The 56,321-nt window shown below is 63.1% G+C and carries 51 protein-coding genes and 2 pseudogenes (1 of these 53 only partly in view); 25 read left to right on the top strand and 28 right to left on the bottom strand.

What is annotated here, in order from left to right; genetic code table 11:
* Positions 1-115 precede the first annotated feature (115 nt).
* Positions 116-1,567 carry a pyruvate kinase gene (gene pyk / locus UW3_RS0103425; RefSeq protein WP_010220857.1) on the bottom strand — a complete coding sequence of 484 codons (1,452 nt, stop codon included), beginning with the start codon at positions 1,565-1,567 and terminating at the stop codon, positions 116-118.
* A gap of 225 nt (positions 1,568-1,792) precedes the next feature.
* On the opposite strand from pyk, the gene UW3_RS0103430 reads away from it, so the two are divergent.
* The 3 genes from UW3_RS0103430 (at position 1,793) to sbcB (ending at position 4,157) form a co-directional block, all read left to right on the top strand.
* Complete coding sequence (locus tag UW3_RS0103430; RefSeq protein ID WP_010220859.1) at positions 1,793-2,179, top strand: tetratricopeptide repeat protein; 387 nt, start codon at positions 1,793-1,795, stop codon at positions 2,177-2,179.
* Between the two features lie 126 nt (positions 2,180-2,305).
* The gene (locus tag UW3_RS0103440; RefSeq protein ID WP_010220860.1) at positions 2,306-2,665 is read left to right on the top strand and encodes a PilZ domain-containing protein; all 360 of its coding nucleotides are present in this window, start codon (positions 2,306-2,308) and stop codon (positions 2,663-2,665) included.
* A gap of 61 nt (positions 2,666-2,726) precedes the next feature.
* The gene (gene sbcB / locus UW3_RS0103445) at positions 2,727-4,157 is read left to right on the top strand and encodes an exodeoxyribonuclease I (RefSeq protein WP_010220861.1); all 1,431 of its coding nucleotides are present in this window, start codon (positions 2,727-2,729) and stop codon (positions 4,155-4,157) included.
* Between the two features lie 76 nt (positions 4,158-4,233).
* Here the strand turns inward: sbcB and mvaT are convergent, their stop codons facing one another.
* Positions 4,234-4,611 carry a histone-like nucleoid-structuring protein MvaT gene (gene mvaT, locus UW3_RS0103450; RefSeq protein WP_010220862.1) on the bottom strand — a complete coding sequence of 126 codons (378 nt, stop codon included), beginning with the start codon at positions 4,609-4,611 and terminating at the stop codon, positions 4,234-4,236.
* Positions 4,612-4,925: 314 nt separating this feature from the next.
* On the opposite strand from mvaT, the gene purU reads away from it, so the two are divergent.
* Both purU and UW3_RS28945 read left to right on the top strand, forming a co-directional pair.
* On the top strand, positions 4,926-5,777 hold the full coding sequence (gene purU / locus UW3_RS0103455) for a formyltetrahydrofolate deformylase (RefSeq protein WP_010220863.1): 852 nt from the start codon (positions 4,926-4,928) through the stop codon (positions 5,775-5,777).
* A gap of 23 nt (positions 5,778-5,800) precedes the next feature.
* Positions 5,801-5,974: a hypothetical protein gene (locus tag UW3_RS28945; protein WP_010220864.1), complete on the top strand. Its 174-nt coding sequence runs from the start codon at positions 5,801-5,803 to the stop codon at positions 5,972-5,974.
* On the opposite strand, the gene UW3_RS0103465 is transcribed toward UW3_RS28945, so the two are convergent.
* The 5 genes and pseudogenes from UW3_RS0103465 to UW3_RS30165 form a co-directional block, all read right to left on the bottom strand.
* The gene (locus UW3_RS0103465; RefSeq protein ID WP_010220865.1) at positions 5,949-6,953 is read right to left on the bottom strand and encodes a glucosaminyl phosphatidylglycerol flippase; all 1,005 of its coding nucleotides are present in this window, start codon (positions 6,951-6,953) and stop codon (positions 5,949-5,951) included. The two genes, UW3_RS28945 and UW3_RS0103465, sit on opposite strands and share 26 nt — an antisense overlap.
* Positions 6,950-7,711 (bottom strand): N-acetylglucosaminyl phosphatidylglycerol deacetylase, encoded by a 762-nt coding sequence (locus UW3_RS0103470; RefSeq protein ID WP_010220867.1) that lies wholly within the window; start codon positions 7,709-7,711, stop codon positions 6,950-6,952. Before UW3_RS0103470 ends, UW3_RS0103465 begins: the two co-directional genes overlap by 4 nt.
* Positions 7,704-8,825 carry an N-acetylglucosaminyl phosphatidylglycerol synthase gene (locus tag UW3_RS0103475; RefSeq protein WP_010220869.1) on the bottom strand — a complete coding sequence of 374 codons (1,122 nt, stop codon included), beginning with the start codon at positions 8,823-8,825 and terminating at the stop codon, positions 7,704-7,706. The genes UW3_RS0103470 and UW3_RS0103475 overlap by 8 nt, the downstream gene beginning before the upstream one ends.
* A gap of 195 nt (positions 8,826-9,020) precedes the next feature.
* Positions 9,021-9,785 carry a methyl-accepting chemotaxis protein gene (locus UW3_RS30160; protein ID WP_371128668.1) on the bottom strand — a complete coding sequence of 255 codons (765 nt, stop codon included), beginning with the start codon at positions 9,783-9,785 and terminating at the stop codon, positions 9,021-9,023.
* Between the two features lie 93 nt (positions 9,786-9,878).
* Positions 9,879-10,901 (bottom strand): annotated as a pseudogene (locus tag UW3_RS30165) (HAMP domain-containing protein); the annotation flags it as partial.
* A 168-nt stretch (positions 10,902-11,069) separates the two neighbouring features.
* On the opposite strand from UW3_RS30165, the gene UW3_RS0103485 reads away from it, so the two are divergent.
* Entirely contained in the window at positions 11,070-12,548 is a 1,479-nt protein-coding gene (locus UW3_RS0103485) for a helicase HerA-like domain-containing protein (protein WP_010220871.1), read from the top strand.
* A gap of 54 nt (positions 12,549-12,602) precedes the next feature.
* Here UW3_RS0103485 and UW3_RS0103490 read toward each other — a convergent pair whose 3' ends face one another.
* Both UW3_RS0103490 and UW3_RS0103495 read right to left on the bottom strand, forming a co-directional pair.
* Positions 12,603-14,075, bottom strand: coding sequence for an inorganic phosphate transporter (locus tag UW3_RS0103490; RefSeq protein ID WP_010220872.1), 1,473 nt, complete (start codon positions 14,073-14,075; stop codon positions 12,603-12,605).
* Between the two features lie 341 nt (positions 14,076-14,416).
* Positions 14,417-14,617, bottom strand: coding sequence for a hypothetical protein (locus UW3_RS0103495; protein ID WP_010220873.1), 201 nt, complete (start codon positions 14,615-14,617; stop codon positions 14,417-14,419).
* A 599-nt stretch (positions 14,618-15,216) separates the two neighbouring features.
* Between UW3_RS0103495 and pcaR the strand changes: the two genes are divergently transcribed.
* From pcaR to pcaC, 8 genes are all read left to right on the top strand, one after another.
* Entirely contained in the window at positions 15,217-16,092 is an 876-nt protein-coding gene (gene pcaR, locus UW3_RS0103500; RefSeq protein ID WP_174242307.1) for a pca regulon transcriptional regulator PcaR, read from the top strand.
* A gap of 277 nt (positions 16,093-16,369) precedes the next feature.
* Positions 16,370-17,716, top strand: a complete 1,347-nt coding sequence (pcaK, locus tag UW3_RS0103505; RefSeq protein WP_010220875.1) for a 4-hydroxybenzoate transporter PcaK — start codon at positions 16,370-16,372, stop codon at positions 17,714-17,716.
* A 170-nt stretch (positions 17,717-17,886) separates the two neighbouring features.
* Entirely contained in the window at positions 17,887-18,747 is an 861-nt protein-coding gene (locus tag UW3_RS0103510) for a CoA transferase subunit A (RefSeq protein WP_010220877.1), read from the top strand.
* Positions 18,744-19,523: a CoA-transferase subunit beta gene (locus UW3_RS0103515; protein ID WP_010220879.1), complete on the top strand. Its 780-nt coding sequence runs from the start codon at positions 18,744-18,746 to the stop codon at positions 19,521-19,523. Before UW3_RS0103510 ends, UW3_RS0103515 begins: the two co-directional genes overlap by 4 nt.
* Complete coding sequence (gene pcaF, locus UW3_RS0103520; protein ID WP_174242337.1) at positions 19,520-20,725, top strand: 3-oxoadipyl-CoA thiolase; 1,206 nt, start codon at positions 19,520-19,522, stop codon at positions 20,723-20,725. Before UW3_RS0103515 ends, pcaF begins: the two co-directional genes overlap by 4 nt.
* A 119-nt stretch (positions 20,726-20,844) precedes the next feature.
* Complete coding sequence (locus UW3_RS0103525) at positions 20,845-22,224, top strand: 3-carboxy-cis,cis-muconate cycloisomerase (protein WP_010220883.1); 1,380 nt, start codon at positions 20,845-20,847, stop codon at positions 22,222-22,224.
* A gap of 11 nt (positions 22,225-22,235) precedes the next feature.
* Positions 22,236-23,033 (top strand): 3-oxoadipate enol-lactonase, encoded by a 798-nt coding sequence (gene pcaD, locus UW3_RS0103530; RefSeq protein ID WP_010220885.1) that lies wholly within the window; start codon positions 22,236-22,238, stop codon positions 23,031-23,033.
* A 2-nt stretch (positions 23,034-23,035) separates the two neighbouring features.
* A complete protein-coding gene (gene pcaC / locus UW3_RS0103535) occupies positions 23,036-23,428 on the top strand; it encodes a 4-carboxymuconolactone decarboxylase (protein WP_010220888.1) in 393 nt (130 codons plus the stop codon).
* 80 nt (positions 23,429-23,508) lie between these two features.
* Here pcaC and UW3_RS0103540 read toward each other — a convergent pair whose 3' ends face one another.
* The gene (locus UW3_RS0103540) at positions 23,509-24,033 is read right to left on the bottom strand and encodes an Mpo1 family 2-hydroxy fatty acid dioxygenase (protein ID WP_010220890.1); all 525 of its coding nucleotides are present in this window, start codon (positions 24,031-24,033) and stop codon (positions 23,509-23,511) included.
* A gap of 88 nt (positions 24,034-24,121) precedes the next feature.
* On the opposite strand from UW3_RS0103540, the gene UW3_RS0103545 reads away from it, so the two are divergent.
* A complete protein-coding gene (locus UW3_RS0103545; RefSeq protein ID WP_010220892.1) occupies positions 24,122-24,811 on the top strand; it encodes a Crp/Fnr family transcriptional regulator in 690 nt (229 codons plus the stop codon).
* On the opposite strand, the gene UW3_RS0103550 is transcribed toward UW3_RS0103545, so the two are convergent.
* The 3 genes from UW3_RS0103550 to UW3_RS0103560 are packed head-to-tail and all read right to left on the bottom strand — an operon-like array spanning position 24,783 to position 28,810.
* Positions 24,783-26,384 (bottom strand): arylsulfatase, encoded by a 1,602-nt coding sequence (locus UW3_RS0103550; protein ID WP_010220894.1) that lies wholly within the window; start codon positions 26,382-26,384, stop codon positions 24,783-24,785. The two genes, UW3_RS0103545 and UW3_RS0103550, sit on opposite strands and share 29 nt — an antisense overlap.
* 9 nt (positions 26,385-26,393) lie before the next feature.
* The gene (locus UW3_RS0103555) at positions 26,394-27,218 is read right to left on the bottom strand and encodes an ABC transporter ATP-binding protein (protein ID WP_010220896.1); all 825 of its coding nucleotides are present in this window, start codon (positions 27,216-27,218) and stop codon (positions 26,394-26,396) included.
* Positions 27,215-28,810 (bottom strand): ABC transporter permease, encoded by a 1,596-nt coding sequence (locus tag UW3_RS0103560; RefSeq protein ID WP_010220898.1) that lies wholly within the window; start codon positions 28,808-28,810, stop codon positions 27,215-27,217. The genes UW3_RS0103555 and UW3_RS0103560 overlap by 4 nt, the downstream gene beginning before the upstream one ends.
* A gap of 278 nt (positions 28,811-29,088) precedes the next feature.
* Here UW3_RS0103560 and UW3_RS0103565 point away from each other — a divergent pair, with 278 nt between their 5' ends.
* Positions 29,089-30,132 carry an ABC transporter substrate-binding protein gene (locus UW3_RS0103565; RefSeq protein WP_010220899.1) on the top strand — a complete coding sequence of 348 codons (1,044 nt, stop codon included), beginning with the start codon at positions 29,089-29,091 and terminating at the stop codon, positions 30,130-30,132.
* Here the strand turns inward: UW3_RS0103565 and UW3_RS0103570 are convergent.
* Complete coding sequence (locus UW3_RS0103570) at positions 30,089-31,015, bottom strand: LysR family transcriptional regulator (RefSeq protein ID WP_010220900.1); 927 nt, start codon at positions 31,013-31,015, stop codon at positions 30,089-30,091. The two genes, UW3_RS0103565 and UW3_RS0103570, sit on opposite strands and share 44 nt — an antisense overlap.
* Positions 31,016-31,197: 182 nt before the next feature.
* Here UW3_RS0103570 and UW3_RS0103575 point away from each other — a divergent pair, with 182 nt between their 5' ends.
* Positions 31,198-32,103, top strand: a complete 906-nt coding sequence (locus tag UW3_RS0103575; RefSeq protein ID WP_010220902.1) for a TauD/TfdA dioxygenase family protein — start codon at positions 31,198-31,200, stop codon at positions 32,101-32,103.
* A 110-nt stretch (positions 32,104-32,213) separates the two neighbouring features.
* Here UW3_RS0103575 and UW3_RS0103580 read toward each other — a convergent pair whose 3' ends face one another.
* The 4 genes from UW3_RS0103580 to UW3_RS0103595 form a co-directional block, all read right to left on the bottom strand.
* On the bottom strand, positions 32,214-33,419 hold the full coding sequence (locus UW3_RS0103580; RefSeq protein WP_420220022.1) for an OprD family porin: 1,206 nt from the start codon (positions 33,417-33,419) through the stop codon (positions 32,214-32,216).
* Positions 33,420-33,738: 319 nt separating this feature from the next.
* Entirely contained in the window at positions 33,739-35,193 is a 1,455-nt protein-coding gene (locus UW3_RS0103585) for an AdeC/AdeK/OprM family multidrug efflux complex outer membrane factor (RefSeq protein WP_010220906.1), read from the bottom strand.
* Positions 35,190-38,342, bottom strand: coding sequence for an efflux RND transporter permease subunit (locus UW3_RS0103590; RefSeq protein ID WP_010220908.1), 3,153 nt, complete (start codon positions 38,340-38,342; stop codon positions 35,190-35,192). The genes UW3_RS0103585 and UW3_RS0103590 overlap by 4 nt, the downstream gene beginning before the upstream one ends.
* A gap of 3 nt (positions 38,343-38,345) precedes the next feature.
* Entirely contained in the window at positions 38,346-39,497 is a 1,152-nt protein-coding gene (locus UW3_RS0103595) for an efflux RND transporter periplasmic adaptor subunit (RefSeq protein ID WP_010220909.1), read from the bottom strand.
* A 259-nt stretch (positions 39,498-39,756) separates the two neighbouring features.
* On the opposite strand from UW3_RS0103595, the gene UW3_RS0103600 reads away from it, so the two are divergent.
* Positions 39,757-40,389 carry a TetR family transcriptional regulator gene (locus UW3_RS0103600; RefSeq protein WP_010220910.1) on the top strand — a complete coding sequence of 211 codons (633 nt, stop codon included), beginning with the start codon at positions 39,757-39,759 and terminating at the stop codon, positions 40,387-40,389.
* A 50-nt stretch (positions 40,390-40,439) separates the two neighbouring features.
* Here the strand turns inward: UW3_RS0103600 and UW3_RS0103605 are convergent, their stop codons facing one another.
* Together UW3_RS0103605 and pobA are read right to left on the bottom strand one after the other, a co-directional pair.
* Entirely contained in the window at positions 40,440-41,897 is a 1,458-nt protein-coding gene (locus UW3_RS0103605) for a DHA2 family efflux MFS transporter permease subunit (protein ID WP_010220911.1), read from the bottom strand.
* Positions 41,898-41,974: 77 nt separating this feature from the next.
* A complete protein-coding gene (gene pobA / locus UW3_RS0103610; RefSeq protein ID WP_010220912.1) occupies positions 41,975-43,168 on the bottom strand; it encodes a 4-hydroxybenzoate 3-monooxygenase in 1,194 nt (397 codons plus the stop codon).
* Between the two features lie 168 nt (positions 43,169-43,336).
* Here pobA and UW3_RS0103615 point away from each other — a divergent pair, with 168 nt between their 5' ends.
* A complete protein-coding gene (locus tag UW3_RS0103615; protein WP_010220913.1) occupies positions 43,337-44,215 on the top strand; it encodes a helix-turn-helix domain-containing protein in 879 nt (292 codons plus the stop codon).
* Here UW3_RS0103615 and UW3_RS28950 read toward each other — a convergent pair.
* Positions 44,208-44,381, bottom strand: coding sequence for a hypothetical protein (locus tag UW3_RS28950; RefSeq protein WP_010220914.1), 174 nt, complete (start codon positions 44,379-44,381; stop codon positions 44,208-44,210). The two genes, UW3_RS0103615 and UW3_RS28950, sit on opposite strands and share 8 nt — an antisense overlap.
* Before the next feature lie 72 nt (positions 44,382-44,453).
* Positions 44,454-45,362 carry a LysR family transcriptional regulator gene (locus UW3_RS0103625; RefSeq protein WP_010220915.1) on the bottom strand — a complete coding sequence of 303 codons (909 nt, stop codon included), beginning with the start codon at positions 45,360-45,362 and terminating at the stop codon, positions 44,454-44,456.
* A 105-nt stretch (positions 45,363-45,467) separates the two neighbouring features.
* Here UW3_RS0103625 and UW3_RS0103630 point away from each other — a divergent pair, with 105 nt between their 5' ends.
* Together UW3_RS0103630 and UW3_RS0103635 are read left to right on the top strand one after the other, a co-directional pair.
* Positions 45,468-46,349, top strand: a complete 882-nt coding sequence (locus tag UW3_RS0103630) for an MBL fold metallo-hydrolase (protein WP_010220916.1) — start codon at positions 45,468-45,470, stop codon at positions 46,347-46,349.
* 30 nt (positions 46,350-46,379) lie between these two features.
* A complete protein-coding gene (locus tag UW3_RS0103635) occupies positions 46,380-46,994 on the top strand; it encodes an NAD(P)-dependent oxidoreductase (protein ID WP_010220917.1) in 615 nt (204 codons plus the stop codon).
* Here the strand turns inward: UW3_RS0103635 and UW3_RS0103640 are convergent.
* Positions 46,988-47,869 carry a LysR substrate-binding domain-containing protein gene (locus UW3_RS0103640; RefSeq protein ID WP_010220918.1) on the bottom strand — a complete coding sequence of 294 codons (882 nt, stop codon included), beginning with the start codon at positions 47,867-47,869 and terminating at the stop codon, positions 46,988-46,990. The genes UW3_RS0103635 and UW3_RS0103640 overlap by 7 nt on opposite strands.
* A 113-nt stretch (positions 47,870-47,982) precedes the next feature.
* On the opposite strand from UW3_RS0103640, the gene UW3_RS0103645 reads away from it, so the two are divergent.
* Both UW3_RS0103645 and UW3_RS0103650 read left to right on the top strand, forming a co-directional pair.
* Complete coding sequence (locus UW3_RS0103645) at positions 47,983-49,620, top strand: 5-guanidino-2-oxopentanoate decarboxylase (RefSeq protein ID WP_010220919.1); 1,638 nt, start codon at positions 47,983-47,985, stop codon at positions 49,618-49,620.
* Complete coding sequence (locus UW3_RS0103650) at positions 49,617-51,050, top strand: aldehyde dehydrogenase family protein (RefSeq protein WP_010220920.1); 1,434 nt, start codon at positions 49,617-49,619, stop codon at positions 51,048-51,050. Before UW3_RS0103645 ends, UW3_RS0103650 begins: the two co-directional genes overlap by 4 nt.
* 78 nt (positions 51,051-51,128) lie before the next feature.
* Here the strand turns inward: UW3_RS0103650 and UW3_RS0103655 are convergent, their stop codons facing one another.
* A complete protein-coding gene (locus UW3_RS0103655; protein WP_010220921.1) occupies positions 51,129-52,058 on the bottom strand; it encodes an AraC family transcriptional regulator in 930 nt (309 codons plus the stop codon).
* 203 nt (positions 52,059-52,261) lie between these two features.
* Between UW3_RS0103655 and UW3_RS0103660 the strand changes: the two genes are divergently transcribed.
* Together UW3_RS0103660 and UW3_RS0103665 are read left to right on the top strand one after the other, a co-directional pair.
* Entirely contained in the window at positions 52,262-52,570 is a 309-nt protein-coding gene (locus tag UW3_RS0103660; RefSeq protein ID WP_010220922.1) for an antibiotic biosynthesis monooxygenase family protein, read from the top strand.
* Between the two features lie 38 nt (positions 52,571-52,608).
* A complete protein-coding gene (locus UW3_RS0103665; RefSeq protein ID WP_010220923.1) occupies positions 52,609-52,839 on the top strand; it encodes a hypothetical protein in 231 nt (76 codons plus the stop codon).
* Position 52,840: 1 nt separating this feature from the next.
* Here UW3_RS0103665 and UW3_RS0103670 read toward each other — a convergent pair whose 3' ends face one another.
* The 4 genes and pseudogenes from UW3_RS0103670 to UW3_RS0103685 form a co-directional block, all read right to left on the bottom strand.
* A complete protein-coding gene (locus tag UW3_RS0103670; RefSeq protein ID WP_010220924.1) occupies positions 52,841-53,452 on the bottom strand; it encodes a flavin reductase family protein in 612 nt (203 codons plus the stop codon).
* Positions 53,453-53,568: 116 nt separating this feature from the next.
* A pseudogene (locus UW3_RS0103675) lies at positions 53,569-53,775 on the bottom strand (heme utilization protein); the annotation flags it as partial.
* Between the two features lie 315 nt (positions 53,776-54,090).
* Positions 54,091-55,410, bottom strand: a complete 1,320-nt coding sequence (locus UW3_RS0103680; protein WP_010220926.1) for an MFS transporter — start codon at positions 55,408-55,410, stop codon at positions 54,091-54,093.
* A gap of 185 nt (positions 55,411-55,595) precedes the next feature.
* Positions 55,596-56,321 carry the 3' portion of a sigma-54-dependent transcriptional regulator gene (locus UW3_RS0103685; protein WP_010220927.1) on the bottom strand. Its footprint extends 609 nt past the window's final position, so the window shows 726 of its 1,335 coding nt (coding positions 610-1,335); its start codon lies off the right edge, out of view — the gene reads right to left on this strand; the stop codon is at positions 55,596-55,598.

A 56,321-nucleotide genomic window follows, 5' to 3' on the forward strand; every position in this document is an offset into this window, starting at 1 on the left:
TGGATAAGCTCGCAACCAACCCCACCCCAAGGCTCATAGTCCCCGAAATGTCGTGAAGAACCCAAAAAAGCCCCGCAGCACAGGCTGCGGGGCTTTGTTCAGCAGTGTCCGAGCATCAGACCAGCGAATCACCGACGTGCAGGATCTTCATGCCGTTGGTGCCACCGATGGTGTGGTAGCTGTCGCCTTTGGTCAGGATCGCCCAGTCACCTGGCTCGACCGCGCCGCGCTGCAGCAGCTCGTCGACTGCCGCCTGGCTGACTTTCTCGGCCGGCAGGGCTGCCGGGTCGAACGCTACCGGGTACACACCACGGAACATCGCGGCGCGGGCCAGGGTGGCGCGGTGCGGCGAGAAGGCGTAGATCGGCACCGAAGAACGCAGGCGCGACATGATCAGCGGGGTGTAGCCACTTTCGGTGAGGGCGATGATCGCCTTGACGCCAGGGAAGTGGTTGGCAGTGTACATGGCCGCCAGGGCGATGCTTTCGTCGCAGCGCTCGAAGCGGGTGTGCAGACGGTGGCTGGACTTCTGGCTGGTCGGGTGCTTTTCGGCGCCCAGGCAGATGCGGGCCATGGCCTGTACGGCTTCGATCGGGTAGGCGCCGGCGGCACTTTCGGCCGACAGCATCACCGCGTCGGTGTTGTCCAGCACGGCGTTGGCCACGTCGGAGACTTCGGCACGGGTTGGCATCGGGTTCTGGATCATCGACTCCATCATCTGGGTCGCAACGATCACCGCCTTGTTGTTGCGGCGGGCGTGCTGGATGATCTTCTTCTGGATCGCGATCAGCTCGGCATCGCCGATTTCCACGCCCAGGTCGCCACGGGCAACCATGACCGCGTCACTGGCGGTGATCAGGCCGTCGAGGGTCTCGTCATCGGCGACCGCTTCGGCGCGCTCGATCTTGGCCACCAGCCAGGCGCTGCCGCCGGCTTCGTCGCGCAGGCGACGGGCGTATTCCATGTCGGAGGCATCGCGCGGGAAGGAAACGGCCAGGTAGTCCAGGTCCATTTCGGCTGCCAGCTTGATGTCGGCCTTGTCTTTTTCGGTCAGGGCCGGAGCAGTCAGGCCGCCGCCGCGACGGTTGATGCCTTTGTGGTCGGACAGCGGGCCGCCGATCAGTACTTCGCAGTGCAGGGCATCGGCAGTGGCGCTGGTTACGCGCATGACCACGCGGCCGTCGTCGAGCAGCAGTTCGTCACCGACGCCGCAGTCCTTGACCAGGTCCGGATAGTCGATGCCGACGATTTCCTGGGTGCCTTCGGTCAGCGGGTGGGCGGTGGAGAAGGTGAAGCGGTCACCGACCTTGAGCTCGATACGCTTGTTGCTGAACTTGGCGATACGGATCTTCGGCCCTTGCAGGTCGCCGAGCAGCGCCACGTGGCGGCCCAGGCGGGCGGCGATTTCGCGGATCAGGCGCGCGCGAGCCTTGTGCTCGTCAGGCGTGCCGTGGGAGAAGTTCAGGCGAGCGACATCCAGGCCGGCAAGGATCAGTTGCTCGATCACTTCCGGCGAGTTGCTGGCGGGGCCAAGGGTGGCGACGATTTTGGTACGGCGGATGGTCATGCACAGACTCCTATAGTGAAGCGCAGCGAAAGGCTACTCCGGAAAATTGCTGTAGTCATTGTTCCTTTGCACTACCTGCCGGTTAGCGGGGGTGGCGTTTGAACGGGGAGTGCTAACCCCGAGAGCGGCGCCAATCCTGTGGGAGCTGGCTTGCCAGCGATCGGCCAGCACGGTCTACAGATTTTCCAGCCAAAGCCGATACACTGCTCAATACAGGAGATCCCCATGCGAGCCTTGATCGTTTTAGCCTTGGCGACCAGCGTCGTCGGCTGCACCCGCTGGTCGATGGACCATCATTTGAACAACGCCTACCGCGCCTATGACCGCGGCAACTGCGAGCAGGCGATGCTGGAGCTGTCCCAGGTCGAGCGCACCAGCCGTGCCCGACCGTTCATCCAGCCGGAAGTGTCGCTGCTGCGTGGCCAGTGCCTGGAGCGGCAGAAGCTGTTCGTCGATGCGGCGCAGACCTACCAGTTCATTCTCCAGCGCTACCCGCAGAGCGAATATGCCTTCCGTGCCCGCGCGCGGCTGCAGACCCTCGAGCAACTGGGCCACTACCGCACTGGCGAAGCCGCGATTGCCCGACCGGCAACGACCACGCCTTGGCGTTAATACTAAAGTCAGCAAGTCTGATTGTGACGTGCGGGTCAGGGTGCGCTAATCTTGTTGCTGAGATGAATGAAAAACAGCAGCTCTAGCGCGGCCCTGCTAAAAGGGTCTTCGACAGCGATCCCGACCATGTTTGACGAGCGCCGCATCGAGCGTCACCAGCTCCCTTATTTTCTCAAAGTCTTCAACCGCTTCACCGACCAGCCCATCGGCTACCTGGGCAATGTGTCGGAAGACGGCCTGATGCTGATCAGCCAGTTGCCGATGCTGGTCGGCCCGGATTTCGAGTTGCAACTCAAAGTTCCGGGCCGCGATGGCGCCGTGCACCCGATCAACCTCACCGCCAGTTGCCTGTGGAGCCATGAAGACCAGACGCCCGGGCATTACGACTCGGGCTTCATGCTGTTGCAGGCACCACGTGACTACGAGCTGTTGGTGCGCGCCCTGCGCAACTATTTCAGCTTCCATCCATTGAACGCCTCGGCCTGACACTGGCCCTGGCGGGCTGCTGGCCCTAGACTCTGGTCGATCTTCTGTTCAGGACGACCCCGTGAGCTCCAGCATTTTCTGGCACGACTACGAAACCACCGGCATCAACCCGCGCAACGACCGGCCCTTGCAGGTTGCCGGGGTGCGCACCGACCTCGAGCTCAATGAGATCGAGGCGCCGATCAACTTCTATTGCCAGCCCAGCGACGACATCCTGCCGCACCCCAAGGCTTGCCTGGTCACCGGCATCACCCCGCAGCAACTGGCCAGCCAGGGCTTGAGCGAAGCCGAGTTCATGACCCGGGTACATGCCGAACTGGCACGTCCGGGCACCTGTGGCGCCGGCTACAACAGCCTGCGCTTCGATGATGAAGTCACTCGTTACAGCCTGTATCGCAACTTCTTTGATCCTTACGCCCGCGAGGGGCGGGGCGCCACCAGCCGCTGGGACCTGATCGACATCGTCCGCGCCGCCTATGCTCTGCGCCCGGACGGGATTGAATGGCCGCAACAGGACGGGCGCACCAGTTTGCGCCTGGAGTTGCTCACCGCCGCCAACGGCATCGACCATGGTCAGGCACACGAAGCGTTGTCGGACGTGCGCGCGACAATTGCACTTGCGCGATTGATCCGACAGAAACAACCCAAGCTCTATGACTGGTTGTTTCAACTGCGCAGCAAGCAGAAAGTCCTCGACCAGATTCGATTGTTACAGCCGCTGGTGCATATTTCCGGTCGTTTTTCGGCGGCACGTAATTATCTGGGGGTGGTATTACCCCTGGCCTGGCATCCGCGTAATCGCAATGCCTTGATCGTCTGTGACCTGCATCTGGATGCGCAGCCCTTGATCGATGAGGATGCTGATTCACTGCGTCAGCGTTTATACACACGTCGCGAGGAAATGCCTGACGGACAATTGCCGGTACCGCTGAAATTAATCCACATCAATCGCTGCCCGGTAGTCGCCCCCTTAAGTGTATTGCGTGGGGAAGATCAGCAGCGGCTGGAACTGGATATGTCTGTTTATCAGGCGCGCGCTGCCAGCCTGATTGCCACGGCAGGGCAATGGCAAGACAAATTGCCAGTAATCTACAGCGCCGAGGAGTTTGCCCCCAGCGAAGATCCGGAACAGCAGTTGTATGATGGCTTTCTTGGCGACCGTGATCGTCGGTTATGCGAGCAAGTGCGCAGTGTCGATCCACAGCAGTTGGGGCAGGGCCAGTGGATGTTTGATGATGAACGTTTACCGGAACTGTTGTTTCGCTATCGTGCGCGTAATTTCAACGAAACCTTGAATGCCGAGGAGCGCCAGCGCTGGCAGACCTTTTGCCAGCAACGCCTGAGTGATCCGTTGATGGGGGCACCCAATACCCTCGGTGATTTCGAGCGGGCCTTGCAGGACTGTTGGGCAGAGGCCGATGCCCAGCAGCAGGCGCTGCTTGGTCAGTGGCGCAGCCATGTGCAGGCATTGAAGTTGCAATTGGGAATGTAAGCAATCGTTGAAAATAAAAAACGCCAGCTAAGCTGGCGTTTTTTTAGCGAGTAACACAAGGTTACCAGCGGGCCAATTAACCCAGCAGGGTTGCCCAGCCTTCAACCACATCGCCACCCCATTTGGCTTTCCATTCTTTCAGGGTTTTGTGGTTGCCGCCTTTGGTTTCGATGACTTCGCCGTTGTGCGGGTTTTTGTATTGCTTGACCTTGCGCGCACGCTTGGTGCCGGTGGTTTTTACTGCGCCGCGTGGGGCTTTGCTCAGTTTGGCTTCTGGATCCAGCAGCGCAATGATGTCACGCAGGGACTTCGAATATTCGCCCATCAGTGCGCGCAGTTTGCCTTCGAACTCAAGCTCGGTTTTCAGCTTGTCGTCTTGCGACAGGTTCTGCAAACGCGCCTGCAGTTCTTTGATGGCTTCTTCGGTGGCGCGATATTCGTTGATCAGGGACATGAGGCGTTCCTTGGAAATGAAGGTTTTCTGAGAGACAGTGCGGCAATAATAATCAGACGTCCTCGCCAAGTAAACATTAAAACAGGCAATTAGCTCAAGGAGTTGTTAATCACGGCGATAGATTAGGTTAAGAAAAATTTACAAACTAATACGCTGCTTCAAAAGTTAACTTAAATCTGTGCCCGGTGCTGCGCCGGCGCCGGCCGCCTGCAGCGACGGCGGGTCAGTCGGCGGGCCGCCAGCAATGAGTACTGCAGTTTTGCCGGGCACTCGCTAGAATGTGCGCCTTTGCGAAAGTTTCTGGAGTCCACTTCATGCGCACCTACCGGCTGGTGATTGCCTGCCCCGACCGCGTTGGCATTGTCGCCAAAGTCAGTAATTTCCTGGCGTCCAACAACGGCTGGATCAACGAAGCCAACCATCACTCCGATGAGCAGAGCGGCTGGTTCTTCATGCGTCACGAAATCCGCGCCGAGACCCTGCCGTTTGGCATCGAGGCGTTCCGCGAAGCCTTCGCACCGATCGCCGAAGAGTTCTCGATGGTCTGGCGTATCACCGATACCGACCAGAAGAAGCGTGTGGTGCTGATGGCCAGCCGTGAGTCCCATTGCCTGGCCGACCTGCTGCACCGCTGGCACGCCAAAGAGCTCGACTGCGACATTCCCTGCGTGATCTCCAACCATGACGACCTGCGCAGCATGGTCGAGTGGCACGGCATCCCGTTCTTCCATGTCCCGGTCGACCCGCAGGACAAACAACCGGCTTTTGCCGAGGTCTCGCGCCTGGTCAAGGCGCACGGTGCCGATGTCGTGGTGCTGGCGCGCTACATGCAGATCCTGCCGCCACAGCTGTGCCAGGAGTACGCTCAGCAGGTGATCAACATCCACCACAGCTTCCTGCCATCGTTTGTCGGCGCCAAGCCGTACCACCAGGCTTCGCTGCGTGGGGTCAAGCTGATCGGCGCTACCTGCCACTACGTCACCGAAGAACTCGATGCCGGCCCGATCATCGAGCAGGACGTGGTCCGTGTCAGCCATAGCGACAGCATCGAAGACATGGTCCGCTTCGGCCGTGATGTCGAGAAGATGGTCCTGGCCCGTGGCCTGCGCTACCACCTGGAAGACCGCGTGCTGGTGCACGGCAACAAGACCGTGGTGTTCAACTAAGCGTCAGTGCAGGAGGTTGCTCCATGGCCGATCCCCTCGACAAGGCAACCTCCAAGGCCCCGCCAACCCTCGGCGAGGGCTGCCTGAGCCGCTACGACCCGGATGCGCTGGACAGCGACGATGGCACCGATTTTCCGGGTGCCGCCGAGCTCTGGGAGCAGCTCAAGCCGGTTAGCGACGACCCCGCGCCTGGCTGAGCCGCAAGCGCTCCAGCAGCGGCCGGCCCAACAGGCAGAGAAACACCGGGCCACCGGCGAGCAGATAGAAGTAATAGGTCACCAACCGCCAGATCAGGATTGCCGCCGCCGCCGTGGAGGTCCCCACCAACGGTGAAAGCAACGCGGCCGAGGTCATCTCGGCGGCCCCCGCGCCCCCCGGCAGCAGGCTGAACTGCCCCGCGCTGAGCGACAGCATCTGCACCAGAAAGCTCGGTATCCACTGCAAGTCGACGCCCAGCCCGCGCAGCGCCAGGTACAGCACGCTGTAACGTAATCCCCAATGCACGCAAGTCAGGGCAAACACCAGCGCCAGGGTGCGTTTGGGCAGGCGCCAGGTGTCGCCGAAGGCACGAAAGAAGTGCAGCAGCTTGCGCGTCCAGCGCCGGCGTCTCTGGGCGGGCACCTTGAGCCTGCGCAGCAGCCGGCCATTGAGGCGCAGCAGCGTGCGGCGGTAGCACATCAGCCCGAGCAAAGCGCCGCAGGCTGTGAACATCAACAGCGCACTGGCGAGCAACATGCCTTCCAGGCTGCGGTTGAGGCTGTGGAACAGTGCGTAGCCGGCGATCCCCAGCATGGCGCAGAAAAAGAACAGCAAGTCGTTGAGCTGGTCGGCGGCGAACGCCGCGCTGCTGCGCGCAGGGCCAATGCGCTCGCGGGCCAGCAAGGCCATCAGGGCCAGCGGCCCGCCGCTGCCGCCAGGCGTGGTGCAAATGGCAAATTCAGTGGCCATGATCACCCCCAGGCTGCGCAAGCGCCCCAGCGCCGCGCCCTGGCTGCCGAGCAGCAAACGCAGGCGGATGGCATTGATGATCCAGCACAGCACGATCATCGCGAACAGGCCAAGCAGCAACGGTGGCGCGAAGCCACGCAGACGCGGCACCAGTTCGCTGCCGCCCAGCAAGGTCGGCACCAGCACTGCCATGATCAGCGCCAGGAGCAGCCAGAGCAGGCGGTTCACCGGCCGTGCCTGCTGGCCAGCCAGGCGGACTTGGTCATCGGCTCGCGGCCCTGGCGCAGCAGGCGTTTCAAGGTCTGTAGCCAGTAACGGCGGGACAAGCCATGGCGCATGTCCACCGGGTGCAGGCCCAGGCGTATGACCGGGGCATTGCCCAGGCGCGCTTCACGTACATCGCAGAGCACTTTCGACAGGCCGCGCCGCCAGCTGCTGCGGGCACTCCAGACCAGACCAGGCGCCGGGAGCGGGGTGAAGTCGGGTAGTCGGTAGAGGTGCTGTGGATCGCTGGTGTAACTCAATGGCAGGCTGCACAGTGCCTGACGGGTGCCGTCGCTCATCAGCCAGGCCGGGGCGACGAAACCTGACAGCGGCCAGGCATAACGCTGGAACAGCGCGATGCCGGCTTCCAGGCGCTCGCGGGCCTGGGCCTGGTCAAGGCAGTAGAACTCACCTTCCCGGGTGTAGATCCGGCGCATGAAGTAGTCCCGTGGCGAACGCGGCGGCGGGCTGTCATCAAGGTGAAAATAGCCATGCAGTGCCATCTCGTCGCCACGCTGCAGGCGCCGTTCGAGCATCAGGCGAAAGCCGGGCGCCTGCTCCAGGGCGTTGCGCTTGTGAAAGTCCGGCACCACCAGCCAGGTCATGGGGATATCGCCCAGGGCATCCACCGCTTCGACGAAGGGTTGGTAGTCAGGCCAGGTTTGCGGCGCAACATCATGCAGCACCAGCAGCAGGCTTGGTCGATCGGTGTACTCAGGCATGGATGCGCACCGGCATCGGGTGGCCCAGCACTGCCCGGTAATGCTCCAGCAAGCCATTGACCACAGTGTCCCAAGCGTAATATTGCTCGACATGGGCACGCGCCTGCAGGCCCATCTGCCGGGCACCGGCTTCGAACACCTCCCTGACCGTGCGGGCCATGGCCTGGCCATCGTTGGGTGTACACAGGCGGCCGCACTGGTCGTTGACGATTTCGCTGAAGGCCCCGGCGGCCACGGCTATGACCGGGATGGCGCTGGCCATGGCTTCGAGGATCACCAGGCCGAAGGTTTCCTGGTCGCCGGCGTGCAGCAAGGCATCGGCGCTGGCCAGCAGGCGGGCGACTTCGCTGGCCGGGCAGAAGTGATCGATGACACTGACATTGGCCGGCACATGGGTCGGCATATGCGAACCGACCAGCAGCAGATGATAGTGCTTGCCCAGGCGTTTCATGCAGTCGAGCAGCACCGGCAGGTTCTTCTCCCGCGAGCCGCGGCCGGCGAATACCAGCAGCCGCGTGGAATCGGCGATACCCAGTTGCTGGCGCAACGACAGGTCGCGGTTCTGCGGGTTGAAGGTCGCCAGGTCGACGCCCAGGCGCTGCACATGAACATTATCGATACCCAGGCCGCGCAGCTTGTTGGCCATCACCTGGCTCGGCGCCAGGACCCGGTCGAAGTTGCCGTAGAGCTTGCTGACATAGGCCTCGACATTTGGCGTGAACCAGTTGCCCATGCGGTTGCTGACCAGCAGCGGCAGGTCGGAGTGGTAGAAGCCGATCACCGGCACATCGAGCTGGCGGCGGGCATCCAGCGCCGCCCAGGCGGTCAGGTAAGGGTCGCCGACTTCGATCAGATTGGGCTGAAGATCCTGCAGGATATTGCGCCAGGGCGCCAGGCGCAGAGGAAAGCGGTAGCCGTTGCCAAACGGCAGGGCCGGTGCCGGCACCTTGTAGATGCCGTTTTCGTGACTGGCACTGGCGCCGGGGATCAACAGGCTGTGACGGACGCCGGGGGTAAGGCCCAGACGGCGGTGTTTGGCATCAAGATAGGTTCGTACGCCGCCGCTGGCAGGGGCGTAGAACATGGTGATGTCCGCGATGTGCACGATCAGCATCCCTCCGAGATCGTCTCCAAAGTGTGTCGCCAGGCAGCTTTTCGCCACTGGAGACGCGCCCTAAGGTTGACCTCTATGAAGGATAGTTTGTTCGACTGGGTTCAGCAGCGGTCAGCTACAAGCTGCAAGCGGCAAGAAAAAGCAGAGCGCACATGGCACCGCTTCTTCTTGCCGCTTCAAGCTTGCCGCTCAAGTTCAGATACGGAAGCTGCCCACCAGTTGTTTCAGGCGGCTGGCCTGCTGCTCCAGGTCGGCGCAGGCGCGCAGGGTCGACTGCAGGTTCTCGACCCCTTCCTGGTTGAGCATGTTGATTTCATTGATGTCCATGTTGATCGAATCGACCACGGCCGTCTGTTCCTCGGTAGCGGTGGCCACCGACTGGTTCATGCCGTCGATCTCGCCGATGCGCAGGGTCACGCTGCCCAGGCGCTCGCCGGCCTGGTTGGCGATCTCGACGCTGTCCTGGCTGTGGCGCTGGCTCTGGCCCATGGTGTCGACCGACTCGCGGGCACCGACCTGCAGCTCCTCGATCATGTTCTGCACCTGTTGCGCCGATTCCTGGGTGCGGTGCGCCAGGTTGCGTACTTCATCGGCGACCACGGCAAACCCGCGCCCGGCTTCACCGGCCCGTGCCGCCTCGATAGCCGCGTTGAGCGCCAGCAGGTTGGTCTGTTGCGAGATGCTGGTGATCACTTCGAGGATCTGACCGATGTTCACGGTCTTGCTGTTGAGCGTCTCGATGTGGGCGCTGGAGGTGCAGATCAGGTCCGACAGGCGGTTCATCGCCTGGATGCTGCGATCGACCACTTGCTGGCCTTCTTCGGCCAGGTGGCGTGCCGAGCTTGCCTGTTGCGAGGCTTGCGCGGCGTTGTGGGCGATTTCCTGGGCGGCGGCACCCAACTGGTTGATCGCCGCAGCGACGCTGTTGGTGCGGTTGGACTGCTCGTCGGAGTTGACCATCGATGAGTTGGAGGCGCTGACCACCCGCAAGGCTACTTCGTTGACCTGTTCGGTGGCCGAGGACACTTCGCGGATCGAGCCATGAATACGCTCGACGAAGCGGTTGAAGGCGGTACCGAGGATGCCGAATTCGTCGTGGTTGTGAATGGCCAGGCGTTTGGTCAGGTCGCCTTCACCTTCGGCGATGTCTTCCATGGCGCGGGTCATGGTGTGCAGCGGTTGCATCAGCACACGGATCAACAGGCCGAGCAGGGCAATGATGATGACTACCGCCACCAGGGTTGCAATCACCGCAGAGGTGCGGAACTCGCTCAGCATCGAGTAGGCCTCGTCCTTGTCTACCGACAGGCCGATGTACCAGTTGGCCGAAGGCAGGCCCTTGACCGGGGCGAAGCTGAGGATCCGGGTCTTGCCATCGAGCTGGACTTCGCTCGGTTCCTTGCTGATGCGCGGGGTGTTCTGCGGGAACAGGTCCGACAGCGACTTCATCACCAGGTTCTTGTCCGGGTGCACGAGGATCTTGCCCTGATCGTTGATCAAGAACGCATAGCCCATGCCGCCGAAGTTCAGCGAGTTGATGATTTCGGTCAGGCCGTCCAGGGCCAGGTCGCCACCGACCACGCCGACATTGCGCGCAGCGGTCGCCACCACCGAGATGACCATCTTGCCGGTGCTGACATCAATATAAGGTTCGGTCAGGATCGGCCCGTTGGCCGCCATGCCGTCCTTGTACCAGGGGCGCACGCGAGGGTCGTAGCCGTCCGGCATCTTGGTTTGCGGGCGAATGGTGAACCCGCCGTTGACGTCACCCAGGTAAATTGTCAGGAAACTTGAGACCAATGCCTGTTGGCCGAGCAGGGTGCCGATCTTGTCAGCCTCGGGAAACGCGGCGATGTTTTGTGCAACGTTTTGTACCAGCAGAATACGACCGTCAAACAGGTTCTTGATATTGGTCGAAGTGGTTTCGCCCATTTCCTCAAGATAGTTTTCCAGATCCTCGCGAATGGCATTACGCTGCAAGAAATCGTTGTACAAGGTAAACAGGGTAAAGGCGATCATGACGATCAGTGAGGCGGCCAATAGGATCTTGTGGCTGAATCGGAGGCTTTTGTTCATAACGTGTCGGTCCGCTAAGGTCTTGTTGTCCGGGTCGTTCGCACAAAGAACAGCGTGAAAGCAGTGCAGGTCCCAATTCCTTGTCGGGCTATTCCTGTCTTCTGGTGGTCTGTCGCCATTTAATATCGGCCGTTTCCAGCCAAAGCTTTAAACAGAGGGTGAAAAAACATGCCTGACTCTTCGCAATTCGTGCTCGGCGCCGACCTTGCCGGACAGCCGGTGGCCCAGGCCATGCGCCTGGCCAACCGCCACGGTCTGGTGGCCGGGGCCACCGGTACCGGCAAGACCGTGACCCTGCAACATATGGCTGAAGCCTTCAGTGACGCGGGCGTAGCGGTGTTTGCCGCCGACGTCAAAGGCGACTTGTGCGGCCTGGGCGCAGTAGGCAACCCGCAAGGCAAGGTGGCCGAGCGCATTGCCGGCATGCCCTGGCTGGGGCACCGGCCTCAGGCGTATCCGGTCAGCTTGTGGGACATTCACGGTCAGTCCGGTCATCCATTGCGTACCACCCTCAGTGAAATGGGCCCGTTGCTCCTGGGCAACCTGCTGGAACTGACCGACAGTCAGCAGGCGGCACTGTATGCCGCGTTCAAGGTTGCCGACCGCGACGGCCTGTTGCTGCTGGACATCAAGGACCTCAAGGCGCTGCTGGCACATTTGAAGGACAACCCGCAGCTACTCGGTGAAGACATTGCGCTGATGACCACAGGTTCCAGCCAGGCCCTGTTGCGGCGCCTGGCAACCCTGGAGCAGCAGGGCGCCGAGGCGTTGTTCGGCGAGCCCGCCTTGCAGCTGGAAGACATCCTGCAACCGGATGCCGATGGCCGCGGGCGTATTCACCTGCTCGATGCCAGCCGCCTGGTGCATGAGGCGCCCAAGGTCTATGCGACCTTCCTGCTCTGGCTGCTGGCCGAGCTGTTCGAGCAATTGCCCGAGCGCGGCGATGCCGACAAACCGTTGCTGGCGTTGTTTTTCGATGAAGCGCACCTGCTGTTCAATGGTACGCCCAAGGCCCTGCAGGACCGACTGGAACAGGTGGTGCGGCTGATTCGTTCCAAGGGCGTAGGGGTGTACTTCGTCACCCAGTCGCCGAGCGATCTGCCCGATGATGTCCTGGCGCAGTTGGGCCTGCGGGTCCAGCATGGCCTGCGAGCGTTCACTGCCAAGGAGCAAAAGTCCCTCAAGGCCGTGGCCGATGGCTTCCGTCCTAACCCGCAGTTCGACACCCTGAGTGTGCTGACCGAACTGGGCATCGGTGAGGCGTTGGTCGGAACCCTGCAGGAAAAGGGCACGCCGGGCATGGTCCAGCGCGTGCTGATCGCGCCGCCGCAGTCGCGTATCGGGCCGCTGAGCGCTGCTGAGCGGGCGGCGCTGATTGCCGCGTCGCCACTGGCCGGGCGCTATGACAAACCGGTGGACCGTGAGTCGGCCTATGAAATGCTCAACGCCCGTAAAGGCGGCGCGGCCGGGCCTGAACAAGCGCCGGCAGCGGCTGAGGAGAGCTTTGCCGACAAGGCCGGTGAGTTCCTCCAGAGCGCGGCGGGGCAGGCGATCAAGTCGGCGGTACGCCAGGCGGCCAACCAGTTCGGGCGCCAACTGGTGCGTGGCCTGATGGGCTCGTTGCTTGGTAGCAGCAAGCGCCGCTGATTCTGCCAGGTATAAAAAAGGCGCCCTTGGGGCGCCTTTTTTTGTGCGGGTGTCTTAGCCGATGGCTTTGGTCGCCAGCCAGAACAATCCAGCCGCCAGGCCCATCGAGGCTGGCAGGGTCAGGACCCAGGCCAGCAGGATGGTCTTGACGGTGCCGCTTTGCAGGCCGCTCTTGTTCGCCACCATGGTCCCGGCTACACCCGACGACAACACGTGGGTGGTCGAAACCGGCAGGCTGAAGATGTTGGCCATGCCGATGGCGCAGGCTGCGGTGATCTGTGCCGACATGCCCTGGGCGTAGGTCATGCCCTGCTTGCCGATCTTCTCGCCGATGGTCAGCACCACGCGCTTCCAGCCGACCATGGTACCCAGGCCCAGGGCCAGGGCGACCGCGAGGATGACCCAGAACGGGGCATATTCGGTGGTGGCGGTCAGGTCTTTACGCAGTTTTTCCAGGTCGGCCTTCTCGCGCGCTTGCAGGCCCGGCAACTTGCCGACCTTCTTCGCGGTGTCGTCCAGACAGAGCAGGTAGCGACGGACTTCGACGCGTTTTTCCGCCGACAGCGAGTGGTAGTCGGCTACGCCGTTGAGCGATTGCTGCAGGGCCTTGATGGTCGGCTCGGTCTGCTGCGGGTTGCAGCTGAACTGCTCCGGCAGGTCGCCATCTTTGGCTTTGCCCAGGGCCAGGAATTCACCCAGGGTCGCTTCGTTGCGCTGGTAGAACTGGCTCAGGTGCAGAGTGGCGTCGCGGGTCCGCTCGATCTGGTAGGTGGTGCTGTTCAGGTCGAGAACGAACTGGGCCGGGACGATACCGATCAGCACCAGCATGATCAGGCCGATACCCTTCTGGCCGTCGTTGGAGCCGTGCACGAAGCTGACGCCCATGGCCGAAATGACCAGCACCAGGCGGTTCCAGAACGGTGGGTGCTTCTTGTCGTCAAGCTTGCGGCGCTGTTCCGGGGTCTTGTGCATCTTCGACAGCGGGCGCCACCATTTAAGGCCGATCAGCACCAGGGCCGCCACAGCAAAGCCGGCCATGGGCGACAGTACCAGGGACATGGCGATGTCGATTGCCTTCTGCCAGTTGACCCCGTCACCCAACGGAATGTCGTTGAGCAGGGCGTTGGCCAGGCCCACGCCGAGGATCGAGCCGATCAGCGTGTGCGAGCTGGACGCCGGGATCCCGAAGTACCAGGTGCCCAGGTTCCAGGTGATGGCGGCGGCCAATAGAGAGAAGACCATCGCCAGGCCGTGGCCGGTGTTCACGTTGATCAGCAGTTCGACCGGCAGCAGGTGAACGATGGCATATGCCACGCCGACACCGCCCAATAGAACGCCGAGGAAGTTGAACACGCCGGAGAAGAACACGGCCAGGTGCGGCGGCATGGCTTTGGTATAGATGACTGTAGCTACCGCGTTAGCGGTGTCATGAAAGCCATTGATGAACTCGAAGGCGAGTACGAAGGTCAGAGCGAGCAGCAAGCTCACCAGTACCCAGGCATCAAGTCCGCTGAATAAATCGATCATGAAGGAATTCTGACCCGGTCATAAGGGGGCGCGATTATGCCAGAAATCCCCGGTAATCGATGCCCCTGCTGCTGACCGCTCGACGACTTTTCTACCCCCGTGCCTGACCCGTTGAGTCGGCGATGCTTCGCTTAACGTCGGCTAAAATTCGAAAAAATCGAGAAAAATTAGATATTTGAGAACGTTCTGTTCTGTCAGAAAGAAATCAAACGACCGTATGAAATTTGTGAAATTCCGTTACGGCATGCGCATGCAAGCGCAAAAATCCGTTGCATTACGTTCAGGTAAAAGCTCCCCGGCATGCCGTTGAGCGGCATGTTCCAGTCGCCTGTAACTGCGGCTCAGGGCGCCTGGTCCTTGAGTTCTTTCTCGATTTTTTCCAGCTCCTGAGCAAAGGCCTGGTCAAGCACGCTTGCGCGTTTTCGCCAGGGTTTGCGTTCCGGGTCGGGTTGCGCGGCATAAGTGGTCACTTCACCGCCATAGACGTCCTTGTAACGTTGTTCCTGGCGCTCTAGTTCCGCGCGCAGTTCATCTTTGGTCACAGTACTACCTGTAGTGTGGATATAAACCCTGGCGATTACGTGGGCAAATAGTGCGCGGGGCGCAACATGCACACGGCTACGCTGCCAGAGCGGCATAACTGTCGCAGCAACAGTAGGTTGTGATGATGCAAGCGAATGTGAACAACGGCTATTCACGTGAGTGGCACTTGCAACAATCCAGTTGTGTCTACCTGGGCAGACGCGGATTGGATCCGCACTATCCCTGCCCGAGGGCAGGGATACGAAGTTTTATTATAGCAAGCAGTTTGTCTGACAGTAGCACGCGCTAGGGTTGATAAGAGCACCCGCTTTGTTACCACGTTATGAATGTAGTCAGACGTCCGAGTATTAAATTCGAGCCGAGGGTAAAGAAAAAGTTCGCCGGCTACAAAGCCCCGCATTGTACGGAGGGAAGAAAAACGGCCTCGCTTCGTGGGCAAGGCCGTGCCTGGGACTTCTACGGTGGGTACCTGACCAGTCTCTCCAAGAAGCCACATGGTGGCGGTAGAAAGGTATAAGCAATTGAGGGTAGCGGTCAATTGCGATTATCGGTCGATGGTTCGATAATCGCCCTAGTGACCGTGTTGCCGAGGCTAGCCATGACAGAAGAAACCACGCCCAAAGGGCCAGGATTGAACGACAACGTGCGTAGCTCGTTTGCGTCCCTGGCGCCGCCCATCGTCGCCTCGCCGGCCAAGCGTATCCAGGCCTTCACCGGCGACCCCGACTTCATGACCTCACTGGCCCGGGGCCTGGCAGTGGTGCAGGCCTTCCAGGAGCGCAAGCGCCACCTGACCATCGCGCAGATCAGCCATCGCACGGAAATTCCCCGGGCAGCGGTGCGCCGTTGCCTGCATACCTTGATCAAGCTGGGCTACGCCACTACCGACGGGCGCACTTATTCGTTGCTGCCCAAGGTGCTGACCCTTGGCCATGCCTATCTGTCGTCGACACCCCTGGCGGTGTCGGCACAGCCGTATCTGGACCGCATGAGCGATCAGTTGCATGAGGCCTGCAACATGGCCACCCTGGAAGGCGACGACATTCTCTACATCGCCCGTTCCGCCACCGTGCAGCGCTTGATTTCGGTCGACCTGTCGGTTGGCGGACGGCTGCCGGCCTATTGCACCTCCATGGGTCGCATCCTGCTGGCGGCGCTGGACGACGCGACCTTGCACGAATACCTGGAGCATGCCGACCTGCAGGCCAAGACCAGCCGCACCATTCACGACCCGGTGGCCCTGCTCGAATGCCTGCAACTGGTTCGCCAGCAAGGCTGGTGCGTGGTCGATCAGGAGCTCGAGCAAGGCTTGCGCTCGATCGCCGTGCCGGTCTATGACGCCTCCGGCCAGGTGCTGGCGGCGCTCAACGTCAGCACCCATGCCGGGCGGGTCAGTCGCACCGAGCTTGAGCAGCGCTTTCTGCCGATCATGCTCGCCGCCAGCCGCGACCTCAGCGCGCAACTGTTCGCCTGAACGTTCCTGTTCGATAAACGCACAGAGATGCGTTTATCGAATTGCGCCGCGCCCGCCTGCTTATTAATGTCCCTCGCAGCGGTCAGCCTGCCTTGACCGCCCATAATAATGAGTGAGAGGCAAACGCCCCATGACCGACTTCCTGTCCCCGCACGGCTTGCACCTGTCCTACGCTGGACTGCGCGGCAGCTGATCCAGTTTTCCGAACCTGTTCCTGTTCGCCTGTGCCGTTCATGCGCGCACCCGCACACTCGCGCGCTTCTTCTGGATAAAAATAATGAATAGTCCTCAAGCTGCTGTCGGAAACTGCCTTGATGTGCAGTCCTTTATCAATAGCCAACCATTGTCACGCTACCAGTGGCGGGTGGTGATCCTGTGCTTCCTGATTGTCTTCCTCGACGGCCTCGACACCGCCGCCATGGGTTTTATCGCCCCGGCCCTGTCCCAGGATTGGGGCATCGACCGGGCCAGCCTGGGGCCGGTGATGAGTGCCGCGCTGATCGGCATGGTCTTCGGGGCGCTGGGTTCCGGGCCGCTGGCCGACCGCTTCGGGCGCAAGGTGGTACTGGTGGGGGCGGTGGTGCTGTTTGGCGCCTTCAGCCTGGCTTCGGCCTACAGCAGCAACGTTGACCAGTTGCTGGTGCTGCGCTTTCTGACCGGGTTGGGCCTGGGGGCGGGCATGCCCAATGCCACGACCCTGCTGTCCGAGTACACCCCGGAGCGGCACAAGTCACTGCTGGTAACCAGCATGTTCTGTGGCTTCAACCTGGGCATGGCCGGTGGCGGTTTCATTTCCGCCAAGCTGATTCCGGCGTTTGGCTGGCACAGCCTGCTGCTGATCGGCGGCCTGTTGCCGTTGGTGCTGGCCGTCGTGCTGGTGTTCTGGCTGCCGGAGTCGGCGCGCTACCTGGTGGTCCGCAACCGGGGCACCGACAAGGTGCGCAAGACTCTCTCCCCGATCGAGCCGGCCATCGTCGGCCAGGCGTCGAGCTTCAGTGTGCCGGAGCAGAAGACGGTAAAAGCCCGCAACGTGTTTGCGGTGATCTTCTCCGGTACCTACAGCACCGGCACCCTGCTGTTGTGGCTGACCTATTTCATGGGCCTGGTGATTGTCTACCTGCTGACCAGCTGGCTGCCAACGCTGATGCGTGACAGTGGCGCGAGCATGGAGCAGGCCGCCTTTATCGGTGCGCTGTTCCAGTTTGGTGGTGTGCTCAGTGCCGTGGGCGTGGGCTGGGCCATGGACCGCTACAACCCGCACAAAGTTATCGGCACGTTCTATCTGCTGGCCGGGGTGTTTGCCTACGCGGTAGGGCAAAGCCTGGGCAACATCACCGTACTGGCGACCCTGGTGCTGGTTGCCGGTATGTGCGTCAACGGTGCGCAATCGGCGATGCCGTCGCTGGCAGCGCGTTTCTACCCCACTCAGGGGCGCGCCACCGGTGTGTCGTGGATGCTCGGTATCGGCCGCTTCGGGGCGATCCTTGGGGCGTGGATGGGCGCGACGCTGCTGGGCCTGGGCTGGAACTTCGAGCAGGTGCTGACTGCACTGGTGATCCCGGCCGCGCTGGCCACCACGGCGGTGATCATCAAGGGCATGGTCAGCCATGCCGATGCCACCTGATATCGGCTCCCACCAGGGTTCTTAGCAAGATAACAATCGGTTCGATAATCGAACGATTAGTCGATTATCGGATTGAACCGCCCCCAGGCCCACCTTAATCTGAACCCACACCCGGCGCCGCCCAAGGCGTCTTGAAACCGACCCCGACTCAGCATATCCAGGAGTCTGCAATGGCTGAAATCCTCTCGCTCCACGACGCCGTGAAGCAGTTCGTCAACGACGGTGACAGCGTCGCCCTCGAAGGCTTCACCCACTTGATTCCGACTGCCGCTGGGCATGAAATCATTCGTCAGGGCAAGAAAGATCTGACTCTGGTACGCATGACACCTGACCTGATCTACGATCAGCTGATCGGTGCCGGTTGCGCCCGCAAGCTGATCTTCTCCTGGGGCGGCAACCCGGGTGTCGGCTCCCTCCATCGCCTGCGCGACGCTGTTGAAAAGCAGTGGCCGCAGGCGATGGAAATCGAAGAGCACAGCCACGCGGACCTGGCCAACGCCTACGTTGCCGGCGCCTCCGGCCTGCCGTTCGCGGTGCTGCGTGCCTACGCCGGTTCCGACCTGCCGAAGGTCAACCCGCTGATCAAGAGCGTCACTTGCCCGTTCACCGGCGAAGTGCTCGCCGCCGTGCCTTCGGTGCGCCCGGACGTCACCGTGATCCACGCGCAAAAGGCCGACCGCAAGGGCAATGTGCTGCTCTGGGGCATCCTTGGCGTGCAGAAGGAAGCGGCATTGGCGGCCAAGCGCTGCATCGTCACCGTCGAAGAGATCGTCGATGACCTCCAGGCACCGATGAACGCCTGCGTGCTGCCGACCTGGGCGCTGTCTGCGGTATGCCTGGTGCCGGGGGGCGCGCATCCATCCTATGCCCATGGTTACTACGAGCGTGACAACCGCTTCTACCAGGCTTGGGACCCGATTGCCCGCAACCGCGAAAGCTTCACGGCCTGGATCGACCAGTACATTCGCGGCACCGCCGACTTCACTGAATTCAAGGCAAAACTGGCCAGCGCTGCGGAGGTTGCACAATGAGCTACTCCACCAATGAAATGATGACCGTTGCCGCAGCCCGTCGCCTGCGCAATGGCGCGGTATGTTTCGTCGGCATCGGCCTGCCGTCCAAGGCCGCCAACCTGGCGCGCCTGACCTCGTCGCCCGACGTGGTGCTGATCTACGAATCCGGCCCGATCGGTGCCAAGCCGAGCGTGCTGCCGCTGTCGATCGGTGACGGCGAGCTGGCCGAAACCGCCGACACCGTGGTGCCGACCGGTGAAATCTTTCGCTACTGGCTGCAGGGCGGGCGCATCGACGTGGGCTTCCTCGGCGCTGCCCAGGTCGACCGTTTCGGCAACATCAACACCACCGTGGTCGGTGACTACCACCAGCCAAAAGTGCGCCTGCCCGGTGCCGGTGGCGCGCCGGAGATCGCCGGTTCCGCCAAGCAGGTGCTGATCATCCTCAAGCAATCGAACCGCGCATTTGTCGACAAGCTCGACTTCATCACTTCGGTCGGCCATGGCGAAGGCGGCGATTCGCGCAAGCGCCTGGGCCTGCCGGGTGAAGGGCCGGTCGGGATCATCACCGACCTGTGCATCATGGAGCCCGAAGCCGGCACCCATGAGTTCGTCGTCACCTCGATCCACCCGGGCGTGACCCGCGAACAGATCGTTGCCGCCACCGGCTGGGCCATCCGCTTTGCCGACGACGTGCAGATTACCGCCGAGCCGAGCGCAGTCGAGCTCAACGCCCTGCGTGACCTCGAAGCGCGCACCGCCAGCGCCCACGGCCAAGCGCCAGGAGAAGCCTGATGCGTGACGTATTTATCTGCGACGCCATTCGCACCCCGATTGGCCGCTTCGGCGGCGCCCTGGCCGGCGTGCGCGCCGATGACCTGGCGGCGGTGCCGCTCAAGGCGCTGATCGAACGCAACCCGCAGGTGCAGTGGGCGCAGCTCGATGAAGTGTTCCTCGGTTGCGCCAACCAGGCCGGTGAAGACAACCGCAACGTCGCGCGCATGGCGCTGCTGCTGGCGGGTTTGCCAGAAAGCGTGCCCGGGGTGACCCTCAACCGCCTCTGCGCCTCGGGCATGGACGCGGTGGGCACGGCCTTTCGCGCCATCGCCAGCGGTGAAATGGAGCTGGCGATTGCCGGTGGCGTCGAGTCGATGTCCCGTGCGCCGTTCGTCATGGGTAAGGCTGACAATGCCTATTCGCGCACCATGAAGCTGGAGGACACCACCATCGGCTGGCGCTTCATCAACCCGCTGATGAAGGCTCAGTACGGGGTTGATGCGATGCCGCAGACCGCCGACAACGTCGCCGATGACTACCAGGTATCACGTGCCGATCAGGACGCCTTCGCCCTGCGCAGCCAGCAGCGTACCGCCGCGGCCCAGGCTGCGGGCTTCTTCGCCGAGGAGATCGTGCCGGTGCGCATCGCCCATAAAAAGGGCGAGACCGTGGTCGAGCACGACGAGCACCCGCGCGCCGACACCACCCTTGAAGCCCTGGCCCGGCTCAAGCCGGTCAACGGCCCGGACAAGACCGTCACCGCCGGCAACGCCTCAGGGGTCAACGACGGCGCTGCAGCGCTGCTCCTGGCCTCGGCCGAGGCCGTGAAAAAGCATGGCCTGACCCCGCGGGCGCGGGTGCTGGGCATGGCCAGTGCCGGCGTTGCGCCACGGGTCATGGGCATCGGCCCGGTACCGGCGGTGCGCAAGCTGACCGAGCGCCTGGGCGTGGCGGTGGCCGATTTCGATGTCATCGAACTCAACGAAGCCTTTGCCAGCCAGGGCCTGGCCGTGTTGCGCGAACTCGGCCTGGCCGACGATGCACCGCAGGTCAACCCCAACGGTGGTGCCATTGCCCTCGGTCATCCGCTGGGCATGAGCGGCGCGCGTTTGATCCTCACCGCCTTGCACCAACTGGAGAAATCCGGCGGGCGCAAAGGCCTGGCGACCATGTGTGTCGGCGTCGGCCAGGGCCTGGCCCTGGCCATCGAGCGGGTGTAAAACAATGACCCCGAGCCGCCGGCCTCCACGCAAGGTTGGCGGTCTGGGGTGATTGTTCTGTGGATCGTGGATGTTACTGGGTGTATCTAGACTCTCTGTAGTTCCAAGAGAAAGTAGCCATGACTTCAGCCTATTTGAAGCAACGACCGGGCAATCAGCTGTTCGATGCCTATTTCACCGCGCCAGCCATGCGCGAGATCTTCTGCGACCGTGGCCGGGTGCAGGGCATGCTCGATTTCGAAGCGGCCCTGGCCCGTGCCGAAGCGGCCACCGGGGTCATCCCTCAGGTGGCCGTGGCAGCGATCGAAACCGCCTGCCATGCCGAGCGCTACGACTTTGCCGCGCTGGCCGAAGCCATTGCCGTGGCCGGCAACTCGGCCATTCCGCTGGTCAAGGCGCTGGGCAAGGTGATTGCCAGTGGCGTGCCGGAGGCCGAGCGTTATGTGCACCTGGGCGCCACCAGCCAGGATGCCATGGACACCGGCCTGGTACTGCAACTGAGGGCGGCACTGGCGTTGATCGAAACGGATCTGGCGCGCCTGGCCGATGCCCTGGCTCGCCAAGCCCTGACCTACGCTGAGACGCCCTTGGCCGGTCGCACCTGGCTGCAACATGCCACGCCGGTCACCTTGGGCATGAAGATCGCAGGCTGGCTAGGCGCGTTGAGCCGCCACCGCGAGCGCCTGCAGGAGCTCAAGCCACGCGTGCTGACCCTGCAGTTTGGCGGCGCCTCCGGTACCCTGGCGGCGCTGGGCGACAAGGCGCTGCCGGTGGCTCAAGCCTTGGCCGCAGAGCTGAAGCTGACGCTGCCCGAGCAGCCCTGGCACACCCAGCGCGATCGCCTGGTGGAGTTCGCTTCGGTGCTGGGCATGATTGCCGGCAGCCTTGGCAAACTGGGCCGCGATGTCAGCCTGCTGATGCAGACTGAGGCAGCCGAGGTGTTCGAGCCGTCGGCGCCAGGCAAAGGCGGTTCTTCGACCATGCCGCACAAGCGCAACCCGGTCGGCGCCGCCGTGTTGATCGGTGCTGCCACCCGCGTGCCGGGCCTGCTCGCCACGCTGTTTGCCGCCATGCCCCAGGAGCACGAGCGCAGCCTCGGCCTGTGGCATGCCGAATGGGAAACCCTGCCGGAGATCTGCTGCCTGGTGTCCGGTGCATTGCGCCAGGCACAGATCATCGCCGACGGCCTGGAAGTGGACGCCGAGCGCATGCGTCGCAACCTCGACCTGACCCAAGGGCTGGTCCTGGCCGAAGCTGTCAGTGTGGTGCTGGCCCAACGCCTGGGCCGTGACCGCGCCCACCATTTGCTGGAAACCTGCTGCCAGCGTGCCGTAGCCGAACAGCGCCAGCTGCGGGCCGTGCTTGGCGACGAGCCGCAGGTCAGCGCTGAACTTTCGCCCGACGAACTCGATCGTCTGCTCGATCCAGCCCACTACCTTGGCCAGGCCCGAGCCTGGGTCGAGCGAGCGCTGGCTGAACATCACCGCATCAATGCCTGAAGGAGGCTGCAGTGGCACAGGTACAACTCGCCGATGGCGTACTCAACTATCAATTTGAAGGCCCGGAACACCTGCCGGTGCTGGTGCTGTCCAACTCCCTGGGCACCGACCTGCACATGTGGGACACCCAGGTACCGGCCCTGACCGCGCATTTTCGCGTGCTGCGCTATGACACCCGCGGCCATGGCGGCTCGCTGGTCACCCAGGGGCCGTACAGCATCGAGCAACTGGGGCAGGATGTGCTGGCCCTGCTCGATGCCTTGCACATTGAACAGGCGCATTTCTGCGGCCTGTCCATGGGCGGGCTGATCGGCCAGTGGCTGGGGATCAATGCCGGTCACCGGCTCAAGCGCCTGATCGTCTGCAACACTGCGGCCAAGATCGGCACGCTGGAAACCTGGAACCCGCGCATCGAGATGGTCCTGCGTGATCAACAAGCGGCGATGGTTGGCCTGCGTGATGCGTCGATCGAGCGCTGGTTCACCCCGGGTTATGCCGCGGGCAACCCCGAGCAGGCCAAGCGGATTACCGATATGCTCGCCGCCACTTCGCCTGAGGGTTATGCGGCTAACTGCGGGGCAGTGCGCGATGCTGATTTCCGTGATCAGTTGGGCGAGATCAAGGTGCCGCTGCTGGTGATTTCCGGCACTCACGATGCGGTCACGCCGCCGTCGGGCGGGCGCTTCATCCAGGAGAACGTGGCGGGCGCCGAATACGCCGAGTTCCATGCCGCACACCTGTCCAACGTTGAAGTCGGTGCGCCGTTCAGCCGCCGGGTGATCGATTTTCTGCTGGCCCGTGAGGAATGACCGTGGACGAGAAACAACGTTATGAGGCCGGCATGCAGGTGCGCCGCGCGGTGCTTGGCGACGCCCATGTCGACCGCAGCCTGAACAACCTGAGCGAGTTCAATAGCGAGTTCCAGGAAATGATCACTCGCCACGCCTGGGGTGATATCTGGACCCGTCCGGGCCTGCCCCGGCATACCCGCAGCCTGATCACCATCGCCATGCTGATCGGCATGAACCGCAACGAGGAGCTGAAACTGCACCTGCGCGCGGCGGCCAACAATGGCGTGACCCGTGAAGAGATCAAGGAAGTGCTGATGCAGAGCGCGATCTACTGCGGCATCCCGGCGGCCAATGCGACCTTCCACCTGGCCGAGTCGGTGTGGGATGAGTTGGGGGTTGAGTCCAGGGGCTGACCTTCAGGGCTTCATCGCTGACAAGCCAGCCATACCTGTGGGAGCTGGCTTGCCAGCGATGGGCTGCAAAGCAGCCCCAATCAGACCGCCGCCTTCTTCTGCCGAATTGCCACCGGTCCGACAGTGTCTTCAATGGCTTTTTTCAGCTCCAGGCGCATGCCCAGCAAGAACCCCAGTTCCGCCACCACGAACAACGGCCCGATGACCAGGCCCATCAGGTCATCGACAAACGCCGGCTTGCGCCCTTCATAGTGGTGGCCGACAAACTGGATCACCCAGCCGATCACGAACAGCGCCAGCCCCGCACCCAGCCACAGCAGGGTGCTGTGCATCGCCAACGCCTGCCCGGCCCACAGGCACAAACCGAGCAATACCGCCATCAGCAGGCCCAGGCGTTGATCCAGGCGCAGGTAGAACCCGCTGCTAACCAGCGCTACCAGCAACGCCGGCGACACCCAGACGCCACCCAGGTCGACCCCCGGTCGTGACAGCAAAACGGTCACCGCCACGACAATCAGCGGAATACCGATAAAATGGGTGACGATGTTGCGCGGGTCGCGGTGGTAGGCGGCGTATTGACTCAGGTGTTCGACCAGGTTTTTCATTGTTGTTCCTCCTGTAGGTGGCTTGAGCATGTCCTACAGATTTCCGCCTGTCTGTCGCCTAGCCGACAGAGTTCACCTGCGAGGCGCTATGCGCGAAACCCTGCTGCAAGGTCATTGGTTCCAGGCATTGCCTCCCCGCTTTCAGGATAGCCTGTTAGCGCTGGCCCGGCAGCGCGAGCTGGCGGCCGGGCAATACCTGTTCCAGCGCGGTGATGCGCCGTGCGGGCTGTATGCGCTGCTCGACGGGGCGATGCGCGTGGGGGCGGTGGCTACCGATGGCAAAGAGGCGCTGTTGACCCTGATCGAAGCGCCGCACTGGTTCGGCGAGATCAGCCTGTTCGACGGCCAGCCGCGTACCCACGACGCCCAGGCGCTAGGGCCGACCCGGCTGTTGTGGATACCCCAGGCGCCGTTACTCAACCTGCTCGAACAACAGCCACGGCACTGGCGCGATGTGGCCTTGCTGATGAGCCATAAACTGCGCGTGGTGTTTGTCGCCCTCGAGCAGCAGAGCCTGTTGGCCGCCGCGCCAAGGGTGGCCCATCGGCTGCTGCAGATCGCCGCCGGTTATGGCGAGTTGCGGGGCAGCCGGCGCGTGCTGCAACTGTCCCAGGAGCAGTTGGCGCTGATGCTCTCGCTGTCGCGCCAGACCACCAATCAGATCCTCAAGTCGCTGCAGCAGGAGGGCGCCTTGCGCCTGGGCTATGGCGAGATCGAAATCCTCGACCTCGCACGCCTGCAGGTGCTGGCTAGTCCGCCTGGAACGGTGACTGACTGAGGATGACCCCGGTCTGCTCGACGTACTTTTGCCATTCGCCCAGCAGCGCCTGCAATTTTGCCGGTTGTGCCTGGGCCAGGTCGTTGATTTCCCCCGGGTCGCTGGCCAGGTCGTAGAGCTGCCAGGTGGCCGGGCCGACCGGGCCGGGGATGTAAACAGCTTTCCAGTGGCCCTGGCGAATCGCCCGGCGGCCGAACAGTTCCCAGCCGGTGACGGTGTTTTCGTCGTGCACCTGCTCGGTCTCGCCCGACAGGTAGCCCAGCCAGGACTTGCCGCGCAGCGGCGCCACGTCACGGCCGCGCCAACGCTTGCCGGGGTGGCGCACGCCGGCAAGATCAAGCAGGGTCGGGGTGATATCCATCACCGTGCTGAACTGATGGCTGATCTGGCCCTGGCGCGCTAGCGCCGGGTAATGCACCAGCGCCGGCACGCGAATCCCGCCCTCGCTGGTGAAGGCCTTGTACAGCCGCGACGGTGCGGTGGCAGCCTGCGCCCAGTGCGGGCCGTACCAGACGTAGGAGTTGGCCCGGCCGATGTTCTCCAGGCTGTTGTCGTAGTGCTGGTCGAGGTAGCTGGCCAGTTGCGGGCCGAACTTGGGGAAGGCTTCGAGCAGCGCGCCTTCGGCGCCGTTATCGGACATGAACAGCACCAGGGTGTTGTCGAGCAGGCCCTGGTTGCGCAGATAGTCCAGCACCCGGCCAATGTTCCAGTCCATGCGCTCGACCATCGCCGCGTACACCTCCATCGCCCGCGCCGAACGCTGGCGTTGTTCATCGCTGAGACTGTGCCAGTGGTTGTCCACCGGATGGGCCTGGGTATCGGCGCCGATCAGGCCCAGCTGGCGCAGTTTTTCCAGGCGCTCCTGGCGCAGCACTTCGGGGCCGGCGTCGTAGCGGCCCTGGTAGCGCGCCACCACCTCGGCGGGCGCCTGCAACGGCCAGTGCGGCGCCGAGAAGGGCAGGTAGGCGAAGAATGGCCGGCTCTGGTCGCGCTCCTTGAGGTACTGCAGCAGCTTGTCGCCGAAGGCATCGGAGGAATAGAAATCCTTGGGCAGCTCTTCGATAAAGGCCTGGTCTTCGATGTACAGCGCTGGCGTCGATTTGAGCAGGCCTGGGGTCTGATCGTCGTAGGTCGGTTCAAAGCCATAGTGGTTGGCCGCGCCGGGCAGCAGGGCGAAGGAGCGTTCAAAGCCGCGGGCCTGGGGCGCCAGCTCGGCGGTCAGGCCCAGGTGCCATTTGCCGCTCATCAGGGTCTGGTAACCGGCATCGCGCAACAGCTCTGGCAAGGCCACCACGCGGTCGTTGAGGTAGCCTTCGTAGCCCGGCTTGCCGATCAGCTCCGGGGTCAGCGCTTCGGCCATGGTACCGATGCCAGCGATATGGTGGTCGGTACCGGTCAGCAGCATCGAGCGGGTCGGCGAGCAGGTCGGCGCAGTATGAAAATCGGTCAGGCGCAGGCCGGCAGTGGCCAGCTTGTCGAGGTTCGGCGTGGCGATTTCACCGCCGAAGGCGCCGAGGTCGGAGAAGCCCAAGTCGTCGGCAACGATGACCAGAAAGTTGGGGCGTTGGCTCATGGTCGGTTCTCAGTAGGCAAGGTAGGTCAAAGGCAGGTCGCGGATCTGTTCCAGCGCCGGCGGCAGATAGCGTTCGTCGGCGGTCAGTTCGTGCAGCAGGTCTTCGCGCAGACGGTGGAAGGCGTAACTGCCGCGTTGGCGCGGGTGCGCCAGGTCGATGTCGACGATGCGCTTGATCCGCCCGGGGCGCGGCTCCAGGACCACCACGCGGTCGGCGAGAAACAGCGCTTCTTCGACATCGTGGGTCACCAGCAGGGTGGTAATGCGTGCCCGCTCGCGAATCGCCAGCAGCTCGTCCTGCATCTGCTGGCGGGTCAGCGCGTCGAGGGCGCCGAAGGGTTCATCGAGCAACAAGATACGCGGGCTGGCCACCAGGCCACGGGCAATCGCCACACGCTGGGCCATGCCGCCGGAGAGCTGGTGCGGGTAGGCCTGGCTGAAGTCTTGCAGGCCCACCAGGGCGATGTACTGGTCGATGCGTTGCTGGCGCTGCTCGCTGTTCAGCGGCGCGTTGACCAGGCCCAGGGCGATGTTTTGCGCCACGCTCAGCCAGGGGAACAGACGGTGCTCCTGAAAGACGATGCCGCGTTCGCTGCCGATGCCATTGAGCGGCTGGCCGTCGATCAGGATCTGCCCCTGGTAGTCGTTGTCCAGGCCGATCAGCAGGCGCAGCAGGGTGGATTTACCGCAGCCACTGGCGCCGACGATGGCGACGAACTCACCGTCGGCGATTTGCAGGTTGAAGTCGCGGATGGCTTCCAGCTCACCGCCGGCCACGGCGAAGTGTTTGCCGACCTGATTGAAACTGACCAGGGCAGGGGCGATGGCGTTCATGCTCGTCTCCAGCGCGTGGCGCGCAATTCGAGGTGTTGTCCGAGGGCACCCAGGAGTGCGCCGGTAAGGCCGACCAGGAGCATCCCGGCCATGATGATGTCCATGCGCAGCAACTGCTGGGCGCCGATCATCAGGCTGCCGATACCGCCGCCCGAGGGCATGAAGTACTCGGCGCCGATGGTGCCCAGCCAGGCGTAGATCAGGCCGATGCGCAGGCCGGCGAAAATCCCCGGCGCCGCTCCCGGTAGTACCAGCCGGCGCAGACGCTGGGCCAGGTTGAGGTGCAGCACGCGGGCGGCTTCTTCCAGTTGTGGCGAGCGGTTGGCCACGGCCCGTTGGGTGGCGATGAACAACGGGAAGAACGCCGCCAGGCCAACGAATACCCACTTGGCCAGCTCACCGAGACCGAACCAGGCGGTCAGCAGCGGTACCCAGGCGAAGATCGCGATCTGCCGTAAGCCGGCCAGGCTCGGCCCGAACAGGCGTTCGGCGGGCGTCGACAGCCCAAGCCACAGGCCCAGGGCAAAACCCAGGCTGCCACCGAGCAGCAGGCCGCCCAAGGCCCGACCGACACTGATCGCCAGGGCGCCGCTGAGCGAGCCGTCGAGCAGGCCGTTGCCGGTAGTCTCCAGGACCTGCAGCGGGGCGACCAGAATCTGTGTGTCGACCCAGTTCAACTGGTTGGCCAACTGCCACAGCGCCAGCAGTGCCAAGGGCAGCAGCAAGGCCTGCAGGCGCTGGCCACCGTGCAAGCGCGACACCCGCAGTTCGGCGCTGGACGGGTGCGGCCAGTGCACCAGACGCCGCTCGAGCCAGCTCAGGCCACGGTCCATGACAAAACCCAGCAGGCCAATGACCAGGATGCAGACAAACACGATGTCGAGCATGAACAACTGCCGGGCCCAGACCATCAGGTAACCGATGCCTTCACTGGAGGCCAGCAGTTCCACCGCCAGCAACGATGTCCAGCCGGTGGCCAGGGCCAGGCGCACGCCGGCGAGAAAGGCCGGCAGCGCCGCCGGCACAATCAGTTTGCTGATCAGCAGGCGCGGCGGCAGGCGCAACACCGTGGTCGCTTCGCGCAGCCGTGGCTGGGCATCGCGCACGCCCACCAGGGTATGCAGGGTTACCGGCACGATGATCGCCTTGACCAGCACCACCAGCTTGAGCACCTCGCCGATGCCGAACAGCACCATGAACAGCGGCACCCAGGCCAGGGTCGGGATCTGCGCCAGGGCATTGAAGGTTGGCAGTACCAGGCGTTCGGCGCGACGGCTGAAACCCAGCCAGGCACCGAGCAGGGCGCCACTGGCAACTCCCAGCAACAGGCCCAGGGCCAGGCGTTGCAGGCTGATCGCCAGGTGCGTCCACAGTTCGCCCCGGGCCAGCTCCACAGCGCTCTGCCAGACCAGGCTCGGCGCTGGCAGTATCTGTTCGCTCATCCACAGGTTGCGGCTGGCCAGCCACCACCATGCGGCCAGCAACAGGGGCAGATACCAGGCCTGCAGGCGACGCAGGGGCAGGCCGTCGAACAGTCGCATGCGGCCTGGCGGGCTGGCCAGTGGCAGGCTGGAAAGTGAAGCTCGGGCCATGGAAACCTCTGCGAGTTGAAATTTGCTTATTCTTAAATTGAATTACAGCTTTGAATATCAATTCGTTTAGGTGATAAGAATCTGCATTTAAAGCTGCTGTCACAACGCGCAGCCAATGCATTCGAAGCATATTTTTCTTGTGCCTGATGCATGGCGCGCTGGAACGCCCGTAGAACGGCTTTTATGCTTACAAGTTATTAAAATGTAATTTATTAGTATTTATTTACTGGTCTGGGTTGTCGGTAGCGTGGCCGCACCATTACAAGGAGTCGCGTGCCATGAACCTGTCGATCAACCGTGTGTTCAATCTGTTTGCCGTTCCCGCCCTGGCCGCGGTGGTCGGCTGGCTGCCGCCGGCCCAGGCTGGCGAGGTCAGGGAAATCCGCATCGCCGTGCCCGACCTGAGCGCCGGCACCCAGCATTCCGGCGGCGGTGTGACCGACGTACTGCGCGACCAGCAATTGCTGGAAAAAGCCTTCGCCGCCGATGGCATCAGCATCCAGTGGAACTACTTCAAGGGCGCGGGCCCGGTGATCAACGAGGCATTCGCCAACGGTCAGGTCGACTTTGCCTACCTCGGCGACCTGGCGGCGATCATCGGCAAGGCCAATGGCCTCGACACCCGTCTGCTGGCCGCCACCGGTCGCGGCATCAAGCACTACCTGGGGGTGGCGCCGGGCAGCAACATCAAGACCCTGCAAGACCTCAAGGGCAAACGCGTGGCGGTGTTTCGCGGCACCGCCACCCAGCTGTCGTTCGACGCCGCCCTGGCCAGCCAGGGCCTGAGCGAGAAGGACCTGAAAGTCATCAACCTGGATTTCAACGCGGCGATCGCCGCCCTGGCTGCCAGGCAGATCGACGCCACCTGGGGCTCGACCGGCATCAGCGCCCTCAAGCAACGCGGCCTGGCCGAGTTGCCCTTGAGTACCCGTGACTTGGGCGGCGCCGGCAATGTGCAGGCCGTGCTGGTGGGCTCCGGGCGCTTTGTCGACGAGCATCCGGAACTGGTGGAAAAACTCCTCGCTACCCAGGAAAAGGCCGTGCACTGGCTGACCCGGGACGACAACAAGGAGGCGTACATCCAGCTGGTCTCGGGGCTGGCCAGTTACCCGCCAGCGATCCTTCAGCAGGACCTGCAGCACGAGCAATTGAGCAAGATCTTCCCTTCGACCCTGGATGCCGACTTCCTGGCCAAATTGCAGGCGTCGGTGGACTTGGCCGCCGAGCAGCGGTTGATTCGCAAACCGTTCAACGTCGAGCAGTGGCTGGCGCCCCAGGCTATCCGGCCAGCACCTGCACCTCTGGCTGCCGATCGAGGCTGATCAGGGTTTCGATCATTGCCCGGGCGGCGGGCGAAAGGCGATAACCGCTGCGGCTGACGATACCGCAGCGGGCATTGAGGCTGTCGAGGTTGGCCGGCAGGTTGCGCCAGTGCAGGCGTATCAGGCGGCCCTGTTCGATGTCCTCGGCAAAGGCTTCTTCGGTGCCGATACCAATGGCGTCGGTGCCCAGCACGATCTTCACCAGGGTCGGCAGGTGCTCGGTCTGCACCTGCGGGGCGAAGTCGGTCTTGCCGCTGAGGTTGGCCAGCAGCTTGCGCACCCCCGGCGGGATCAGGGTGGTGGCCAGCGGGTAGTCGAACATGTCGTTGGTCGACAGGCTGTCCTTGGCCAGCAGCGGGTGCCCCGGACGGCAGAAGAACAGGCCGCGGCGCGGGCTCAGCGGCTGGGTCTGGAAGTTCGGGTCGGCCTCGAAATGACGGATGTCGGCGACGAAGAACTCGATCTCTTCTCGACTCAGCGCGCGGCTGAGTTTTTCCCAGTTATCCACGTCGAAGCAGGTGCGCACCTTGGGGTGGGCGCCGAGAAAGCGTGCCACCGCCTGCGGCACCAGGTGCACCGCAGGCGCCGGGCCGCAGCCGAAGCGCAGCTCGCCGGCATCGAGCTTGGTCATCTGCTGCACTTCGCTGTTCAGCTGTGCTGCGCCTTGCACCAGGCGCAGGGCGTGCTGCAGCACCACCTGGCCTTCGGGCGTGGGGCGCAGGTCCTTGTTGGCGCGATCGATCAGCACGCAGCCGAACTCCTGTTCCAGGCCCTGGATGCTGCGGCTGAAAGCCGGCTGGGTGATGCCCATGGCATCGGCGGCGCGGACAAAACTGCGGTGTTCAGTGAGGGCGATGAAGTAACGCAGTTGGCGAAGATCCATATGCTTTCCCGGCATTCCAAAAATACGGCGAAGGTATTTGCCGCCGCGCAGGCTCAGGTTTTAAATGCAAGCTCTTATTCCGTCAATGAAGCATCTGTTTATTTGTTAGAGCTTATTTGCATATCAATAGAGCAGAGGTTTCAACGCCGCTTCGCGCAACCTAGCCAGATGAGGGTCAAACCATGAGCAATGCCGCACGTGCTGTAGCACCTGTCACCCACGCGCTGGATATCCACCCGGTGGCCGGGCGCATCGGTGCCGAAATTCGCGGGGTCCAGTTGAGCGCCGACCTTGAGCCCGCCGTGATCGAAGCCATCCAGGCCGCCCTGGTGCAACACAAGGTGGTGTTCTTCCGCGCCCAGACCCACCTCGATGACCAGGGCCAGGAAGCCTTCGCCCACCTGCTCGGTGAGCCGATCGCCCACCCGACCGTGCCAGTGCGCGAAGGCACGCGTTACCTGCTCGAACTCGATGGCGGCGAAGGGCGCCGGGCCAATTCCTGGCACACCGACGTGACCTTCGTCGATGCCTACCCCAAGGCGTCGATCCTGCGCTCGGTGGTGGCGCCCGCATCGGGTGGCGACACGGTGTGGGCCAATACCGCCACGGCTTATCAGGACCTCTCTGCAGAACTGCGGGCCCTGGCTGACCAGCTCTGGGCGGTGCACAGCAACGAGTACGACTACGCCGCAGCCAAGCCCGATGTGAGCCTGGAACAACTGGAAAACTACCGGAAGATCTTCACATCGACGGTGTACGAAACCGAGCATCCGGTAGTGCGTGTGCACCCGGTCAGCGGTGAGAAGAACCTTTTGCTCGGGCACTTCGTCAAACGCATCAAGGGCTACTCGCAGAGCGACTCGGCGCACCTGTTCAACCTGCTGCAAAGCCATGTCACGCGCCTGGAGAACACCGTGCGCTGGCGTTGGCAGGCCGGTGACGTGGCGATCTGGGACAACCGCGCGACCCAGCACTATGCGGTCGATGACTACGGCACCCAGGGCCGCGTGGTGCGCCGGGTGACCTTGCAGGGCGATGTACCGGTGGGGGTGGCCGGGCAGCGGAGCCGCACCACACGCGGGGCTTGAAGTAATCGCGGGGCAAGCCCGCTCCTACAGTCCAGGTGTTGTGCACAGCGGACATTGTGGGAGCCGGCGTTGCCGGCGATGGGCTGCGTAGCAGCCCCAAGGCAGAGGTTTCAGAGAATACTGATCGGGTAACTGATGATCAGCCGGTTCTCATCAAAGGTATTGGTGCTGTAGTCCCGGCGCATGGTCGAGTTACGCCATTTGACCGACAGGCTCTTCAACGTCCCGGACTGGATCACATAGGCCAGCTCCGATTCCCGCGCCCATTCCTTGCCATCGGTAATGGCGCCGGTGTGCACGTTGTCGCCGCTGATGTAGCGGTTCATCAAGGTCAGCCCGGGCACGCCGAGGCCGGCGAAGTTGTAGTCGTACCGCAACTGCCAGGAGCGTTCCTGGGCGTTGTCGAAGCTTGAGTTGTAGCTGTCGTTGGCCAGGGTGCCGCCACTGGTGCCGTTGACCCGCATCCAGGCATCGTCGCCGCTGACTTTCTGCAGGCCGAGGTAGAAGGTGTTGGCGCCGTATTTGGCCGAGAGCAGCGCCGAGGCGGTGCGGTTGTCCAGCTTGCCGGCGCGTTCGGCGCCGTCTTCCTTGCCGATGAAGTAGCCGAGGTTGGCGCCCAGGGTCCAGTCGCCCACAGGCTGGCTGTGCACCAGGTTGATGTACTGTTGGTTGTAGATGTCTTTGAGCTCGGCATTCCACAAACCGATCATCGTGCGCTTGTCGTTGAAGCTGTATTCGCCACCGGCAAAGTTGAAGCGGTCGGAGGTGAAGGCCGCCCGGCCGTTCATCGACATGTCTTCCATGCTCGCGTCATTGCGTGGGCTGTTACCGCGAAACTGCCCGGCATACAGGGTCAAGCCGGCGATCTCCTGCGAGGTGATCTGCCCGCCGCGGAAGGTCTGCGGCAGCGAGCGGCCGTCGTCCGAGCGCAGGATCGGCAGCACCGGCATCCATTCGCCAACTTTCAGTTCGGTGTTGGCGATCTTCGCTTTCAGCGCTACGCCCAGGCGCCCGAAGTCATCGGCTGGGCGCCCGTCATCGTGTACCGGCAACAAATGCGTACCCTTCGTGCCCTTGCCGCCATCGAGCTTGACCGAGTACAGGCCCAACACATCGACACCGAAGCCGACCAGGCCTTGGGTAAAGCCGGAGCGGGCGTCGAGGATGAAACTCTGGGTCCATTCCTCGGCCTTGCCCTGGGGGTTGGCCGGGTCGACGAAGTTGCGGTTGATGTAGAAGTTGCGCAGGTTGAGGCTGGCCTTGGCGTCCTCGACAAAGCCGCCTTCGGCCGCCAGGGCGGGCAGGGTGCAAGTCATGGCCAGCAAGCCGGGAAGCAGGTGTCGTGCGGGTGTGGTCATCGTTTGATGTCTCTTGTTTTTATGTAAGCCGAAGCCATCCGCTGCGACGGTTGGAGGTCACAGGCCGGGCTACGATCTTTTGGGGGTACGCTTTGGAAAAGCTGCGAAGCGATGGTGCGGCGGCGGGCGGGGATGAATCAATTCGTTGCAGGCGGAATTGGGCGATAATCGAACGGTAACTGGTTGGTTAATTCATCATCGTGGGGCAAGCCCGCTCCTACAGGCGATTGCATAAAAAAGCCCACCGCAAGGGTGGGCTCTTTCACAACGCAAACACTCAGCCTTTCGGCGTCTGGGCCGCAGCCTGCTGCTGCGCCTGACCGGTCTGCTCGTACCAGCCGCCACCGAGGGCCTTGTACAGGTTGACCTCGCTGACCAACTGCGACAGGCGATCACTGATCAACGACTGCTGGGTGTTGAACAGCTGACGCTGGGCGTCGAGGAAGGTCAGGTTGCTGTCGATACCGATGCGGTAGCGACGCTCGGCCAGACGGTAGTAGTCCTGGTTGGCGGCAACCAGGTCACGTTGGGCCTGCAACTGCTGATTGAAGGTCTGGCGCGCGGCGAGGCCATCGGAGACTTCCTGGAAGGCGGTCTGGATGGTTTTCTCGTACTTGGCGACGTTGATGTCCTTCTGGATCTTCGAGTAGTCGAGGCTGGCACGCAGGGCACCGGCATTGAAGATCGGCAGGTTGATCTGCGGCTGGAACAGCCAGGTGCCCGAGCCACCCTTGAACAGGCCGCCCATGTCCGGGCTCAGGGTCCCGGCGTTGGCGGTCAGGCTGATGCTCGGGAAGAACGCCGCGCGGGCCGCGCCAATGTTGGCATTGGCAGCCTTGAGCAGGTGTTCGGCTTCCTGGATGTCCGGCCGGCGTTGCAGCAGGTCGGACGGCAGGCCCGCCGGCACTTCGGCCAACAGGTCGCTGTCAAGATTCTGCGCCGCCGGCAGGTTGGCCGGCACGCCGGTGCCGAGCAGCACGGTCAGGCTGTTGAGGTCCTGGGCAACCTGGCGCTGGAACTGCGCCAGCTTGACCCGCGCACCTTCAACCGACGTGCGTGCCTGGCTCAGGTCCAGGGCCGAAGCGACCCCCACTTCATTGCTACGCAAGGTCAGCTGGTAGCTTTCCTCGTAGGTCTTGAGGGTCTCTTCGGTGAGCTTGAGCAGCGCCTGGTCGGCCTGCCAGGTGAAGTAGGCGTTGGCCACACTGGCCACCAGGCTGATCTGCGTCGAGCGCCGCGCTTCTTCGCTGGACAGGTAGATCTCCAGCTGTTGCTCGGTCAGGCTGCGCACCCGGCCGAACAGGTCGAGCTCGTAGGCGCTGACCCCAAGGGTCGCCGAGTACTGGCTGCTGATACTCGATTCGCCGGTTTGCGACATGTTCGCCGGCATCCGCTGACGGCTGCCGCTGCCATTGGCCGAGACCGCCGGAAACAGATCGGCCCGCTGAATGCGGTACTGCGCCCGGTAGGCATCGATGTTCAGCGCCGCGACCTTGAGGTCGCGGTTGTTGACCAGCGCGGTCTGGATCAACTGCTGCAGCGCCGGGTCATGGAAGAACTGACGCCAGCCCTGTTCGGCGGCGGCCACCTCGGCCGACTCGGTCGGCGAGTAGGCAGGGCCTTGCGGCCACTGCGCGGCCACCGGCGATTCCGGGGTCTGGTAGTCAGGGATCAGCGAGCAGCCGCCAAGAATGAAAGCGGTTACTGCCAGGGACAACAGGGACTTACTCATTGCCCGGCCTCATAGCGTGGAGTTTCAGGGGTGGCGTCCTCTTCGGGCTTCTTGCTACCGAACAGCGACGACACGCTTACAAAGAACAATGGCACCCAGAAGATTGCCAGTACGGTGGCGGTCAGCATGCCGCCGATAACCCCGGTACCGATGGCGTGCTGGCTGCCCGAGCCTGCGCCACTGGAGATGGCCAACGGCACCACGCCGAGGATGAACGCCAGCGAGGTCATGATGATTGGCCGCAGACGCATCCGGCAGGCTTCGATGGCCGCATCCATCAGGCTGCGGCCCTGCTCGTGCAGTTCCTTGGCGAATTCGACGATCAGGATCGCGTTTTTCGCCGCCAGGCCGATGGTGGTCAACAGCCCCACCTGGAAGTACACGTCGTTGGACAACCCGCGCAGGCTGGTGGCCAGCAGCGCACCGATGATCCCCAGCGGCACCACGAGCATGACCGCGATCGGAATCGACCAGCTTTCATACAGCGCCGCCAGACACAGGAACACCATCAGCAGCGACAGGGCGTACAGCGCTGGCGCCTGGGAGCCGGACAGCCGCTCCTCGTACGACAGGCCCGTCCAGGAGTAACCGATACCCGCCGGCAGTTGCGCGGCCAGGCGCTCGACCTCGAGCATGGCTTCACCGGTACTGTAGCCAGGGGCTGGCGCACCGAGGATTTCCATGGCTTCTACGCCGTTGTAACGCGACAGCTTCGGTGCCCCGTAGATCCACTCGCCCTTGGCGAAGGATGAGAACGGCACCATCTCGCCAGCGGCGTTGCGCACGTACCACTTCTGCAGGTCTTCCGGGCTCATCCGCGCACCGGCTTCACCCTGGATGTAAACCTTCTTGACCCGGCCGCGGTCGATGAAGTCGTTGACGTAGCTGGCACCCAGGGCAATCGACAGGGTGCTGTTGATGTCGGCGATGGTCACGCCCAGGGCACTGGCGCGCTCGTCGTCGACGGTCAGCTGGTACTGCGGCTCATCGTTCAGGCCGTTCGGGCGTACTGCCGAAAGGATCTTGCTCTGTGCGGCCATGCCGAGGAACTGGTTGCGCGCTTGCATCAGTTTTTCATGGCCGACACCGGCACGGTCTTGCAGGAACACGTCAAAACCGGTGGCGTTACCCAGCTCCAGTACCGCCGGTGGGGCGAAGGCGAACACCATCGCATCGCGGAAGCTGAAGAAGTGCTGCTGGGCACGGTTCGCCAGGTTGAACACGTTGTTCTCGGCAGAGCGCTCGCCCCATGGCTTGAGCATGATGAAGGCCATGCCCGAGCTCTGGCCACGACCGGCGAAGTTGAAGCCGTTGACGGTGAACACCGAGGCAACGGTATCGGCTTCCTTGTCGAGCAGGTAGCTGCGCATTTCGTCGATCACCACCTGGGTGCGCTCGGCACTGGAACCGGCCGGGGTCTGCACCTGGGCGAACAGTACGCCCTGGTCTTCTTCAGGCAGGAACGCCGTCGGAATGCGGGTGAACAGCCAGATCATGCCGACCACGATCAGCAGGTAGGCCAGCAGGTACGGGGCCTTGTGCCGCAGCATGTTGCCGACGCCGCGCTCGTAGCTACGCACGCTGCGGTCGAAGTTGCGGTTGAACCAGCCGAAGAAGCCGCGCTTGGCAACGTGGTGCTCGCCCTTGGCAATCGGCTTGAGCATGGTCGCACACAGCGCCGGGGTGAAGATCAGGGCCACCAGTACCGACAGGGCCATGGCCGAGACGATGGTGATCGAGAACTGTTTGTAGATCACGCCGGTGGAGCCGCCGAAGAAGGCCATGGGCAGCAGTACCGCCGACAGCACCAGGGCGATACCGACCAGGGCGCCCTGGATCTGGCCCATGGACTTCTTGGTCGCTTCTTTGGGCGATAGCCCCTCTTCGGCCATCACCCGCTCGACGTTCTCCACCACGACGATGGCGTCGTCCACCAGCAAGCCGATGGCCAGCACCATGCCGAACATGGTCAGGGTGTTGATGCTGAAGCCCGCCGCGGCAAGGATGCCGAAGGTACCCAGCAATACCACCGGTACGGTCATGGTGGTGATGATGGTGGCGCGGAAGTTCTGCAGGAACAGGTACATCACCAGGAACACCAGCACGATCGCTTCGATCAGGGTGTGGATTACCCCGCTGATCGACTCGGTCACGACCGGAGTGGTGTCATACGGGAACACCGCCTTCATGCCTTCCGGGAAGAACGGCTCCAGGTCGGTGATGGTCTGGCGCAGGGCCTTGGCGGTATCCAGGGCGTTGGCGCCAGTGGCCAGTTTTACCGCAAGGCCGGAGGCCGGCTTGCCGTTGAACTGGGCGCTGATCGCGTAGTTCTCACCACCCAGGCCGACCTTGGCGACATCGCCCAGGCGCACCTGGGAGCCGTCACGGTTGACCTTGAGCAGAATCTTTTCGAACTGCTCGGCGGTTTGCAGGCGGGTCTTGCCGATGATCGTGGCGTTGAGCTGGGTGCCTGGCAGGGCAGGCAGGCCGCCGAGCTGGCCGGAGGACACCTGGACGTTCTGCGCGGCCACGGCGGTACGCACGTCGACCGGGGTCAGCTGATACTTGTTCAGCTTGGCCGGGTCGAGCCAGATACGCATGGCGTACTGGGCACCGAACACCTGGAAGTCACCGACACCGGCAGTCCGCGAGATCGGGTCCTGCATGTTGGAGACGATGTAGTTGGCCAGGTCATCCTTGGACATGCTGCCGTCTTCGGATACCAGGCCGATCACCAGCAGGAAGTTCTTCACCGCCTTGGTCACGCGGATACCCTGCTGTTGCACTTCTTGCGGCAGCAGCGGGGTGGCCAGGTTCAGCTTGTTCTGCACCTGGACCTGCGCAGTGTCTGGGTTGGTGCCCTGCTCGAAGGTCGCGGTAATGGTCATGCTGCCGTCGGAGTTACTTTCCGACGACACATAACGCAGGTTGTCGATACCGTTGAGCTGCTGCTCGATCACCTGCACCACGGTGTCCTGCACGGTCTGCGCCGAAGCGCCCGGGTAGGTCACGGCGATGGCGATGGCCGGTGGCGCGATGCTCGGGTACTGGTTGATCGGCAATTTGAGGATCGACAAGGCGCCGACCAGCATGATCACCAAGGCGATCACCCAGGCAAAGATCGGGCGATCGATAAAAAATCTCGACATGGTTTATTCCCCTTTGGCCCCTGCAATCGCTGCATTGGCCTGGGTTGGCTGGGCAGGCTTGACGTTGGTGGCTGCGCTGGCCTTGACCTCGATGCCCGGCTTGACGAACTGCAGGCCTTCGGTGATCAGGCGGTCGCCCGGGTTCAGGCCTTCCTCGATCAGCCAGTCGCTACCGACGGTACGGCTGGCCTTGAGCTGGCGCAGCTCGACCTTGTTGTCCTGATTGACGACCAGCGCGGTCGGCTGGCCCTTGAGGTCGCGGGTCACGCCCTGTTGCGGGGCGAGGATGGCCGCGCTGTTGACCCCGGCAGCCAGGCGCGCATGAACGAACATGCCCGGCAGCAGGTTGTGCTCAGGGTTGGGGAACACCGCACGCAGGGTCACGGAGCCGGTGGTCTGGTCGACCGAGACTTCGGAGAACTCCAGTCGGCCTTCCTTGCTGTAGGTGCTGCCGTCTTCCAGGGTCAGGGTGACCTTGGCGGCGTTGTCGCCGACCTTCTGCAGTTGGCCGCTTTCCAGCTCGCGGCGCAGCTTGAGCAGCTCGGCCGAGGACTGGGTGACGTCGACGTAGATCGGGTCGAGCTGCTGGATCACCGCCATGGCATCGGCCTGGCCGTTGTTGACCAGTGCGCCTTCAGTGACCGAAGAACGGCCAATGCGCCCGCTCAGCGGCGCCAGCACCTTGGTGTAGCGCAGGTCGATCTGGGCGCTGCGCAGCGAGGCTTCGGCCTGCAAACGTTTGGCTTGCGCGTCGTCGTATTCCTGGCGGCTGACAGCCTGTTCGCTGACCAGTTGCTTATAGCGCTCGGACAGCGAGCGGGTCGATTGCAGGTTGGCCTGGGCGCTGGCCAGGGTCGCCTCGTACACCGACGGGTCGATCTGGTACAGCTGCTGACCTTCCTTGACCTCGGTGCCCTCTTTGAACAGGCGCTTGAGAATGATGCCGTTGACCTGTGGTCGAACCTCGGCAATGCGGTACGCGGTGGTACGGCCAGGGAGGTCGGACGTCAGGGTATAGGCCTGGGTTTGCAGGGTTACGACGCCGACCTGAGGAGCTTGCGCCGCGGGCGCCGCCTCTTCCTTTTTACAGCCGCTGAGCAGTGTTGCCAGGGCGACGGCGGAAACCAGAGCGGTAACAGCTGGCTTGAATTGCATGAAGATCCTCGGGTCGCAAGAGCTGAAGACGCTCAAGAATAATGGAAAGGGTGCGCTATAAAAAATGCTGTCGGGTGGATTAATAGCTTGCTAAGGAATATACTTACATTCATGGTTGTTTGTAAATACCTCGCAGGCGACACATTCAGCCGATGCGAGCCCCCAAATTAATACAGCCGGTAACAGCCTGCAGAGGCTGACCCGGCCCGACTCCCAGGCACCCAGCGTGCGTGCCTGGGCCTGATGAGGTTGTACTGCCATGGTCCGTCGAACCAAAGAAGAAGCCCAGGAAACCCGCGCCCAGATTCTCGAGGCGGCGGAAAAGGCCTTCTATAAGCGCGGGGTAGCGCGTACCACCCTGGCCGATATTGCCAAAGAGGCCGGGGTGACCCGCGGCGCCATCTACTGGCACTTCAACGACAAGGCCGAACTGGTGCAGGCCATGCTCGACAGCCTGCACGAGCCGCTGGACGCCCTGGCCCGGGCCAGTGAAAGCGAGGATGAAGTCGACCCGCTCGGCTGCATGCGCAAGCTGCTGGTACGGTTGATGCACCAGATGGTGCTCGATCCGAAGACCCGGCGAATCAATGAAATTCTGCATCACAAATGCGAGTTCACCGATGATAGGTGCGAGATCCGCCAGCAACGGCAGGCCTCGACGATCGATTGTCATGCCCATATCGCGTTGTCGCTGGGCAATGCAGTCAAGCGCGGGCAACTGCCCGCCGACGTGGACCCGGAACGCGCGGCACTGGCCATCTATGCCTATATAGACGGGCTGATTCGCCGCTGGCTACTGCTGCCCGGCAGCTTTGACCTGCTGAACCAGGCCGAGCTGTGGATCGATACCGGGCTGGATATGCTGCGCTTGAGCCCTGCCTTGCGCAAATGACACTTTGTGAAGCTTTGTGATCATTTGTTTCTACGCCAGTTATAAGCGTCTTACTGACGGCCGCGCAATTGTCTGTCAGGCAAAGCCAGCGCCGCCGTCAGCCCCAGCAATGAAACCGTCGCACTGCCCAGCAACAGGTTGCGAAAGGTCAGCAACAACTCGGCCTGCATCGCCGCGGTCGGTTCACCGGCCTGCAGGCTGCCGAGCAGGGCATCGCCGGCCAGGCTCAAGCCGCCCTGGGCGAGCATCGCCAGCAGCAGGGTGGACATGATGGCCACGCCCATGGCCCCGCCGAGCGAGCGGAACAGGTTGGTGGTGCTGGTGGCCACGCCGATATCCCGTGGTTCCACCGCACTCTGGGTCGCTACCAGCGAAGTGGGGAACTGCAGGCCCGAGGCAATCCCGGTCAAGACCATGAACATGCCACTGAACCAGGCCGCTTGCGGCGGGCTGAAGGCCATACCGACGATGGCAAACGGCATCAGCAGCGCACCGCCGAGAATCTGTGGCTTATAGCGCCCGGTGAGGGAGGTCAGGCGGCCACCGCAATACGCACCGATCGGCAGGCCGATGGCCAGCGGCAGCAAATGCAAGGCAGCGCTGTCGGCACCGGCGCCGGTGATGCTCTGATAGCGCAGCGGCATCAGCATGGTCAGGGAAATGGCCTGGAAGCTGGCGAAGAAGATCGTGCACCAGCATAGGGTGGCGGTGCGATTGGCGAACAATTTCAGCGGCAGCAGCGGCTCGGCGACGCGCTGTTCATGAAGCACGAACAGCAGCAAGCCGATCAGTGCACAACCGAGCAGGCTGGCAACTTGCGCAGAGTCCCAGGGTTGCCCCTGGCCGATCAGGGTGATGCCCAGCAGCAGGCTGCCCAGGCCAAGAATCAGCAGCGCGGCGCCGAGGTAATCGACCTGCGCCTTGTGCGTTGGTACCAGCAGGCTGCGCAGGGCGCGGCGGGTCACCCACCAGGCGGTCAGGCCCAGGGGCAGGTTGAGCCAGAACACCCAGCGCCATGACAGGTATTCGGTGAGCATTCCGCCGAGCACCGGCCCGGCGACACTGGCCAGGGCATACATGCTGCTGAAGTAGCCCTGATAGCGACCGCGTTCGCGCGGCGGCACGAAGTCGCCGATGATCGCCTGGCTGACCGAGACCATGCCACCGGCGCCGATACCCTGCAGTACCCGCGCCAGCACCAGTTGCTCCATGTTCTGTGCCAGTGCGCAGAAGATCGAAGCCAGGGTGAACAGCGCGGTACCGGTGAGGATCATCCGCCGCCGGCCATACAGGTCGCCGAGCTTGCCGTAGATCGGCACGGCCACGGTCATGGCCACCATGTAACCGGAAATCACCCAGGCCAGCAGGCCGACATCGTTGAACTGCGCCGAAATCGCCGGCATCGACACGGCGACGATGGTCTGGTCCAGCGCGCCAAGAAAGATCGCCAGCATCAGTGCGACGAGCACGCTGCGCAGCACCGGTTGCGGAGTGTTCAGTTGAGTCACGGGCCAGCTCTGAGGCAGGTGAAGCCCGCAGCCGGTAGCGGCGGGCGCAAGTGCTGACCAGTCTACTCGATAGCTTGCTAAGCGTCCTCCTCGATCGGCTCGTAAGGCAGGCCGACGTAGTTTTCCGCCAATACTGTACGACCGGCTTCGGAACTGACGTAGTACTCAAGCTCGGTTTGCTGGATACGCTGGCTGAAGGCATCGCTGTCGGGAAAGCGGTGCAGGAGCGAAGTCATCCACCAGGAAAACCGCTCGGCCTTCCAGATACGCCGCAGGCAGATTTGCGAGTAGCGCTCCAGCAGGTCGCTACGGCCTTCGGCGTAGACCTTGCGCAGGATGTTGTACAGGGTACTGACATCACTGGCCGCCAGGTTCAGGCCCTTGGCGCCGGTGGGCGGGACGATATGCGCGGCGTCGCCAAGCAGGAACAACGTGCCGTATTGCATGGGTTCGACCACGAAGCTGCGCAGCGGCGCGATGCTTTTCTCGATCGACGGACCGGTCACCAGGCGCTCGGCCAGATCAGCCGGCAAGCGCGACTTGAGCTCGCTCCAGAAGCGCTCATCGGACCAGTCCTCGACCTTCTCTTCAGCACCCACCTGCACGTAGTAACGGGTGCGGGTCGGCGAGCGCATGCTGCACAGGGCGAAGCCGCGCTCGTGGCGGGCATACACCAGCTCATCACTGACCGGCGGAGTATCGGCCAGCACGCCGAGCCAGCCGAACGGGTAGACCCGTTCGAAAATCTTCAGTGCCTGGGCGGGAATCGATTGCCGGGCGATGCCGTGGTAGCCGTCGCAGCCGGCAATGTAGTCGCAGTCCAGGCGCTGGATTTCGCCGTTCTTTTCAAAGGTCAGGTAAGGGCGCTCGGATTTCAGGTCATGCAGGCGAACGTTGTCGGCCTGATAGACAGTGACGGCGCCGCAGGCTTGGCGTGCGGCCATCAAATCCCGGGTGACTTCGGTCTGACCATAAATCATTACGCCTTTGCCGCCGGTCAGCGCCTTGAGGTCGATGTGTTCGCGACGCCCGTCGAAGGCCAGTTCGAAACCGCTGTGGGGCAGGCCCTCGGCGTCCATGCGCGCGCCAACCCCGGCTTCGCGCAGCAACTCGACCATGCCCTGTTCCAGCACCCCGGCGCGGATGCGCCCGAGTACGTAGTCGGCGCTCTGGCGCTCGATGATGATGTTGGCGATCCCGGCCTTGTGCAGCAACTGGCCGAGCAGCAGACCGGAAGGGCCGGCACCGATAATTGCGACTTGAGTCTTCATTGTTGTTATCCCAGGCAAGCTTCAGGGCAAGGCCAAAAGCAGCTTATGATTGTTGTGCTTGCATTTTTCGCTTTGAAATGCGAGCGAAGAAGGGATAAAAACGGCATGAAGCAGGACTTTTCACCAATCAGTGCGATTATCGGGCATTGCCCTGGAGCGAGTTGATCAATGAGCAAGGCATCGATCCCGGTGTTCAAGCTGTACGGCGAGCAGTTGCAGTGGCCGACCCCGGACCTGCTGCACTGCGAGTCGATTCCGGCGCGCAGCCGATTGCATGATTGGGAAATCGAACCGCATCGGCATGCCGATCTGTGCCAGTTGCTGTTTCTCTATGAGGGGCAGGCCGAGATCGAAGTGGAAGGCCAGGTGCGGCGCCTGGAGCAGGCGGCGATCCAGGTGGTGCCGGCCCTGTGCGTGCATGGTTTTCGCTTTTCCAGCGACGTCGATGGTTACGTGGTCACCCTGGCGGCGCCCCTGGTGAGCCTGTTGCACACCCAACTGGCCGGAGCGCCAGCGGCCCTGGCCCAGGCCGGCACCTACCTGGCAGGCGCCGACCGCACCTACCTGTACAGCCTGTTCAGTGCCTTGCAGCAGGAGTACCAGCAGGACCAACCCGGGCGCGACTTGCAACTGCGCTCATTGATCAACCTGCTGGTGGTGTGGATCAGCCGTCAATGCTTGCAGCGCCATGGCCAGGGGCTGGCGGTGGCCCGCGGGCGTGAATATCTGCAACGCTTCAATAAACTGGTCGAGCAGCAGTTTCGTCTGCAGCCAAGCGTCGAGGCGCTGGCCCATGAGGTGGGGATTTCGGTGGCGCACCTGAACAGTATCTGTCGTGAGCTGGCCGGGCAGTCGGCCTTGCAGATCATCCATCAACGCTTGCTACTCGAGGCCAAGCGCGAACTGATTTACACCAGCCTGAGCATCAAGCAACTGGCCGACAGCCTGGGTTTTGTTGACCCTGCCTATTTTTCGCGGTTCTTCCGCCGCCTGACGGGCAAGGCCCCCAGTGACTTTCGTCACCAGGCCCCAGGCCAACCTACTTGAGTGCGCTCAGCGTCGCGGTGTGCGGCACGCAGTGAGCCAGGCTGCAACTGGCGGCGGAGTAGGGTTGGTTGCGGATCTGTTCGACCCGGTAGGCTGCGGCGGCATACAGCCCGACCACAGCGGCCATGGCACAGATAACGGCGCATTTTCTGGATTTGATGCCCATGCTGCTCACCTCCTGCAAACCACCTACAGGTGCTACTCAAAGCATAGGTCAGCTGGGCCAGGTATGCCCGGCCTAGAGCAGGTCCCGATCCCAGATCGGTTCGGCGGTAAAGCGCTCGGCGAGAAAGTCGAGCATGCTGCGCAGGGTCGCCGGCATGTGTTTGCGTGAGGTGTACACGGCGTTGAGGTTCAGCTCCCGTGGCTTGGCCTGGGGTAACAGGCGAATCAGCTCACCACTGCGTAGGGCGTCGGCGGCCTGATAAGTCGGCAGCATCGCCACACCGGCGCCGGCCAAGGCCGCCCGTTGCAGGGTCATGGCTTCGTTGGCGCTGATGTTGCCCTGCACCGGCACCGACACCACCTCGCCCTCGACGTCGAAATGCCAGAGGCTGCGGCCGAAGTAGGAGTGGGTCAGGCAGTTGTGCTGGCTGAGCTCCTGCACGTGCTGCGGCGCCGGGTGCTGGCGCAGGTAGGCAGGGGATGCGCAGATCACCGAGCGGCATACGGTCAGGCGCCGGGCAATCAGGTTGGGGTCCAGGTCGTTGCTGGTGCGGATGGCCAGGTCGATGCGCTCATCCACCAGGTTCACCGTGCGGTCGAGCATCTGCAGGTCGATTTTTACCCCGGGGTAGCGTTTGACGTAGTCGGCCACCGCGTCCATCAGCTGCGCCTGGCCGAACGAAGTGCTGACGCTGATGCGCAACTCGCCGCGCGGGGCATCGTTCGGGGTGCCGACGGCCGCTTGCAGGTCGCCGGCAAGCTCGAGCATCTGCCGGCAGCGTGGCAGGGTTTCCTGGCCGGCGGCGGTCAGGCTCAGGCGGCGCGTGGTGCGCTGCATCAGGCGTGCGCCAACCCAGTCCTCAAGCTCGGCCAGATAGCGCGAAACGACCGGGCGGGAAAGTTCCAGGTGGTCGGCGGCGGCCGATTGGCTACCCAGGTCGACCACGCTGACGAAGACTCGCATTGCTGTCAGACGATCCATGATTTGCACGCTTTCAGAAACAAACTAATCCTAAGCATCGCATTTTTTGTGACGGATCGTGCAACTAAGCTGTTGTTCATCGCCCACTTCACAGGAATCGCCTTGATGCCTCGTTCGTTCTCCCTGCGTCGCCTGCTGCTGGCTTTCGCCACCCTTGGGGCCATGGCCCAGGCTTCGGCCGCCGAACCGCTGAACCTGGATGTCTACAACCCGGGTACCAACGCCCTGTTCCCGGTCAGCTCAGTGATTGTCAGCGGCAAGCATGACGCCATCCTGGTCGATGCCCAGTTCGGCAAGGCGCAGGCTGAGCAGTTGCTGGCCAAACTGCAATCGAGCGGCAAGCAATTGACCACCATCTACATCAGCCACGGTGACCCGGACTACTACTTCGGCCTGCAGACCCTGACCGATGCTTATCCCAAGGCCAAGGTCGTGGCCTCGGCGGCAACCGTTGCCCATATCAAGCAGACCATGGACGGCAAGCTGGCCTATTGGGGCCCGCAGATGGGCGCCGATAAACCGGCGAAGCTGGTCGTGCCGCAGGTGTTGCAAGGCAATGAACTGAAGCTCGAAGGCCAGCGCCTGCAAGTGGTCGGCCTCGACGGCCCGCAGCCGGACCGCAGTTTTGTCTGGATTCCATCGATCAAGGCGGTGGTCGGTGGTGTGGTGGTCGCCGAGAACCTGCACGTGTGGATGGCCGACACGCAGTCGGCGCAATCGCACCAGGACTGGCTGGCGACCCTCACGCGGATCGAGCAGCTCAAGCCCGACACCGTGATCCCTGGCCATTACCTGGGCCAGAGCAGCCGTTCGCTCAAGGCGGTGCAGTTCACCGCAGACTATATCCGCGCCTTCGACGAAGAAACCGCCAAGGCGGGCAATGCCGCCGATCTGATCGCGGCAATGAAAAAACGTTACCCGGACCTGGGTGAAGAGAGCTCGCTGGAGCTCAGCGCCAAGGTCGCCAAGGGCGAGATGAAGTGGTAAGCGTCATTCAATCCTGACTGGAGATTTCCCATGAGCAAGATCGCAATCATCGGTGCTACCGGCCGTGCTGGTAGCCAGTTGCTGGAAGAAGCCCTGCGCCGCGGCCATCGCGTTACCGCCATTGCCCGCGACATCTCGAAACTGCAGGGGCGCGAAGGGGTGAACGCCGTAGCGCTGGACGTCAGCGACGCCGCCGCCCTGGAACAGGCCGTCGCGGGGCATGACGTGGTGCTCAGCGCCGCGCACTTTTCCAGCATCAAACCGCAGGCCATCATCGAGCCGGTGAAGCGTGCCGGGGTCAAGCGCCTGTTGGTGGTGGGCGGGGCGGGCAGCCTGCTGCTGCCGTCGGGGCACAAGGTCATCGACAGCCCGGATTTTCCCGAGGCCTACAAGGCTGAAGCTACCGCCGGTGGTCACTACCTCGACATCCTGCGCCAGGAAAAGGAACTGGACTGGACCTTCCTGTCACCTTCGGCCGAATTCGTCGAAGGTGCCCGCAGCGGCGCTTACAAATTGGGCAAGGATCACCTGTTGATCGGTGCCGATGGCAAGAGCTGGATCAGCTTTGCCGACTACGCCATTGCCATGCTCGATGAAGTGGAGACGCCGGCGCACTCGCGCCAGCGTTTCACGGTCGGTTACTGAGGGGCCTGGGCCTGCTCGCACAACCACGCGAGCAGCTCCAGCAACGCCGCTGAAGCCGAGCCTTGTGGCCGCACAAGGTAATAGGCCTGGCCGGTGCTGACCTTGAGCGGGAACGGCGTCACCAGCCGCCCGCACTTGAGGTCATCAGCGATCAGCGACCAGTCGCCGATGGCCACACCGGTACCCTGGGAAGCCATCGACATGGCCATGTCCAGGGTTTCGAAATGCTGGCCCTTGCCTTGCCGGGGCAGGCTCGCCCCGGCGGCATCGAACCAGGCATGCCAGTCGCGTTGATCGCGAGTCGGGTGCAGGAGCATGTGCAGGTCCAGATCCGCGACCTGCTGCAAGGGCAGGGCGCCGTTCAGCAGTTGCGGCGCGCACACCGGCGTCAGTTGTTCATCGAACAGCTTCAGGGTCTGCAGGCCATGGTTGGGCCGGGCGCCATAGACCACCGCCGCGTCGAACACTTCCCGACGAAAATCCACCCCATGCTGCACCGTGGTGGTCAGCTCCACCGGCACATCCGGGCGCAGCGCCTGCCATTCCATCAGGCGCGGCAGCAGCCAGCGCATCACGCAGGTCGGTGCCTTGAGCTGCAAGGTGGTGCTACGCGCACCCACCTGCTGCACCCCTTCCTCGATCAAGGTGAACACCTGCTGCACCCGCGGCAGCCAGTCCTGGCCTTCGCGGGTCAGGCTCAGGCCACGGGCCTGGCGCAGAAACAGCGGATAACCGAGGTGGTCCTCCAGCCCGGCAATTTGCCGGCTCACCGCGCCTTGGGTGATGTGCAGCAGTTGCGCGGCGCGGGTGAAGTTGCAGCACTGGGCGGTGACTAGAAAGGTGTGCAGGGCAGGCAGTGGAGGCAGGCGTTTCATCGGCTTGAGCCATGATTTGAGAACATGGCTAGTATGAGCTTTTTTGCATTGTGCAGGTAGCTGTCGGGCGGTCCAATACAGCCTGTTTCCCGAACAATGACAGGCAGACGATCATGGCGACTTGCGGCGAAGTACTGGTCAAACTCCTTGAAGGCTATGGCGTAGACCATGTCTTTGGCATTCCCGGCGTGCATACAGTGGAACTCTATCGCGGGCTGGCAAGCTCGCGCATCCGGCACATCACCCCGCGCCATGAGCAAGGCGCCGGCTTCATGGCTGACGGCTATGCGCGTACCCGTGGCAAGCCAGGCGTGTGCTTTATTATCACCGGCCCGGGCATGACCAACATCACCACCGCCATGGGCCAGGCCTATGCTGATTCGATTCCGATGCTGGTGATCTCCAGCGTGCAGTCGCGCGACCAGTTGGGCGGCGGGCGCGGCAAACTGCATGAGTTGCCGGCGCAGAGCAACCTGGTGGCCGGTGTAGCTGCGTTTTCCCACACCCTGATGAGCGCCGATGACCTGCCGTCGGTACTGGCCCGTGCCTTTGCCGTGTTCGACGGCGCGCGTCCGCGCCCGGTGCATATCGAAATTCCGCTGGACGTGCTGATCGAGGACGCCGATCACCTGCTGGCCTGCGCCCCGGTGCGTATCGCCCGCGCCGGGGCCGCCCCCGCGCCAGTGGCACAAATGGCCGCCATGCTGGCGGCTGCCCGCCGGCCGCTGATCCTCGCCGGTGGTGGCGCCATCGAGGCCAGCGCCGCGTTGACCCGCCTGGCCGAGTACCTGCAGGCGCCGGTAGCGCTGACTATCAATGCCAAGGGTGTGCTGCCGGCCTGCCACCCGCTGCAGATCGGCTCGACCCAGTCGCTGGTGGCCACCCGTGCCCTGGTCGCCGAGGCCGATGTGGTGCTGGCGATCGGTACCGAGCTTGCCGAGACCGACTACGACGTGACCTTCAAGGGCGGCTTCGAGATCCCGGGCGAGCTGCTGCGCATCGATATCGACCCCGACCAGACCGTGCGCAACTATCCGCCGAAAGTCGCCCTGGTTGCCGATTCGACCCTCGCCACCCAGGCCTTGCTGGTGGCCCTGGCCGAGCAACCGGCACCAGTGCGCGGCGCCGAGTGGGGCGCGGCCCGTGCCGCGCGCTTGCGTGGAGTGCTGGAGGCCGATCGCGACCTGCCGATGCGCAGCCAGACGCGCATGCTCACCACCCTTGTCGAAACCCTGACGGGTGCCGTGCTGGTCGGTGATTCGACGCAACCGGTGTACACCGGCAACCTGACCCTGGACATGGACCAGCCGCGGCGCTGGTTCAACGCTTCGACCGGTTATGGCACCCTGGGGTACGCGCTGCCGGCGGCCATGGGCGCCTGGTTGGGCAGCGCTGAAGCGCCGGCCGATCGCGCGCCGGTGGTGTGCCTGATCGGCGACGGCGGTTTGCAATTCACCCTGCCGGAACTGGCCAGTGCCCGCGAGGCGCAGGTGCCGCTGATCGTGCTGCTGTGGAACAACCAGGGCTACGAAGAGATCAAGCGCTACATGGTCAACCGCGCCATCGAGCCGGTCGGCGTCGACATCTACACCCCTGATTTCATCGGCGTGGCCAAGGCCCTGGGCTGCAGCGCCGAGTCGGTCGGCGATGTCGCACAACTGCGCGAAGCATTGCGCCAGGCGTGCGATCGCCAAGGCCCGAGCCTGATCGAAATCGACCAGGCCACCTGGATGCGGGCGGTGCCCGCATGATCAAGCTGCCTGGTGTCTATATCGAAGGTGTCTGGCAGCATGGCCCCCAGGTGCTGACGGTGATCAACCCGAGCAATGAACAGGTGTTGGCCGAGGTAGCCGGTGGCGACGCGGCGGCGGTCGAGCGGGCGACGCTGGTGGCCCGCGCGGCATTTGTTCAATGGTCTACGTCCAGCGGGCCGACCCGTGCGGCCATCCTGCGGGCCATTGCCGAGGGCGTCGAAGCGCGCCGCGAGCGCCTGGTGCAGTTGCAAGCGAGCAACAATGGCAAGCCGCTGGCTGAAGCCCACATCGATGTCGATGATGTCGTCGCCACCTTCCGTTATTACGCGGAGCTGGCGGACAACCTCGGGCGCGATCGCTCGGTGGCGCTGCCCAGCGAGGATTTTGTCGCCCGGGTGCGCCGCGAGCCGTGCGGGGTGGTGGGTCTGATCGTGCCGTGGAACTTCCCCATGGTCACCACCGCCTGGAAGCTCGCGCCGGCCCTGGCGGCAGGCTGCTGCGTGGTGCTCAAGCCTTCGGAAATCACGCCATTGGCCGAGCTGGAACTGGCGGCGATCATCGCCGAAGCGGGGCTGCCGGACGGGGTGTTCAACCTGGTCTGTGGTACCGGGCAGGCAGTGGGCGCGCCGTTGGCGGCCGATCCGCGAATTGCCAAGATTTCCTTCACCGGCAGCAATGCGGTAGGGGTGCAGGTCATGCAGCGCGCGGCGCAGACGATCAAGGGCGTGAGCCTGGAACTGGGCGGCAAGTCGTCGTTGCTGGTGCTGGACGACGCCGACCTTGAGCTTGCGGTGGAGCTGGCCTGCCTGGGCGGTTTCTTCAATGCCGGGCAGATGTGTTCGGCCACCAGCCGGGTACTGGTCGCCCAAGCCCTGTACCCGGCATTTATCGATGCGCTGAAGGCCCGGGCCGAAGCGATCCGCGTGGGCGAGCCGTTCAGCGGCGAAAGCGAAATGGGCCCGTTGGTCAATCAGGCTCAGTACCAGCGGGTACAAGCGCATATTGCGGCGGGCCTGCAAGCGGGTGCGCAGCTGCTCTGTGGTGGCTCACGGCCGGCAGAGCTGCCTTGTGGTTATTTCGTCAGCCCCACGGTGTTTACCGAGGTGCCGTTGGACAGTGCTCTGTGGCGTGAGGAGATCTTCGGTCCGGTGCTGTGCGTACGTGCGTTTGCCACTGAAGCCGAGGCGCTGGCACTGGCCAATGACACTGAGTTCGGCCTGGTGGCCAGCGTGCTCAGCCGTGATTTGCAAGCCGCCGAGCGGATTGCCAATGCCTTGCAGGCGGGGGTGGTGTGGATCAACGCACCGCAGGTGATCTTCCCGCAGACGGCCTGGGGTGGGTACAAACAGAGCAGCCTGGGTCGGGAGCTGGGACCTTGGGGCTTGAGTGCGTTTCAGGAGATCAAGCACGTGGTCAGGGCGGTGTAGGCCTCATCGCGGGTCAAGCCCGCTCCCACAGGTTCGATGCTATGCCCTGTGGGAGCGGGCTTGACCCGCGATAGCTATCTAGAGCGCACTGCGCAACCTGGCCAAATCCCGCACCGGCGGCGCCCCATACAAGCGGCTGTACTCCCGGCTGAACTGCGACGGGCTTTCATAGCCCACCCGATAGCCCGCCACCGCTGCTTCAAGCCCGTCGTTGAGCATCAGCCGCCGCGCTTCCTGCAGGCGCAACTGCTTCTGGTACTGCAACGGGCTCATTGAGGTCACTGCCTTGAAGCGGTGATGCAGGGTCGAGGTACTGAGGTTGACCTCGCGCGCCAGGTCATCAATGCGCAGCGGCCGATGAAAGTGCTGGTTGAGCCATTCGATGGCCTGGCACACCCGGTGGGTCTGGCTGTTGGCCATGGCAATTTCGTACAGCCGGTAACCCTGCGGGCCGCGTAGCAACCGATAGAGAATCTCGCGCTGGATCAGCGGTGCGAGGATCGGGATGTCCTTCGGCGAGTCGAGCAGGCGAATCAGGCGCAGCAGGGCATCGAGCAACAGCGGGTCGGTACGCTCCACATACAGCCCACGGCCCGACGGCAAAGCCGGCACACCGAGGGGGCCGGCATCGGCCAGCAGGTTGTTGATCTGCGCCGGGTCGATGTTCAGGCGTACGCCCAGGCTGGGGTTTTCCGGGCTGGCCTCCAGCAATACGCCACTGATCGGCAGCGCCACCGACACCACCATGTAATGCAGCGGGTCGTAGACATAGCGCTCGTCACCCAGGCATACCTCCTTGCTGCCATGGGCCAGGATGCACAACGCAGGCTCCGCCAGGGCGGGCATCGAGCGCACGCTTTCTTCATAGCGCACCAGAAACAGGTCCTCGACCGCCGACTCGACGCCAGACTGACGGGGGGCGTGGTGCTGGATGAGGTCGGCCAGCTCCTGGCGCTGTTGCTCCAGGGCGGGGTCGAGGATCAGGCGGTCAGGGTCGATGGCGGGCATGGGGACGATTCCAGGGAGAACGACTGCAGGATAGGTTTGTGCAAGCCACGGCGCTAGTCGAAAGCTGCCGCCCGCTTGCCTGATCCTGCAGGGCGCGCAGGATCAGGCAAGCGCTCGACAGGAATCGCCTAACCGCCGCGCGGGCGTGTGGCCTAACCTGTGCAGCCTGGCAATTTCATCTGGCTGCACATGGAGAAACGCTCATGACCTCGACACATTCGGTCACCCACCTCGCATTTATCCGGGCCAGCAGCGGTCGTTCAGAAGAACTCGGCGCGCGCCTGCGTGATCTGCTGGAACCGTCGCGCCAGGCTCCCGGCTGCCTGAAATTCAGCCTGCAACGCTCCCAGGCCGACGCCGACCTGTGGCTGCTCAGCGGTTTCTGGCGCGATCAGCAATCGATGAGCGGCTACTTCGCGTCACCGACTCTTGAGCTGTTCGGCGAGCTGGTGCAGGCGCGGGTAGTCGACAGCCTCGACCTGCATACCTTCGGCTCGCCTTGCGCAGGTTAGAATGGCGGCTTCTGGCAATTGATGTGGACTCGAGGCACATGGCACGTAAAGAATTTTCCCGGTTCGAAGCAGTATCGGCAGCCGTACGCGGCGACGACGGCTACCACGCCGCCATCGCCGTCAAAGGCCTGGGGGCCTCCGGGGCGCCGCGTTTTCACAAGGTCCTGGTAGAGCAGACCTTCAACACCGCCCTGGCTGCTGATGAAGCGGCCTGCGCCGAACTTGAGCGCCTGCAGGGCGTCGATGACGACGCCGAGCTGGTCTGGTAACTCAGCCGTTGACCTGCGGGCGGGCCATCTTGAACAGGTTGCCCAGTTCGAAGTAATCCGCCGGGCCGCCGCCACGCAGGATCGGCTGGCCCGCAGCGGTGTCATAGATGCCGTCCTTGAGCAGATGCTCGGCGATATGCACGGCCACCACCTCACCCAGCACCAGCCAGCTCGGCACCAGCGCTTGGTCGGCACGCTGCAGCTGGATGATCTGGGTCACCTTGCATTCGAACGACACCGGGCTCTCTTGCACCCGCGGCACGGCAATCACTTTTGACGCCACCGGGGTCAGACCGCTCAGGGTGAACTCATCGACCTGCGGCGCAACTGCCGCGCAGCTCTGGTTCATGGCCTCGGCCAGCGGCAGGGTGGCCAGGTTCCAGGCGAACTCGCCGGTTTGCTCGATGTTGTTCAGGCTGTCTTTGCGCCCGACGCTTGCGAAACCGATGATCGGTGGAATGTAGTTGAAGGCGTTGAAGAAGCTGTAGGGCGCCAGGTTCAGGCGACCTTCGGCGTCCTGGGAGGAAATCCAGCCAATCGGGCGTGGGCCGACGATGGCATTGAACGGATCGTGGGGCAGGCCGTGGCCTTTTGCCGGTTCGTAGTAATACATCTGCGCTGGCCCGAAGGCCTTCCCTGTGAGTAGGCCGCTAGTGTGCCAAGGCTTTGCCTTGCTGAAAATGACTAAGCCCGGCCGAAGCCGGGCTGACTGCGTCACATCAGCGCTTAACTGATGCGGTGGACCTGGGTGCGATCGAAGCCGTCTTCGGCGAATTTGGCGCCGCCGGTGCGATCGAAGCCGTCTTCTGCATAGGTAGCCGACTGGCTTTTCACGGCGCTGAAGTTGTGGCTGTTGGTACGGTCGAAGCCGTCTTCGGCGAATGCGTTGGCAGCCAGTACCGAGAAGGCCAGGGTCAGGATCAGTTTGTTTTTCATGGTCGTTGCTCCGAGGTGCTGAGGGGTTGTTTGTTTCTATGGGTGTAATGCTACGCTGATAAAATTGATTAAAAAGCGCAAAAAATAACGTATAAGAATCTAAAAAATAGATGTATGTGGCGACAGTTCGCCCTCATCACCGGCAAGGCCATGCACGGACCTGTGGGAGCTGGCCTTGCCAGCGATGCAGGCGATGCGGTCTACGCTATGAGTGAAGATTGAGGGTGTGGGATTAATTGCGGGTTAAAGCGCCATAAACAAAAAAAGGGGGCAATCCGCTGGCGGATGCCCCCTTTTTTCTGCCGATGACTGGGATCAGTCAGTGGTGATCCGCGAATGCGTGCGGGTGTCCTTCATGAACACATACACCAGCAACGAGCAGGCGATACAGGCAGTCACGTACCAGTAGAAACCGCTCTCCATGCCGATGCTCTTGAACCATAGCGCCACGTACTCAGCGGTACCGCCGAAGATCGACACGGTCAGGGCGTACGGCAGGCCAACGCCCAAGGCGCGGATTTCGGTAGGGAACAACTCGGCTTTGACCACGGCGTTGATCGAGGTGTAGCCGCTGACGATGATCAGCGCCGCCATGATCAGGAAGAACGCGCCCCACCAGGTCTGGATGGTGTGCAGGGTGGTCAGGATCGGTACGGTGCACAGGGTGCCCAATACGCCGAAGGCGATCAGGATCGGGCGCCGGCCGATCTTGTCGGAGAGGCTGCCGATGATCGGTTGCAGGCACATGAACAGGAACAGGGTGGCCGCCGAAATGGTGGTCGAGTCGGTGATGCTCATGCCCACCGTGTTCACCAGGTACTTCTGCATGTAGGTGGTGTAGGTGTAGAAGGCCAGGGTGCCGCCCATGGTCAGGCCGACCACGGTGGCCAGCTCTTTCGGATGGCGCATCAGGGTGCGCATCAGGCTTTCCTTGGACTTTTCCTTCTTGGTGAAGGAGGCGGTTTCTTCCATGCCGCGGCGCAGGTACAGGGCGACCACTGCGCACAGGGCGCCGATCACGAAAGGTACGCGCCAGCCCCAGGCATACAGTTGTTCGGTGGTCAGGGTCTGCTGCAGGATGATCAGCACCGCCAGGGCGATGAGCTGGCCGGAAATCAGCGTCACGTACTGGAAGCTGGAGAAGAAGCCACGGCGCTCCTTGGTGGCCATCTCGCTGAGGTAGGTGGCCGAGGTGCCATATTCGCCACCCACCGACAGGCCTTGCATCAGGCGGGCGATGACCAGCAGCACCGGTGCGGCGACGCCGATGGTTTCATACCCTGGGGTCAGGGCGATGACCAGCGAGCCTGCGCACATCAGCAATACCGAGGCCATCAGCGCAGCCTTGCGGCCTTTGCGGTCGGCGTAGATACCCATCAGCCAGCCGCCGATCGGGCGCATCAAAAAGCCCACGGCGAAGATCGCGGCGGTGTTGAGCAGTTGTGCGGTGGTGTCGCCGGCGGGGAAGAAGGCTTTGGCGAAATACAGGGAAAACGCGGCGTAAACGTACCAGTCGTACCATTCGACCATGTTGCCGATCGAACCGCTGAAAATCGACTTGAGTCGGCTTCGGGTGGTTTTTACCGCGGCGGGCGCAATGGCCGCCCCGGTTGGCAGGGTGGTGGAGTTATCCATCGAAGGGACCTTCATAGTTGTTTTTGTGGAGCGCGCCGAAACGCAGCCTGCCAGGGCTATAGCAGAAGCTGTGCCAGATGCTGGAGGCCCGGTCTAGAAGGGTTGTACGGATATGATGAGCGGAAATCCGCCTATTCAAATGAGTGGGTCGGCAAAAATCCGCTTATGGCGACCCGTTGGGTCGATCAGGTAGGCCCGAGAAAATCTTCGCGCAGCAGGCCGTGGCGCTGCATCTTCTCGTTGAGGGTGCGCCGCGGCAGTTGCAGCTCTTCCATCACGGCCTTGATCTCGCCCTTGTGCCGGCTCAGGGCGGCGCGCAGGCACTGGGCTTCGAAGGCTTCCTGCTGGGCGGCCAGCGATTGCCCGGCTTCGATTTCTGCTGCTGCCGGCTCGCCCAGCCCCAGGGCATGACGTTCGGCGGCGTTGGCCAGTTCACGAACGTTGCCCGGCCAGTCGTGACCGAGCAGCTTGCCCAACTGCGCGCCACTGAGTACCGGCGCGCTGCGGCCGACGCGCTCGGCGGCCAGGCGGGCAAAGTGGCTGAACAGCAGCGGGATGTCTTCGCGGCGGTCGCGCAACGGCGCCAGGCGCAATTCGGCAACGTTCAAGCGATACGCCAGGTCTTCGCGAAAGCGCCCGGCCCGGGCTGCTTCGAGCAGGTCGGGTTTGGTCGCGGCGATGATCCGCAGGTCGACGCTGATGCTCTGGTTGGCGCCCAGGCGTTCGAGTTTCTGCTCCTGTAACACGCGCAGCAGCTTGGCCTGCTGGGCCAGTGGCATGCTTTCGATCTCGTCGAGGAACACCGTGCCGCCATTGGCGTATTCGAGCTTGCCGATGCGCTTGCCCTGGGCACCGGTGAAGGCGCCGCTTTCATGGCCGAACAGCTCGGCCTCGAACAACTGCTCGGGGAT

Source organism: Pseudomonas donghuensis (genome assembly GCF_000259195.1).
Lineage (GTDB): Bacteria > Pseudomonadota > Gammaproteobacteria > Pseudomonadales > Pseudomonadaceae > Aquipseudomonas > Aquipseudomonas donghuensis.

Coding starts and splice junctions, on each gene's coding strand:
- pyk (WP_010220857.1), bottom strand. CDS start 1,567: ATGACCATCCGCCGTACCAAAATCGTCGCCACCCTTGGCCCCGCCAGC.
- UW3_RS0103430 (WP_010220859.1), top strand. CDS start 1,793: ATGCGAGCCTTGATCGTTTTAGCCTTGGCGACCAGCGTCGTCGGCTGC.
- UW3_RS0103440 (WP_010220860.1), top strand. CDS start 2,306: ATGTTTGACGAGCGCCGCATCGAGCGTCACCAGCTCCCTTATTTTCTC.
- mvaT (WP_010220862.1), bottom strand. CDS start 4,611: ATGTCCCTGATCAACGAATATCGCGCCACCGAAGAAGCCATCAAAGAA.
- purU (WP_010220863.1), top strand. CDS start 4,926: ATGCGCACCTACCGGCTGGTGATTGCCTGCCCCGACCGCGTTGGCATT.
- UW3_RS28945 (WP_010220864.1), top strand. CDS start 5,801: ATGGCCGATCCCCTCGACAAGGCAACCTCCAAGGCCCCGCCAACCCTC.
- UW3_RS0103470 (WP_010220867.1), bottom strand. CDS start 7,711: ATGCCTGAGTACACCGATCGACCAAGCCTGCTGCTGGTGCTGCATGAT.
- UW3_RS0103475 (WP_010220869.1), bottom strand. CDS start 8,825: ATGCTGATCGTGCACATCGCGGACATCACCATGTTCTACGCCCCTGCC.
- UW3_RS30160 (WP_371128668.1), bottom strand. CDS start 9,785: ATGGTCAACTCCGACGAGCAGTCCAACCGCACCAACAGCGTCGCTGCG.
- UW3_RS0103485 (WP_010220871.1), top strand. CDS start 11,070: ATGCCTGACTCTTCGCAATTCGTGCTCGGCGCCGACCTTGCCGGACAG.
- UW3_RS0103490 (WP_010220872.1), bottom strand. CDS start 14,075: ATGATCGATTTATTCAGCGGACTTGATGCCTGGGTACTGGTGAGCTTG.
- pcaR (WP_174242307.1), top strand. CDS start 15,217: ATGACAGAAGAAACCACGCCCAAAGGGCCAGGATTGAACGACAACGTG.
- pcaK (WP_010220875.1), top strand. CDS start 16,370: ATGAATAGTCCTCAAGCTGCTGTCGGAAACTGCCTTGATGTGCAGTCC.
- UW3_RS0103510 (WP_010220877.1), top strand. CDS start 17,887: ATGGCTGAAATCCTCTCGCTCCACGACGCCGTGAAGCAGTTCGTCAAC.
- UW3_RS0103515 (WP_010220879.1), top strand. CDS start 18,744: ATGAGCTACTCCACCAATGAAATGATGACCGTTGCCGCAGCCCGTCGC.
- UW3_RS0103525 (WP_010220883.1), top strand. CDS start 20,845: ATGACTTCAGCCTATTTGAAGCAACGACCGGGCAATCAGCTGTTCGAT.
- UW3_RS0103540 (WP_010220890.1), bottom strand. CDS start 24,033: ATGAAAAACCTGGTCGAACACCTGAGTCAATACGCCGCCTACCACCGC.
- UW3_RS0103545 (WP_010220892.1), top strand. CDS start 24,122: ATGCGCGAAACCCTGCTGCAAGGTCATTGGTTCCAGGCATTGCCTCCC.
- UW3_RS0103550 (WP_010220894.1), bottom strand. CDS start 26,384: ATGAGCCAACGCCCCAACTTTCTGGTCATCGTTGCCGACGACTTGGGC.
- UW3_RS0103555 (WP_010220896.1), bottom strand. CDS start 27,218: ATGAACGCCATCGCCCCTGCCCTGGTCAGTTTCAATCAGGTCGGCAAA.
- UW3_RS0103560 (WP_010220898.1), bottom strand. CDS start 28,810: ATGGCCCGAGCTTCACTTTCCAGCCTGCCACTGGCCAGCCCGCCAGGC.
- UW3_RS0103565 (WP_010220899.1), top strand. CDS start 29,089: ATGAACCTGTCGATCAACCGTGTGTTCAATCTGTTTGCCGTTCCCGCC.
- UW3_RS0103570 (WP_010220900.1), bottom strand. CDS start 31,015: ATGGATCTTCGCCAACTGCGTTACTTCATCGCCCTCACTGAACACCGC.
- UW3_RS0103575 (WP_010220902.1), top strand. CDS start 31,198: ATGAGCAATGCCGCACGTGCTGTAGCACCTGTCACCCACGCGCTGGAT.
- UW3_RS0103580 (WP_420220022.1), bottom strand. CDS start 33,419: ATGACTTGCACCCTGCCCGCCCTGGCGGCCGAAGGCGGCTTTGTCGAG.
- UW3_RS0103585 (WP_010220906.1), bottom strand. CDS start 35,193: ATGAGTAAGTCCCTGTTGTCCCTGGCAGTAACCGCTTTCATTCTTGGC.
- UW3_RS0103590 (WP_010220908.1), bottom strand. CDS start 38,342: ATGTCGAGATTTTTTATCGATCGCCCGATCTTTGCCTGGGTGATCGCC.
- UW3_RS0103595 (WP_010220909.1), bottom strand. CDS start 39,497: ATGCAATTCAAGCCAGCTGTTACCGCTCTGGTTTCCGCCGTCGCCCTG.
- UW3_RS0103600 (WP_010220910.1), top strand. CDS start 39,757: ATGGTCCGTCGAACCAAAGAAGAAGCCCAGGAAACCCGCGCCCAGATT.
- pobA (WP_010220912.1), bottom strand. CDS start 43,168: ATGAAGACTCAAGTCGCAATTATCGGTGCCGGCCCTTCCGGTCTGCTG.
- UW3_RS0103615 (WP_010220913.1), top strand. CDS start 43,337: ATGAGCAAGGCATCGATCCCGGTGTTCAAGCTGTACGGCGAGCAGTTG.
- UW3_RS28950 (WP_010220914.1), bottom strand. CDS start 44,381: ATGGGCATCAAATCCAGAAAATGCGCCGTTATCTGTGCCATGGCCGCT.
- UW3_RS0103625 (WP_010220915.1), bottom strand. CDS start 45,362: ATGGATCGTCTGACAGCAATGCGAGTCTTCGTCAGCGTGGTCGACCTG.
- UW3_RS0103630 (WP_010220916.1), top strand. CDS start 45,468: ATGCCTCGTTCGTTCTCCCTGCGTCGCCTGCTGCTGGCTTTCGCCACC.
- UW3_RS0103635 (WP_010220917.1), top strand. CDS start 46,380: ATGAGCAAGATCGCAATCATCGGTGCTACCGGCCGTGCTGGTAGCCAG.
- UW3_RS0103640 (WP_010220918.1), bottom strand. CDS start 47,869: ATGAAACGCCTGCCTCCACTGCCTGCCCTGCACACCTTTCTAGTCACC.
- UW3_RS0103645 (WP_010220919.1), top strand. CDS start 47,983: ATGGCGACTTGCGGCGAAGTACTGGTCAAACTCCTTGAAGGCTATGGC.
- UW3_RS0103650 (WP_010220920.1), top strand. CDS start 49,617: ATGATCAAGCTGCCTGGTGTCTATATCGAAGGTGTCTGGCAGCATGGC.
- UW3_RS0103655 (WP_010220921.1), bottom strand. CDS start 52,058: ATGCCCGCCATCGACCCTGACCGCCTGATCCTCGACCCCGCCCTGGAG.
- UW3_RS0103660 (WP_010220922.1), top strand. CDS start 52,262: ATGACCTCGACACATTCGGTCACCCACCTCGCATTTATCCGGGCCAGC.
- UW3_RS0103665 (WP_010220923.1), top strand. CDS start 52,609: ATGGCACGTAAAGAATTTTCCCGGTTCGAAGCAGTATCGGCAGCCGTA.
- UW3_RS0103670 (WP_010220924.1), bottom strand. CDS start 53,452: ATGTATTACTACGAACCGGCAAAAGGCCACGGCCTGCCCCACGATCCG.
- UW3_RS0103680 (WP_010220926.1), bottom strand. CDS start 55,410: ATGGATAACTCCACCACCCTGCCAACCGGGGCGGCCATTGCGCCCGCC.